The organism is Pseudomonas sp. RA_5y_Pfl1_P24 (assembly GCF_963970945.1).
Taxonomy (GTDB): domain Bacteria; phylum Pseudomonadota; class Gammaproteobacteria; order Pseudomonadales; family Pseudomonadaceae; genus Aquipseudomonas; species Aquipseudomonas tritici.
This window is the reverse complement of the sequence record NZ_CAXAOJ010000003.1, coordinates 227,001-281,961: the sequence shown is the minus strand read 5'-3', so window position 1 is coordinate 281,961 and position 54,961 is coordinate 227,001. Positions and strand designations below refer to the sequence as shown.

General features: G+C 59.6%; 60 protein-coding genes (2 of these 60 only partly in view). 38 read left to right on the top strand and 22 right to left on the bottom strand.

What is annotated here, in order from left to right:
• From AACY30_RS06020 to AACY30_RS06000, 5 genes are all read left to right on the top strand, one after another.
• Positions 1-395 carry the 3' end of a cytochrome b gene (locus AACY30_RS06020; protein ID WP_032877803.1) on the top strand. Its footprint begins 817 nt before the window's first position, so 395 of the gene's 1,212 nt are visible here — the last part of the coding sequence; the start codon falls outside the window, past its left edge; the stop codon is at positions 393-395.
• The gene (locus AACY30_RS06015) at positions 395-1,174 is read left to right on the top strand and encodes a cytochrome c1 (RefSeq protein ID WP_065879619.1); all 780 of its coding nucleotides are present in this window, start codon (positions 395-397) and stop codon (positions 1,172-1,174) included. Before AACY30_RS06020 ends, AACY30_RS06015 begins: the two co-directional genes overlap by 1 nt.
• A 149-nt stretch (positions 1,175-1,323) precedes the next feature.
• Positions 1,324-1,941: a glutathione S-transferase N-terminal domain-containing protein gene (locus tag AACY30_RS06010; protein WP_339417462.1), complete on the top strand. Its 618-nt coding sequence runs from the start codon at positions 1,324-1,326 to the stop codon at positions 1,939-1,941.
• Positions 1,942-1,958: 17 nt separating this feature from the next.
• A complete protein-coding gene (locus tag AACY30_RS06005; RefSeq protein WP_339417464.1) occupies positions 1,959-2,378 on the top strand; it encodes a ClpXP protease specificity-enhancing factor in 420 nt (139 codons plus the stop codon).
• 158 nt (positions 2,379-2,536) lie between these two features.
• The gene (locus tag AACY30_RS06000; RefSeq protein ID WP_339468455.1) at positions 2,537-3,286 is read left to right on the top strand and encodes a FadR/GntR family transcriptional regulator; all 750 of its coding nucleotides are present in this window, start codon (positions 2,537-2,539) and stop codon (positions 3,284-3,286) included.
• Between the two features lie 9 nt (positions 3,287-3,295).
• Here AACY30_RS06000 and AACY30_RS05995 read toward each other — a convergent pair whose 3' ends face one another.
• Positions 3,296-3,487 (bottom strand): hypothetical protein, encoded by a 192-nt coding sequence (locus AACY30_RS05995; RefSeq protein ID WP_339468456.1) that lies wholly within the window; start codon positions 3,485-3,487, stop codon positions 3,296-3,298.
• 150 nt (positions 3,488-3,637) lie between these two features.
• Positions 3,638-4,795 carry a phospholipase gene (locus AACY30_RS05990; protein ID WP_339468457.1) on the bottom strand — a complete coding sequence of 386 codons (1,158 nt, stop codon included), beginning with the start codon at positions 4,793-4,795 and terminating at the stop codon, positions 3,638-3,640.
• A 233-nt stretch (positions 4,796-5,028) separates the two neighbouring features.
• Here AACY30_RS05990 and kdgD point away from each other — a divergent pair, with 233 nt between their 5' ends.
• The 5 genes from kdgD (at position 5,029) to AACY30_RS05965 (ending at position 11,587) form a co-directional block, all read left to right on the top strand.
• The gene (gene kdgD, locus AACY30_RS05985) at positions 5,029-5,940 is read left to right on the top strand and encodes a 5-dehydro-4-deoxyglucarate dehydratase (protein WP_049710004.1); all 912 of its coding nucleotides are present in this window, start codon (positions 5,029-5,031) and stop codon (positions 5,938-5,940) included.
• Between the two features lie 54 nt (positions 5,941-5,994).
• The gene (locus AACY30_RS05980) at positions 5,995-7,440 is read left to right on the top strand and encodes an aldehyde dehydrogenase family protein (RefSeq protein ID WP_339468458.1); all 1,446 of its coding nucleotides are present in this window, start codon (positions 5,995-5,997) and stop codon (positions 7,438-7,440) included.
• A gap of 99 nt (positions 7,441-7,539) precedes the next feature.
• Complete coding sequence (locus AACY30_RS05975) at positions 7,540-8,904, top strand: MFS transporter (RefSeq protein WP_339417471.1); 1,365 nt, start codon at positions 7,540-7,542, stop codon at positions 8,902-8,904.
• A gap of 11 nt (positions 8,905-8,915) precedes the next feature.
• Positions 8,916-10,469 carry a galactarate dehydratase gene (garD, locus tag AACY30_RS05970; RefSeq protein ID WP_339468459.1) on the top strand — a complete coding sequence of 518 codons (1,554 nt, stop codon included), beginning with the start codon at positions 8,916-8,918 and terminating at the stop codon, positions 10,467-10,469.
• Between the two features lie 176 nt (positions 10,470-10,645).
• A complete protein-coding gene (locus AACY30_RS05965) occupies positions 10,646-11,587 on the top strand; it encodes an AEC family transporter (protein WP_339468460.1) in 942 nt (313 codons plus the stop codon).
• A 51-nt stretch (positions 11,588-11,638) separates the two neighbouring features.
• On the opposite strand, the gene AACY30_RS05960 is transcribed toward AACY30_RS05965, so the two are convergent.
• The 6 genes from AACY30_RS05960 to gatC form a co-directional block, all read right to left on the bottom strand.
• Positions 11,639-12,022, bottom strand: a complete 384-nt coding sequence (locus tag AACY30_RS05960; protein ID WP_339417475.1) for a carboxymuconolactone decarboxylase family protein — start codon at positions 12,020-12,022, stop codon at positions 11,639-11,641.
• Positions 12,019-13,065, bottom strand: a complete 1,047-nt coding sequence (locus AACY30_RS05955; protein WP_339468461.1) for a calcium/sodium antiporter — start codon at positions 13,063-13,065, stop codon at positions 12,019-12,021. The genes AACY30_RS05960 and AACY30_RS05955 overlap by 4 nt, the downstream gene beginning before the upstream one ends.
• Positions 13,066-13,123: 58 nt before the next feature.
• Positions 13,124-13,495: a septal ring lytic transglycosylase RlpA family protein gene (locus tag AACY30_RS05950; protein ID WP_339468462.1), complete on the bottom strand. Its 372-nt coding sequence runs from the start codon at positions 13,493-13,495 to the stop codon at positions 13,124-13,126.
• A 157-nt stretch (positions 13,496-13,652) separates the two neighbouring features.
• On the bottom strand, positions 13,653-15,098 hold the full coding sequence (gene gatB / locus AACY30_RS05945) for an Asp-tRNA(Asn)/Glu-tRNA(Gln) amidotransferase subunit GatB (RefSeq protein ID WP_339417480.1): 1,446 nt from the start codon (positions 15,096-15,098) through the stop codon (positions 13,653-13,655).
• A 10-nt stretch (positions 15,099-15,108) separates the two neighbouring features.
• On the bottom strand, positions 15,109-16,560 hold the full coding sequence (gene gatA, locus AACY30_RS05940) for an Asp-tRNA(Asn)/Glu-tRNA(Gln) amidotransferase subunit GatA (protein ID WP_339468463.1): 1,452 nt from the start codon (positions 16,558-16,560) through the stop codon (positions 15,109-15,111).
• Between the two features lie 16 nt (positions 16,561-16,576).
• Complete coding sequence (gatC, locus tag AACY30_RS05935; RefSeq protein ID WP_049709995.1) at positions 16,577-16,864, bottom strand: Asp-tRNA(Asn)/Glu-tRNA(Gln) amidotransferase subunit GatC; 288 nt, start codon at positions 16,862-16,864, stop codon at positions 16,577-16,579.
• A 210-nt stretch (positions 16,865-17,074) separates the two neighbouring features.
• On the opposite strand from gatC, the gene mreB reads away from it, so the two are divergent.
• The 8 genes from mreB (at position 17,075) to tldD (ending at position 28,290) form a co-directional block, all read left to right on the top strand.
• Entirely contained in the window at positions 17,075-18,112 is a 1,038-nt protein-coding gene (mreB, locus tag AACY30_RS05930; RefSeq protein WP_002555108.1) for a rod shape-determining protein MreB, read from the top strand.
• 140 nt (positions 18,113-18,252) lie between these two features.
• Entirely contained in the window at positions 18,253-19,377 is a 1,125-nt protein-coding gene (mreC, locus tag AACY30_RS05925) for a rod shape-determining protein MreC (RefSeq protein ID WP_339468671.1), read from the top strand.
• Positions 19,377-19,865 (top strand): rod shape-determining protein MreD, encoded by a 489-nt coding sequence (gene mreD, locus AACY30_RS05920; protein ID WP_339468464.1) that lies wholly within the window; start codon positions 19,377-19,379, stop codon positions 19,863-19,865. The genes mreC and mreD overlap by 1 nt, the downstream gene beginning before the upstream one ends.
• A 51-nt stretch (positions 19,866-19,916) precedes the next feature.
• Positions 19,917-20,513, top strand: a complete 597-nt coding sequence (locus tag AACY30_RS05915; RefSeq protein WP_339468465.1) for a Maf family protein — start codon at positions 19,917-19,919, stop codon at positions 20,511-20,513.
• 71 nt (positions 20,514-20,584) lie between these two features.
• Positions 20,585-22,042: a ribonuclease G gene (gene rng / locus AACY30_RS05910; RefSeq protein ID WP_339468466.1), complete on the top strand. Its 1,458-nt coding sequence runs from the start codon at positions 20,585-20,587 to the stop codon at positions 22,040-22,042.
• 76 nt (positions 22,043-22,118) lie between these two features.
• Complete coding sequence (locus AACY30_RS05905) at positions 22,119-25,934, top strand: YhdP family protein (protein ID WP_339468467.1); 3,816 nt, start codon at positions 22,119-22,121, stop codon at positions 25,932-25,934.
• A gap of 48 nt (positions 25,935-25,982) precedes the next feature.
• On the top strand, positions 25,983-26,831 hold the full coding sequence (locus tag AACY30_RS05900) for a carbon-nitrogen hydrolase family protein (RefSeq protein ID WP_339468469.1): 849 nt from the start codon (positions 25,983-25,985) through the stop codon (positions 26,829-26,831).
• Positions 26,832-26,847: 16 nt separating this feature from the next.
• A complete protein-coding gene (gene tldD, locus AACY30_RS05895) occupies positions 26,848-28,290 on the top strand; it encodes a metalloprotease TldD (protein WP_339468470.1) in 1,443 nt (480 codons plus the stop codon).
• 47 nt (positions 28,291-28,337) lie between these two features.
• Here the strand turns inward: tldD and yjgA are convergent, their stop codons facing one another.
• Complete coding sequence (yjgA, locus tag AACY30_RS05890; RefSeq protein WP_017738766.1) at positions 28,338-28,859, bottom strand: ribosome biogenesis factor YjgA; 522 nt, start codon at positions 28,857-28,859, stop codon at positions 28,338-28,340.
• 108 nt (positions 28,860-28,967) lie between these two features.
• Here yjgA and pmbA point away from each other — a divergent pair, with 108 nt between their 5' ends.
• The 6 genes from pmbA to AACY30_RS05860 all read left to right on the top strand — a co-directional run bounded on the left by pmbA (position 28,968) and on the right by AACY30_RS05860 (position 34,222).
• Positions 28,968-30,314, top strand: coding sequence for a metalloprotease PmbA (gene pmbA, locus AACY30_RS05885; protein ID WP_339468471.1), 1,347 nt, complete (start codon positions 28,968-28,970; stop codon positions 30,312-30,314).
• A gap of 147 nt (positions 30,315-30,461) precedes the next feature.
• Entirely contained in the window at positions 30,462-30,857 is a 396-nt protein-coding gene (locus AACY30_RS05880) for a FagA protein (protein WP_339539996.1), read from the top strand.
• Positions 30,850-32,226: a class II fumarate hydratase gene (locus tag AACY30_RS05875; protein WP_339539995.1), complete on the top strand. Its 1,377-nt coding sequence runs from the start codon at positions 30,850-30,852 to the stop codon at positions 32,224-32,226. Before AACY30_RS05880 ends, AACY30_RS05875 begins: the two co-directional genes overlap by 8 nt.
• Before the next feature lie 27 nt (positions 32,227-32,253).
• The gene (locus AACY30_RS05870) at positions 32,254-32,682 is read left to right on the top strand and encodes a hypothetical protein (RefSeq protein ID WP_339468473.1); all 429 of its coding nucleotides are present in this window, start codon (positions 32,254-32,256) and stop codon (positions 32,680-32,682) included.
• A gap of 1 nt (position 32,683) precedes the next feature.
• The gene (locus AACY30_RS05865; protein ID WP_339539994.1) at positions 32,684-33,295 is read left to right on the top strand and encodes a superoxide dismutase; all 612 of its coding nucleotides are present in this window, start codon (positions 32,684-32,686) and stop codon (positions 33,293-33,295) included.
• 33 nt (positions 33,296-33,328) lie between these two features.
• A complete protein-coding gene (locus tag AACY30_RS05860; RefSeq protein WP_339539993.1) occupies positions 33,329-34,222 on the top strand; it encodes a ZIP family metal transporter in 894 nt (297 codons plus the stop codon).
• Positions 34,223-34,270: 48 nt separating this feature from the next.
• Here AACY30_RS05860 and AACY30_RS05855 read toward each other — a convergent pair whose 3' ends face one another.
• The 10 genes from AACY30_RS05855 to AACY30_RS05810 form a co-directional block, all read right to left on the bottom strand.
• Positions 34,271-34,543: an HPr family phosphocarrier protein gene (locus tag AACY30_RS05855; protein WP_012722237.1), complete on the bottom strand. Its 273-nt coding sequence runs from the start codon at positions 34,541-34,543 to the stop codon at positions 34,271-34,273.
• A gap of 16 nt (positions 34,544-34,559) precedes the next feature.
• Positions 34,560-35,417 (bottom strand): RNase adapter RapZ, encoded by an 858-nt coding sequence (gene rapZ, locus AACY30_RS05850; protein ID WP_049709982.1) that lies wholly within the window; start codon positions 35,415-35,417, stop codon positions 34,560-34,562.
• Positions 35,418-35,419: 2 nt separating this feature from the next.
• Entirely contained in the window at positions 35,420-35,884 is a 465-nt protein-coding gene (gene ptsN / locus AACY30_RS05845) for a PTS IIA-like nitrogen regulatory protein PtsN (RefSeq protein WP_339468476.1), read from the bottom strand.
• Positions 35,885-35,894: 10 nt separating this feature from the next.
• Entirely contained in the window at positions 35,895-36,200 is a 306-nt protein-coding gene (hpf, locus tag AACY30_RS05840; protein WP_003171804.1) for a ribosome hibernation-promoting factor, HPF/YfiA family, read from the bottom strand.
• Between the two features lie 74 nt (positions 36,201-36,274).
• Complete coding sequence (locus tag AACY30_RS05835; RefSeq protein ID WP_339417510.1) at positions 36,275-37,768, bottom strand: RNA polymerase factor sigma-54; 1,494 nt, start codon at positions 37,766-37,768, stop codon at positions 36,275-36,277.
• Between the two features lie 185 nt (positions 37,769-37,953).
• Positions 37,954-38,679 (bottom strand): LPS export ABC transporter ATP-binding protein, encoded by a 726-nt coding sequence (gene lptB / locus AACY30_RS05830; RefSeq protein ID WP_004372092.1) that lies wholly within the window; start codon positions 38,677-38,679, stop codon positions 37,954-37,956.
• On the bottom strand, positions 38,679-39,212 hold the full coding sequence (gene lptA, locus AACY30_RS05825; RefSeq protein ID WP_339468478.1) for a lipopolysaccharide transport periplasmic protein LptA: 534 nt from the start codon (positions 39,210-39,212) through the stop codon (positions 38,679-38,681). Before lptA ends, lptB begins: the two co-directional genes overlap by 1 nt.
• The gene (gene lptC / locus AACY30_RS05820) at positions 39,199-39,771 is read right to left on the bottom strand and encodes an LPS export ABC transporter periplasmic protein LptC (RefSeq protein ID WP_339417514.1); all 573 of its coding nucleotides are present in this window, start codon (positions 39,769-39,771) and stop codon (positions 39,199-39,201) included. The genes lptA and lptC overlap by 14 nt, the downstream gene beginning before the upstream one ends.
• A gap of 8 nt (positions 39,772-39,779) precedes the next feature.
• Complete coding sequence (locus tag AACY30_RS05815; RefSeq protein WP_339417516.1) at positions 39,780-40,304, bottom strand: KdsC family phosphatase; 525 nt, start codon at positions 40,302-40,304, stop codon at positions 39,780-39,782.
• Positions 40,305-41,279 carry a KpsF/GutQ family sugar-phosphate isomerase gene (locus AACY30_RS05810; RefSeq protein WP_339417518.1) on the bottom strand — a complete coding sequence of 325 codons (975 nt, stop codon included), beginning with the start codon at positions 41,277-41,279 and terminating at the stop codon, positions 40,305-40,307. It abuts the gene before it with no gap.
• 298 nt (positions 41,280-41,577) lie between these two features.
• On the opposite strand from AACY30_RS05810, the gene AACY30_RS05805 reads away from it, so the two are divergent.
• The 10 genes from AACY30_RS05805 (at position 41,578) to hisC (ending at position 49,819) form a co-directional block, all read left to right on the top strand.
• On the top strand, positions 41,578-42,387 hold the full coding sequence (locus AACY30_RS05805; protein WP_339417520.1) for an ATP-binding cassette domain-containing protein: 810 nt from the start codon (positions 41,578-41,580) through the stop codon (positions 42,385-42,387).
• Positions 42,387-43,184, top strand: a complete 798-nt coding sequence (gene mlaE, locus AACY30_RS05800) for a lipid asymmetry maintenance ABC transporter permease subunit MlaE (protein WP_065875086.1) — start codon at positions 42,387-42,389, stop codon at positions 43,182-43,184. The genes AACY30_RS05805 and mlaE overlap by 1 nt, the downstream gene beginning before the upstream one ends.
• Complete coding sequence (gene mlaD / locus AACY30_RS05795; RefSeq protein ID WP_339468482.1) at positions 43,184-43,651, top strand: outer membrane lipid asymmetry maintenance protein MlaD; 468 nt, start codon at positions 43,184-43,186, stop codon at positions 43,649-43,651. Before mlaE ends, mlaD begins: the two co-directional genes overlap by 1 nt.
• Before the next feature lie 11 nt (positions 43,652-43,662).
• Positions 43,663-44,310, top strand: a complete 648-nt coding sequence (locus AACY30_RS05790; protein ID WP_339468483.1) for an MlaC/ttg2D family ABC transporter substrate-binding protein — start codon at positions 43,663-43,665, stop codon at positions 44,308-44,310.
• Entirely contained in the window at positions 44,307-44,612 is a 306-nt protein-coding gene (locus tag AACY30_RS05785) for an STAS domain-containing protein (RefSeq protein ID WP_339468484.1), read from the top strand. Before AACY30_RS05790 ends, AACY30_RS05785 begins: the two co-directional genes overlap by 4 nt.
• Positions 44,613-44,726: 114 nt before the next feature.
• Positions 44,727-44,966 carry a BolA family protein gene (locus AACY30_RS05780; RefSeq protein WP_049709972.1) on the top strand — a complete coding sequence of 80 codons (240 nt, stop codon included), beginning with the start codon at positions 44,727-44,729 and terminating at the stop codon, positions 44,964-44,966.
• A gap of 23 nt (positions 44,967-44,989) precedes the next feature.
• Positions 44,990-46,255, top strand: a complete 1,266-nt coding sequence (murA, locus tag AACY30_RS05775) for a UDP-N-acetylglucosamine 1-carboxyvinyltransferase (protein ID WP_339417528.1) — start codon at positions 44,990-44,992, stop codon at positions 46,253-46,255.
• A 176-nt stretch (positions 46,256-46,431) separates the two neighbouring features.
• Positions 46,432-47,067 carry an ATP phosphoribosyltransferase gene (gene hisG / locus AACY30_RS05770; protein ID WP_049709970.1) on the top strand — a complete coding sequence of 212 codons (636 nt, stop codon included), beginning with the start codon at positions 46,432-46,434 and terminating at the stop codon, positions 47,065-47,067.
• Between the two features lie 376 nt (positions 47,068-47,443).
• Positions 47,444-48,763, top strand: a complete 1,320-nt coding sequence (gene hisD / locus AACY30_RS05765; protein ID WP_339539992.1) for a histidinol dehydrogenase — start codon at positions 47,444-47,446, stop codon at positions 48,761-48,763.
• Between the two features lie 3 nt (positions 48,764-48,766).
• Positions 48,767-49,819, top strand: a complete 1,053-nt coding sequence (gene hisC / locus AACY30_RS05760; protein ID WP_339468487.1) for a histidinol-phosphate transaminase — start codon at positions 48,767-48,769, stop codon at positions 49,817-49,819.
• 65 nt (positions 49,820-49,884) lie between these two features.
• Here hisC and AACY30_RS05755 read toward each other — a convergent pair whose 3' ends face one another.
• Positions 49,885-51,159: a uracil-xanthine permease family protein gene (locus AACY30_RS05755; protein WP_339539991.1), complete on the bottom strand. Its 1,275-nt coding sequence runs from the start codon at positions 51,157-51,159 to the stop codon at positions 49,885-49,887.
• Between the two features lie 2 nt (positions 51,160-51,161).
• On the bottom strand, positions 51,162-51,800 hold the full coding sequence (gene upp / locus AACY30_RS05750) for a uracil phosphoribosyltransferase (protein ID WP_339468488.1): 639 nt from the start codon (positions 51,798-51,800) through the stop codon (positions 51,162-51,164).
• Between the two features lie 163 nt (positions 51,801-51,963).
• Here upp and AACY30_RS05745 point away from each other — a divergent pair, with 163 nt between their 5' ends.
• The 4 genes from AACY30_RS05745 (at position 51,964) to AACY30_RS05730 (ending at position 53,931) form a co-directional block, all read left to right on the top strand.
• Positions 51,964-52,521 (top strand): hypoxanthine-guanine phosphoribosyltransferase, encoded by a 558-nt coding sequence (locus AACY30_RS05745; RefSeq protein WP_339417533.1) that lies wholly within the window; start codon positions 51,964-51,966, stop codon positions 52,519-52,521.
• A gap of 3 nt (positions 52,522-52,524) precedes the next feature.
• The gene (locus tag AACY30_RS05740; protein ID WP_339539990.1) at positions 52,525-52,992 is read left to right on the top strand and encodes a WbuC family cupin fold metalloprotein; all 468 of its coding nucleotides are present in this window, start codon (positions 52,525-52,527) and stop codon (positions 52,990-52,992) included.
• A 35-nt stretch (positions 52,993-53,027) separates the two neighbouring features.
• Positions 53,028-53,513: a hypothetical protein gene (locus AACY30_RS05735; RefSeq protein ID WP_339417538.1), complete on the top strand. Its 486-nt coding sequence runs from the start codon at positions 53,028-53,030 to the stop codon at positions 53,511-53,513.
• A 130-nt stretch (positions 53,514-53,643) separates the two neighbouring features.
• Positions 53,644-53,931: a PA4642 family protein gene (locus AACY30_RS05730; RefSeq protein WP_339539989.1), complete on the top strand. Its 288-nt coding sequence runs from the start codon at positions 53,644-53,646 to the stop codon at positions 53,929-53,931.
• A 68-nt stretch (positions 53,932-53,999) separates the two neighbouring features.
• On the opposite strand, the gene mqo is transcribed toward AACY30_RS05730, so the two are convergent.
• Positions 54,000-54,961, bottom strand: the 3' portion of a protein-coding gene (gene mqo / locus AACY30_RS05725; protein ID WP_339468491.1) for a malate dehydrogenase (quinone). 547 nt of this gene lie beyond the right edge of the window; the window shows 962 of its 1,509 coding nt (coding positions 548-1,509); its start codon lies beyond the right edge, outside the window; its stop codon occupies positions 54,000-54,002.

The window sequence follows — 54,961 nt, the reverse complement described above, 5'->3', positions numbered from 1 at the left end:
CTAACTTCGAACAGGCTAACGCCTTCAAGACACCTGAGCACATTGCCCCGGTCTGGTACTTCACGCCGTTCTACGCAATCTTGCGCGCAATCCCCGACAAACTCATGGGCGTGATCGCCATGGGCGCGGCCATTGCGGTGCTGTTCGTGTTGCCTTGGCTCGACCGCAGCCCGGTCAAGTCCATGCGCTACAAGGGCTGGCTGAGCAAGATCTGGCTGTGGGTGTTCTGCATTTCGTTCGTGATCCTGGGTGTGCTGGGCGTATTGGCGCCGACGCCTGAGCGTACGTTGCTGTCGCAGGTCTGCACCTTCCTGTACTTCGCCTACTTCATTCTGATGCCGTTCTATACCCGGCTCGAGAAGACCAAACCGGTTCCGGAAAGGGTGACTGGCTGATGAAAAAGTTATTTGTTGCATTGATGCTTGCGGCCTTGCCGCTACTGTCCTTCGCTGCCGAACACGGCGGCCCGGAACTGGAAAAAGTCGATATCGACGTCTCGGATAAAGCCGCCCTGCAAGACGGCGCGCGGACGTTCGCCAACTACTGCATGGGCTGTCACAGCGCCAAGTTCCAGCGTTATGAGCGTGTCGCCGATGACCTCGGCATTCCTCATGAAACGATGCTGGAGAAGCTGGTGTTCACCGGTGCCAAGATCGGCGACCACATGAACATCGGCATGAAGCCTGCGGATGCCAAGGCCTGGTTCGGTGCTGCACCGCCTGACCTGACCCTGGTGGCGCGCGTGCGCGGTACCGATTGGCTGTATGGCTACCTGAAATCCTTTTATGAAGACCCGGCGCGTCCTTACCAGGTCAACAACCGCGTGTTCCCGAACGTCGGCATGCCTAACGTTCTGGTCGGCCTGCAAGGCAAGCAAGTGGTAGGATGCAAGCAGATTCAGGTCGTTGAAGACGGCAAGAAGCAATACGATCCGTTGACCGGCACGCCCTTGACTCATGAAGCGTGCGATCAACTGACGATAGAGACTCCAGGTTCCCAGACTGAGGAGCAGTTCGACGGGACGGTCAAGAACCTCGTGACCTTCCTGGCCTACTCTGCCAACCCGGTCAAATTGCAGCATCAGCGCATCGGTACGTATGTGTTGCTGTACCTGGCTTTCTTCTTCGTATTCGCCTATCTGCTCAAACGCGAATACTGGAAGGATGTGCATTGATCCAACCGTAAGCAATTGCTGTTAATCTTGCGCGCCCAGCGGCATCTCTGAACACGTAGCGATCTGGTTGTGCCAGGCGTTATAGAGATGCTCTCTGGGCGCGCTCGTTTTTGAGCTTTCGATAATTTCAACACGCGAGGAGGACCGCCATGGGCGTGACCAACCGGTTGGCCTGTTACTCCGACCCCGCCGACCACTATTCCCACCGAGTACGCATCGTGCTCGCAGAGAAGGGTGTCAGCGCCGAGATCATCACTGTGGAGGCAGGTCGCCACCCACCGAAACTGATCGAAGTGAACCCTTACGGCAGCTTGCCCACCCTGGTCGATCGTGACCTGGCGTTGTGGGAGTCAACCGTGGTGATGGAATACCTGGATGAGCGTTACCCGCATCCACCTTTGCTGCCGGTGTACCCGGTGGCGCGTGCCAACAGCCGCCTGCTGATCCATCGGATCCAGCGTGACTGGTGTGGGCTGGTGGATCTGATTCTGGACACACGCAGTAAAGAGCCGGCACGAGTGCAGGCGCGTAAGGAATTGCGCGAGAGCCTGACCGGTGTTTCGCCGTTGTTCGCCGACAAACCTTTTTTCCTCAGCGAGGAACAAAGCTTGGTGGATTGCTGCCTATTACCGATACTCTGGCGCTTGCCGATTCTCGGTATTGAACTGCCGCGGCCGGCCAAGCCGCTGCTTGATTACATGGAGCGCCAGTTTGCGCGTGAGGCTTTCCAGGCGAGTCTGTCTGGTGTCGAACGCGATATGCGCTAAGGCTTAAGGAGCCGCTGATGAACTCCAGTCGACCCTACTTGGTCCGCGCGCTCTATGAGTGGATTGTGGACAACGATTGCACCCCGCACATGCTGGTCAATTCCGAATTTCCTGCGGTTCAGGTACCGGAGGGTTTTGCCAGTGATGGACAAATTGTGCTGAACGTATCGCCGAGTGCCGTGCGCCACCTGCACATGGACAACGAAGCCGTGAGCTTTGAAGGGCGTTTCGGCGGCGTACCGCATACGCTTTACGTGCCGACTGGCGCCATCCTCGGCATTTATGCCCGGGAGAACGGCCAAGGCATGGTGTTCGATCTGGAGTCGCCTTTCGAGGATGACGAAACGATCGAAGCAGAAGATGGCGACGATCTGCCGCCACCGGATTCCGAGCCACCGCGCCCTAGCGGCCGGCCGAGCCTGAAAGTCGTGAAGTAACCGGTTTTCACCCTCGGGTGAGCCTCAAAAATGCCTCGATCTGTGTCGGGGCATTTTTTTGCGCGCAGGATATCAATGAAAGTCGTGCCCGGGCAGTGATCGTACAACCGCCATGGGCTATGATGCGTGTTCAAGTTCGCCGAGAAAAATGGATCATCATGGATAACGCTGCCACCGCCCCTCGTCTTCCCCGCAAGCGTCGCAGCCTTGCCCAGGAATTGGTCACGGTGTTGTCCGAGCAGATCCGCGACGGTCAGCTCAAGCGTGGCGATAAACTGCCCACCGAGTCGGCGATCATGGATGCCCATGGGGTCAGCCGCACCGTGGTGCGTGAGGCCATCTCACGCTTGCAGGCGGCGGGGCAGGTCGAGACCCGTCACGGTATCGGCACGTTTGTGCTGGATACGCCGAGCCCAAGCGGCTTCCGTATCGACCCGGCCACGGTGGTAACGCTGCGTGATGTGCTGGCGATTCTGGAATTGCGGATCAGCCTGGAAGTGGAGTCCGCAGGGTTGGCCGCATTGCGTCGCAGCGACGAGCAACTGGCCGCCATGCGTGCGGCGCTCGATGCCCTGAATGAAAGCGCGGCCCATGCCGGCGATGCTGTAGCCTCCGATTTTGCGTTTCACCTCGAAATTGCGCTGTCGACCGGTAACCGCTACTTCACCGATATCATGACCCACCTGGGTACCAGCATCATTCCGCGTACGCGTTTGAATTCTGCGCGCTTGGCGCATGATGACCAGCAGCATTACATGGGGCGTTTGAGCCGCGAGCACGAAGAAATTTATGAGGCGATTGCGCGCCGGGATTCAGATGCGGCGCGGGCGGCAATGCGGTTGCATTTGACGAATAGTCGGGAGCGGCTGCGCCATGCTCATGAGGAGGCGGAGGCGCAGCGCCTTTAGAAAAGCCTATCAGGCAGCAGCCAACTCGAACTCAACGCCAGTGATGACATCGTTCTCCGAGTAGAACGTTTTACTCACAACGACAAAAAGGTGACCGTCCTGGTTGATATGGTCTCCTTTGTTGGGCAGTTCGCTGATGTCGATATTCGAAGTGCTGTTTTTCTTGGGGCCTTTGAATGTAACCGAAATTTTAGTCGCCATGATCAAGCCTCATTGAGTAACAGAAGATTGGGTGAGCACCGCACGTCTCGTGCGGGCTCAATCACCTTAGGATGGCTGGAAATGCCGCGACACTGTCAGAATTCACAGTTCTGACGAGCGGTGTCAAACGCGCATGAGGCTTTGCTCAACTCAAGGCTGCGGGTTATTCGGCGTGTAGTCCCTCAACAACAGATACGTACTCCACCCCCACCAATCATTCGTCCAGTGCTTGTCGTTCAAGTCATTCACATCCTTGCGCCTCAGCACCTTTTCACCCTCTACCTTAAACAGCGGTGAGAAGTTATTCGCCGGGTTCTGCGCGGCATTCAGGTCCGGCACATGCAGCGGTGCCTTGAAGTTGGCCGGGGAGGGCGGAACACCACTGATGAAGGTGTCGAAGACCTCATCCGCCGAGGCCTGCACCGCACGTTTTACCTGCGTCCGGTTGTCCGCGTCGATGGCGTCGAAGTAGCGTTTATCCCCATAAGCGTGCCACTGATCTCCCAGGGCATTGCGCACCTTGAGCCCGAACGTGCTGTCTTCATCGTGCATGAAACGGCTGATCAGCGAGCCCAATTCACCGGGCGTTACCACTGCCGCCAACTGCTTGCGCGGGACCCGCAAGTGGCCTGCGGAAAACAGATCGGTCAAAAAGTGATCAGCAAAGCTGTTCATGGCATACGCCAGTTCCAGGGCCTGGTCGGTGCCGGTTTGGTGAGCCACCACGGCTTGTTGCAGCGCCGCCGTATGCCCCGCCAAATAGGCCGACAGCGCCCATTCGCCGAAGTGGTCGGCATTGTCCGCCGCCAGTTTCAGGTAGCGGCCCAACGGGACAAGCGCCGAAACAGCGCTGCCACCCCCAGTGATGCGGTTCCATTCCTCAGACAGCGTATCGCCCAGGGCGTCATAGGCTTGATGAGCCTGCTTGCCGTCCTTTATTGCCTGTTTGACCGCAGTGATCTCCTTTTGCATCACCGCCAGGATCTTGTGTGCTTCTTCTCGCGAAGCGGGCAGCACGGCCAGCGAGTTGAAAGCGCCAGTGAAGCGCTGCACGCGCTCTGCCGGGGATGCACCATCGCTGATGGGCTGGCCGGGGATGCCATAGAAGTCGCCGCCCAGGGCGATCACTTGGCCATAGGTGAGCGCCAAGCCGTTGGGCAGGTGCAGTTCGACTTGGCGCGCGGGGATCGCCGGTGCGTCCTTGACGAAGCGCAACAGGGTGTCATCGCCGATGGCAGTGTGTTCACCGCCTTCGAAACGTAGGGTAGGCGGGTTTTTTTCGGGTGCCGCGAGTTCAAGACCTGACATGTTAGCTCCTTGCTATGTCGTAAAAATCTTCCGTGATTGCTGTATGTTCGTACAGTATTGGCGAGCTTAGAGGAAAATTTTCCTACGTCAAGAAGGCGGCTCTAAACACCTTGCGGATGAAGTTTGATGAATTGCAGTTGACGAATATTTTTATAGTTGTACGATGACGTACGACATCACCAAAACCAACAATAACCTTTCGACAGAAAGTCTTTACCCAGGGTGTTCGAATAATGAATCCACAAGAACTGAAGTCCATCCTCTCCCACGGTCTGCTCTCTTTCCCGGTGACCGATTTCAATGCCCAGGGTGACTTTCACCAGGCGGGCTACATCAAGCGTTTAGAGTGGCTGGCACCGTATGGCGCGACCGCCTTGTTCGCGGCCGGCGGCACTGGTGAGTTTTTCTCCCTCGCTGCCAGCGAATATTCCCAGGTGGTGAAAACCGCCGTTGATACCTGCGCGACCAGCGTGCCGATCCTCGCCGGCGTGGGCGGTTCGACCCGACAAGCTATCGAGTACGCTCAAGAAGCCGAGCGTCTGGGGGCCAAAGGCCTGCTGTTGCTGCCGCACTACCTCACCGAAGCCAGCCAAGACGGCGTTGCCGCTCACGTTGAAGCGGTGTGCAAATCGGTCAAGATCGGCGTGGTGGTCTACAACCGCAATGTCTGCCGCCTGACCGCACCGCTGCTGGAACGTCTGGCCGAGCGCTGTCCGAACCTGATCGGCTACAAAGACGGCCTGGGTGACATTGAGTTGATGGTGTCGATCCGCCGTCGCCTGGGTGACCGTTTCAGCTACCTTGGCGGCCTGCCGACGGCAGAGGTTTACGCCGCTGCCTACAAGGCCTTGGGCGTACCGGTGTACTCCTCGGCGGTGTTCAACTTCATCCCGAAAACCGCGATGGATTTCTATCACGCGATTGCCCGCGAAGATCACGCTACCGTTGGCAAAATCATCGACGACTTCTTCCTGCCATACCTGGACATCCGTAACCGCAAATCCGGTTATGCCGTGAGTATCGTCAAGGCCGGTGCAAAAATCGCAGGCTATGACGCCGGCCCGGTGCGTACGCCGCTGACCGACCTGTTGCCGGAAGAGTACGAAGCCCTGGCCGCGCTGATCGACAAGCAAGGCCCGCAATAACCTATCTATAAGGCCGCTGAGCAATCAGCGGCCTTTTGCGTCAGGAGAAGATTCGTGTCCCAAGCCCAACGTTTTGACAACTACATCAACGGCCAATGGGTGGCCGGCGCTGACTATTGCGTCAACGTCAACCCGTCGGAGTTGTCCGATGTCATTGGTGAATACGCCAAGGCTGATGTCGCCCAAGTCAACGCCGCCATCGATGCTGCTCGCGCGGCGTTCCCGGCCTGGTCCACTTCCGGCATTCAAGCGCGCCACGATGCCTTGGATAAAGTCGGCAGCGAAATCCTCGCGCGCCGCGAAGAGCTCGGCACCTTGCTGGCTCGGGAAGAAGGCAAGACCCTGCCCGAGGCCATCGGCGAAGTGACCCGTGCCGGTAACATTTTCAAGTTCTTCGCCGGCGAATGCCTGCGCTTGTCCGGTGACTACGTGCCGTCGGTACGCCCAGGCGTCAACGTTGAGGTCACTCGCGAAGCCTTGGGAGTGGTCGGCCTGATCACTCCGTGGAACTTCCCGATTGCCATCCCCGCGTGGAAGATCGCCCCAGCCCTGGCCTACGGCAACTGCGTAGTGATCAAACCTGCTGAACTGGTACCGGGCTGCGCCTGGGCCCTGGCCGAAATCATCTCGCGCGCCGGTTTCCCTGCCGGTGTATTCAACCTGGTGATGGGCAGCGGTCGTGTGGTGGGCGATGTGCTGGTCAACAGCCCGAAAGTCGATGGCATCAGCTTCACTGGTTCTGTCGGTGTAGGTCGCCAGATCGCTGTCAGCTGTGTCTCGCGCCAGGCCAAAGTGCAATTGGAAATGGGCGGCAAGAACCCGCAGATCATCCTCGACGACGCCGACCTCAAGCAGGCCGTCGAGCTCTCGGTACAGAGCGCGTTCTACTCCACCGGCCAGCGTTGCACCGCCTCCAGCCGCTTGATCGTCACCGCCGGTATTCACGACCAGTTCGTCGCGGCCATGGCTGAGCGCATGAAGTCGATCAAAGTCGGCCACGCCTTGAAAAGCGGCACCGATATCGGCCCGGTCGTTTCCCAGGCCCAGTTGGACCAGGACCTCAAGTACATCGACATCGGCCAAAGTGAAGGTGCGCGGCTGGTCAGCGGTGGCGGCCTGGTGACCTGTGATACCGAAGGCTACTACCTGGCGCCGACGCTGTTTGCCGACAGCGAAGCCGCCATGCGCATCAGCCGTGAAGAAATCTTTGGCCCAGTCGCCAACGTTGTGCGCGTGGCGGACTACGAAGCGGCGCTGGCCATGGCCAACGACACCGAGTTCGGTTTGTCGGCGGGCATTGCCACTACTTCGCTGAAGTACGCCAACCACTTCAAACGCCACTCCCAGGCCGGGATGGTGATGGTCAACCTGCCAACCGCGGGTGTGGATTATCACGTTCCATTCGGTGGCCGTAAGGGCTCATCCTATGGTTCGCGTGAGCAAGGTCGCTATGCACAAGAGTTCTACACCGTGGTGAAGACCAGCTACATCGGTTCGTAACAGCGACACCAGGTGGGGGCCAGATGCCTGCTGGCTCCCCCAACAAAAAAACAGAAAACCATTACCCGCAAAAAAAATAATTAGTGGGAGTACTTCTACATGCAAGCGACCAAGCCGACCCACGTCCGCTATTTGATCCTGCTCATGCTGTTCCTGGTGACCACGATCAACTACGCCGACCGGGCCACCATCGCCATCGCAGGCTCCAGCCTGCAAAAAGACCTCGGTATCGACGCGGTCACCCTCGGTTACATCTTCTCCGCATTCGGTTGGGCCTACGTGGCCGGGCAAATCCCCGGCGGCTGGCTGCTGGACCGTTTCGGCTCGAAAAAAGTCTATGCCCTGAGCATCTTCACCTGGTCACTGTTCACCGTGCTGCAAGGCTATGTCGGTGAGTTCGGCGTCTCCACCGCCGTTGTTGCGCTGTTTATGCTGCGCTTCATGGTGGGCCTGGCCGAAGCGCCATCCTTCCCCGGTAACGCACGTATCGTGGCAGCGTGGTTCCCTACCGCAGAGCGCGGTACCGCCTCGGCGATCTTCAACTCAGCGCAGTACTTTGCCACTGTGTTGTTCGCGCCACTGATGGGCTGGATCGTCTACCGCTTTGGCTGGCAGCACGTGTTTATCGTGATGGGCGTGATCGGCATTACCTTCTCGCTGATCTGGCTGAAAGTTATCCACAGCCCGCGCCAGCACCCGCTGATCAACGAAGCAGAGCTCAATCACATCGCCGCCAACGGCGCGATGGTCGATATGGATCAGGACAAAGGCAAGGGCAAGAAAACTGACGGTCCGAAGTGGGATTACATCCGCCAGCTGCTGACCAACCGCATGATGCTCGGCGTCTATTTGGGCCAGTACTGCATCAACGGCATCACTTATTTCTTCCTGACGTGGTTCCCTGTGTACCTGGTGCAGGACCGTGGCATGACCATCCTCAAGGCGGGTTTCATCGCCTCGTTGCCAGCGATCTGCGGGTTTATCGGTGGCGTGCTCGGTGGGGTGATTTCCGACTACCTGCTGCGCAAGGGCCATTCCCTGACGTTCGCGCGCAAAGCGCCGATCATTGCCGGCCTGTTGGTCTCCAGCAGCATCATCGCGTGTAACTACGTTGACGTTGAGTGGATGGTCGTGGGCTTCATGGCGTTGGCCTTCTTCGGCAAAGGCGTTGGCGCACTGGGTTGGGCGGTAGTGTCCGACACTTCGCCGAAACAAATCGCCGGCCTCAGTGGCGGCTTGTTCAACACCTTCGGTAACCTGGCGTCGATCACCACCCCGATTGTCATCGGCTACATCATCGCCACCACCGGTTCGTTCAAGTGGGCCCTGGTGTTCGTCGGCGCCAACGCGCTGGTGGCGGTATTCAGCTACTTGGTCATCGTCGGTCCGATCAAGCGTGTGGTGCTCAAAGAGCCACCAGCCAAAGGCCCAGAGCTGACCAACCTTACCGAAGCGCATTCCTGAGGGGCGATGTAATGCAGTTGATTGAACATGCCGACTCGCCGCGCTCGATTCGTTTGCACGAGCGCGACAACGTGGTGATCGTGGTCAATGACCAGGGTGTACCGGCCGGGACGGAGTTTCCGGATGGCCTGGTGACCGTGGATTTCATCCCCCAGAGCCACAAGGTGACCTTGGAAGATATCCCTGAAGGCGGTCAGATAATTCGCTACGGCCAGACCATCGGTTACGCCTTGGCGCCGATTCCGCGCGGCAGTTGGGTGCAGGAAGATCAACTGCGCATGCCGACCGCGCCGCCGCTGGACAGCTTGCCGCTGTCCACCGAGGTGCCTGAGACCCAGGCGCCGCTGGAAGGGTTTACGTTCGAGGGATACCGCAATGCCGACGGCACCGTGGGCACGCGCAATATCCTCGGCATCACCACTACGGTGCAGTGCGTCACCGGGGTGCTGGACCATGCGGTCAAGCGCATCAAGGATGAGTTGCTGCCCAAGTACCAACATGTCGACGACGTAGTGGCGCTGACCCACAGCTACGGCTGCGGGGTGGCGATCACGGCGACGGATGCCTACATCCCGATCCGTACCGTGCGCAACCTGGCGCGCAACCCGAACCTGGGGGGCGAAGCACTCGTGATCAGTCTGGGCTGTGAGAAATTGCAGGCCGGGCAGGTCATGCACGATAACGACAGCTCCGTCGACCTCAGCGAGCCGTGGCTGTATCGGCTGCAGGACTCCAGCCACGGTTTCACCGAAATGATCGAGCAGATCATGGCGCTGGCCGAGACGCGCCTGAAGAAACTCGATCAGCGTCGCCGGGAAACCGTGCCGGCGTCCGAGCTGATCCTGGGCATGCAGTGTGGTGGCAGCGATGCATTTTCCGGCATCACCGCCAACCCGGCACTGGGCTACGCCTCGGATTTGCTGTTGCGGGCGGGGGCGACGGTGATGTTTTCCGAAGTCACTGAAGTCCGTGATGCCATCTACCTGCTGACTTCGCGTGCAGAGAGCAAGGAAGTTGCCCAGGAACTGGTCAGGGAAATGGACTGGTACGACCGTTACCTGGCCAAGGGCGAAGCGGATCGCAGTGCCAACACCACGCCGGGCAACAAGAAGGGCGGCTTGTCGAACATCGTCGAGAAGTCCTTGGGCTCTATCGTCAAATCCGGCAGCAGCGCAATTAATGGTGTACTGGGCCCGGGCGAGCGTTTCAAGGGCAAGGGCCTGATCTTTTGCGCCACGCCGGCCAGTGACTTTGTGTGCGGTACCTTGCAACTGGCGGCGGGGATGAACCTGCATGTGTTCACCACCGGGCGTGGCACGCCTTATGGGCTGGCGATGGCGCCGGTGGTGAAGGTGTCGACCCGTACGGAGCTGGCGCAGCGCTGGCCCGACCTCATCGATATCGACGCCGGGCGTATTGCCACTGGGCGCGCGAGCATCGAGGAGTTGGGTTGGGAGTTGTTTCACTTCTACCTGGATGTGGCCAGCGGCAAAAAGCAGACGTGGGCCGAGCATCACAAGCTGCATAACGACATCACCTTGTTTAACCCTGCGCCTATTACTTGAGACCGAGTCGCCAGCTTCGCGAGCAAGCCCGCTCCCACATTCGACCGCGTTCATGCTGGAGGAATGCGGTCAAAATGTGGGGGCGGGCTTGCTCGCGAAAGCGGTAGACCAGACGAAGCGGCCCACACTGGCTTATCATTAGCCACCTAACGACGCTCACCAAGGTTCTCCCCGGCATGCTGGCAATTTTCCTCACCACCCTCACCATCACCGCGCCGGTGTTTACCATGCTGTTTCTCGGTGTGCTGCTCAAGCGCATCCACTGGATCAACGACAACTTTATCCACACGGCTTCATCCCTGGTGTTCAACGTCACCATGCCGGCGTTGCTGTTCCTCGGCATCCTGCATGCCGACCTGCATTCGGCGCTCAAGCCGGGCTTGCTGATTTACTTTTCCGTCGCCACCTTGCTCAGCTTTGCCCTGGCTTGGGGCTGGGCGATCTTTAGATGCAAGCGTGAAGACCGAGGCATCTACACCCAAGGCGCGTTTCGCGGCAACAACGGGGTGATCGGCCTGGCGCTCGCGGCCAGTATGTACGGCGACTACGGCATCTCCCTCGGTGCGATCCTCGCGGCGCTGGTGATCCTGTTCTACAACACGCTGTCGACCATTGTGCTGGCGGTGTACAGCCCGGTGATCAAGTCCGACCCATGGAGCATCTTCAAAAGTGTGGCGGCCAACCCGCTGATCATCAGTGTGATCGTGGCTGCGCCGTTCGCCTATTTTCAGATCGGCCTGCCGGGCTGGCTGGAAAAATCTCTGCAGTACCTGGCAGACACTACGTTGCCACTGGCGTTGATCTGCATTGGCGGCACGTTGTCCTTGGCGGCGCTGCGCAAGAGCGGCAACATGGCGTTGAGCGCGAGCTTGATGAAAATGGTCTGGCTCCCGGTCGTCGCCACTCTGGGGGCATGGTGGCTTGGCTTCCGAGGGCCAGAGTTGGGGATTCTGTTCCTGTACTTCGGCGCACCGACTGCCGCTGCAAGCTTCGTGATGGCGAGGGCAGCTGACGGTAACCATGAATTGGCGGCGGCGATTATCGTAATCACCACGCTGATAGCGGCGGTGACTACGAATATCGGGATCTTTGTGTTGCAGGCCGGTGGTTGGATCTGAGATCGGTGGTGTGGTTCAGGGCCAATCGCAGGCAAGCCCGCTATCTGACAGTCACTGCTTATCGGCCTGATACGCCTCAATCACTTCCTGCGCCGCCCGAAACGCATCAATCGCCGCCGGCACACCGGCATACACCGCGCAATGCAGCAGCGCCTCGCGGATCTCTTCCACCGTACAACCATTATTCAGTGCGCCCCGCACGTGGCCCTTGAGTTCCTGCGGGCACTTCAGCGCGGTCAGGGCGGCGAGGGTGATCAGGCTGCGGGTTTTCAGCGATAAACCTTCGCGGTTCCACACACTGCCCCAGGCATGTTCGTTGACGAAGTCCTGCAGCGGCTGGGTGAACTCAGTGGCATTGCCCAGGGCGCGGTCGACGAACACATCGCCCATGACCTGGCGACGCATTTCAACCCCGGGCTTTTTCTGATCGGTCATTGCGATTCCCTCTTGTGTTGGCGGCGCCAGGCTCGCAGCGTGCTGAACAACAGAAAAGCCACCAGCACTGGCAGGACATAAAACACCATCAGTTGTTCAAGCTTGTTGGCCAGTGGCATACCGGTGGTGAACGCCATTACGTGCAGCCCGTAGGCCAGGTATAGGCCCAGCAGCACCAGGCCTTCGGCGCGAGTCAGGCGGTAGCCGGTATAGAACATCGGCAGGCACAGGACCACGACAGCCAGCATCACCGGCAGGTCGAAGTCCAGAGCGTTGGGCGATACTGACAGCGGCGAAGGGGCGAGCACGGCGGTCAAGCCCAAGACGCCAAGCAGGTTGAACAGGTTGCTGCCGATCACGTTGCCCACGGCAATTTCCCGCTGCCCGCGCAGGGCGGCAATCAGCGAAGTCGCCAGGCACGGCAGCGAGGTGCCGACGCCGATCAGCGTCAGGCCAATCACGCGCTCCGACAGGCCCAGATCGCCCGCCACATCCACCGCTGCGCCCAGCAGCAAATGCCCGGCCAGCACCAGGATCAACAACCCGCTGAGCATCTGCAGCACGCTGCTCAGCCAGGGCGCGCGGGCCACTGTATCCAGCGTGCGTGGGCGGCGAGAGTGACGGGTCTGGTAGTGCAAAACGCCGAGGTAAGCGGCCAGGGCCACGAGCAGCAACAGGCCGTCGGTTGGGGTAAGTTCTTCATTGCCCGCCAGGGTAAACACCAGCAGCCCGGCCAGGATCATCACCGGGATGTCCAGGCGCACCAGCTGCCGCGAGACTCGCAGCGGAATGATCAGCGCCGACAGGCCCAGGGTCACCAGGATGTTGAAGATGCTGCTGCCGATTACGCTGCCCACGGCGATGTCCGTATTGCCCGCCAGGGTGGCTTGCAGGCTGACGGTCATCTGTGGCGCGCTGCTGCCGAAGGCGACAATCGTCAGGCCGATGATCAGCGGCCGTACCTTGAGGCTTGCGGCCAGGCGCACGGCGGCGCGCACCAGGATTTCGGCGCCGATGATCAGCAGCAAGAGGCCGCTGACCAATTCCAGCAGGCTCCAGGGTGAGAGAGCGGTTAGTCCGAAAATGGCCAGGCCTCCATCGTCAGTTGCTCAAGGCTTGTACGCGCACCCGCGCTGTACCGCTGCTGATCATGCCCAACTGCTCGGCAGCCTTGCGTGAAAGATCGATCAAGCGCCCACGGGTGTGCGGGCCGCGATCATTGATGCGGACAACCACGGATTTGTCGTTGTCGAGATTGGTGACCTTGACCTGGGTGCCGAACGGTAATCGCCGGTGGGCGGCGGTCAGGCCGTATTGGTTGAAGGGTTCACCGCTGGCAGTCTTATTGCCGTGGTGTTTGGCGCCGTAATAGGAGGCGGTGCCGGTTTCGTCATAGCCGTTGGGGTTGATGACGCCGCTGGCGCAACCGGCCAGTAGAGAGAACAAGGCCAGTAGGCCAAGTAGACGCTTCATTTTCAAGATGCCCCATAACAAATGTGGGAGCTGGCTTGCCTGCGATGCAAACGACTCGGTGTCTCAAGAACACCGAGGTGATGCAATCGCAGGCAAGCCAGCTCCCACAGGGTATCCGGGCTGGAAGTGAAAGCTGCGCCCGGACCATTCATCGCTATCAGCCTTCAAGCTTGCTTTTCAGCAGCTCGTTCACCTGTTGCGGGTTGGCCTTGCCTTTGGAGGCTTTCATCGCCTGGCCCACAAAGAAGCCGAACATCTTGCCGCGCTTGGCTTCGTCTGCCGCACGGTATTGCTCGACCTGCTCGGCATTGGCCGCGAGCATTTCATCGAGTACGGCCGAGATCGCGCCGCTGTCGGTGACTTGCTTGAGGCCACGCTTCTCGATGATCTCGTCCGCGCTGCCTTCACCGCTGGCCATGGCTTCAAACACGGTCTTGGCGATTTTGCCGGAGATGGTGTTGTCCTTGATGCGCAGCAGCATGCCGCCCAGCTGCTCGGCGGAGACCGGCGCTTCGTCGATTTCCAGGCCCTGCTTGTTCAGCAGGCTGCCCAGCTCAACCATCACCCAGTTGGCCGCCAGCTTGGCGTCACCGGCAATGCTCACGACTTTTTCAAAGTAGTTGGCTTGTTCGCGGCTGGAGGCCAAAACGCTGGCATCGTAGACCGACAGGCCAAACTGCTCCTGGAAGCGCTCGCGTTTTTGCTGCGGCAACTCCGGCAGGGTGGCGCGCACGTCATTGAGGAACGAATCCTCGATGACCACCGGCAACAGGTCCGGGTCGGGGAAGTAACGGTAGTCGTTGGCTTCCTCTTTGCTGCGCATGGCGCGGGTTTCGTCTTTGTTCGGGTCGTACAGGCGGGTTTGTTGGATGACCTTGCCGCCGTCTTCGATCAGTTCGATCTGGCGACGCACTTCGCTGTTGATCGCCTTCTCGATGAAGCGGAACGAGTTGACGTTCTTGATCTCGCAGCGGGTGCCGTACTCGGATTGGCCCTTAGGACGGATCGACACGTTGCAGTCGCAGCGCAGCGAGCCTTCGGCCATGTTGCCGTCGCAGATGCCTAGGTAGCGCACCAGCGCGTGGATCGTCTTGACGTAGGCCACGGCTTCCTTGGCGCTGCGCATGTCCGGTTCGGAGACGATTTCCAGCAATGGCGTACCGGCACGGTTCAGGTCGATACCGGTCGCGCCCGGGAATTCTTCGTGCAGGCTCTTGCCGGCATCTTCTTCCAGGTGGGCGCGGGTGACGCCGACGCGCTTGATGGTGCCGTCTTCCAGAGGTATGTCCAGGTGGCCCTTGCCGACGATCGGCAATTCCATCTGGCTGATCTGGTAGCCCTTGGGCAGGTCCGGGTAAAAGTAGTTCTTGCGCGCGAACACGTTGTGCTGGCCGATCTCGGCGTCAATCGCCAGGCCGAACATCACCGCCATGCGCACCGCTTCCTGGTTCAGCACCGGCAGTACGCCGGGCATGCCCAGGTCTACCAGGCTGGCCTGTGTGTTGGGCTCGGAGCCGAACGTGGTGGCGCTACCGGAGAAAATCTTCGATTGGGTGGCGAGCTGGGTATGAATTTCCAGCCCGATCACAACTTCCCATTGCATAGTGTTCTCCTCAGAAGCCGGTAGGGGGGCGGGTGTGCCAGTCAGTGTTCAACTGGTACTGGTGCGCCACATTGAGCAGGCGGCCTTCCTGGAAATACGGGGCGAGCAATTGCACGCCCACCGGCAGGCCATCGACGAAACCGGCAGGCATGGACAAGCCCGGCAAGCCCGCGAGGTTGGCGGTGATGGTGTACAGGTCTTCCAGGTACTCGGCGATCGGGTCGCCGGTCTTGGCGCCGATCTTCCAGGCTGGGTTCGGCGTGGTTGGGCCGAGGATCACGTCGACGTTTTCAAAGGCTGCCATGAAGTCGTTCTTGACCAGGCGACGGATTTTCTGCGCCTTGAGGTAGTACGCGTCGTAGTAGCCAGCCGACAGGGCGTAGGCGCCGACCATGATGCGGCGTTGCACTTCGGCACCGAAGCCTTCGCCACGCGAGCGCTTATAAAGGTCGGTGAGGTCTTTCGGGTTTTCGCAGCGGTAGCCGAAGCGCACGCCATCGAAGCGCGACAGGTTGGATGACGCTTCTGCCGGGGCGATCACGTAGTACGCTGGAATCGCGTGCTGGTTGTTCGGTAGGCTGATTTCTTTGATCACGGCACCGAGGCCTTCCAGCGTCTTGACGCTGTTGTGCACCAGCTCCGCGATACGCGGGTCGAGGCCGGCGCTGAAGTATTCCTTTGGCACGCCGATGCGCAGGCCTTTGAGCGAGGTGTTCAGGCTGGCGCTGTAGTCCGGCACGGGCTCATCGATGCTGGTGGAGTCCTGCTTATCGAACCCTGCCATGCCTTGTAACAAAATCGCGCAGTCTTCAGCCGTGCGTGCCAGCGGGCCACCCTGATCGAGGCTGGACGCGTAGGCGATCATGCCCCAGCGGGAAACGCGACCGTACGTCGGCTTCAAACCGGTGAGGTTGGTGAACGCGGCCGGCTGGCGAATCGAGCCGCCGGTATCGGTGGCGGTGGCGGCGGGCAGGAAGCGCGCAGCCACTGCGGCAGCCGAACCACCGGAGGAACCGCCGGGCACGTGGTCCAGGTTCCAGGGGTTTTTCACTGCGCCGTAGTAGCTCGACTCGTTGGCCGACCCCATGGCGAATTCGTCCATGTTGGTCTTGCCCAGGGTCACGGCGCCGGCGGCGGCCAGCTTGGACACCACGGTGGCGTCGTAGGGCGCCTTGAAGTTGTCGAGCATCTTCGAGCCGCAGCTGGTGCGAATGCCCTGGGTGCAGAACAAGTCCTTGTGGGCAATAGGTGCGCCCAGCAGCGCGCCATTTTCACCGTTGGCGCGACGTGCGTCGGCAGCCTTGGCCTGGCTCAGGGCCAGCTCTTCGGTGAGGCTGATGAAGCTGTTAACCTTTGGATCGAGCTCGGCGATACGCGCAAGCAGGGTCTTGGTCAGCTCTTCGGAAGAAAACTTTTTGTCGGCGAGACCGCGGGCGATCTCGGCCAGAGTCATGTGATGCATTGCAGGCTCTTTCCCTTTAGTCGATGACTTTCGGAACCAGGTACAGGCCGTTTTCGACCGCTGGCGCGATGGACTGGTAAGCCTCGCGATTATTATGCTCGGTCACGACGTCTGCGCGCAGGCGCTGGCTGGCTTCCAGTGGATGAGCCAGGGGCTCGATGCCGTCGGTATTCACGGCCTGCATTTGGTCGACCAGCCCGAGAATACTGTTCAGGGCTGCGGTGGTCTGTGGAAGATCGGCATCATTAAGGCCAAGCGAGGCCAGATGCGCGATTTTTTCCACGTCGGAGCGTTCAAGTGTCATGGGAATCTCCAGTGGAAAACAGAACGGAGGCTGTCCGTGTGTTAGATTGTCGGAACACTACCGCATTTCTACGGTCTTACGGCCGCGATTGTGGGGGTTGGTGCACAGAAAGTCGGCCAATTTAGCACATTGGCGCCTTGCCCAAAATCCCTGTCGTTGTTAGAGTTTGCCGCACTTTTTTACCCACGCGTTGCCTAGGGTCCCTTTCCCATGTTCAAGAAACTGCGTGGCATGTTTTCCAGCGATCTTTCCATTGACCTGGGCACTGCCAACACCCTTATTTACGTGCGCGAGCGCGGTATCGTCCTGAATGAGCCATCAGTTGTGGCCATTCGGACCCATGGTAATCAGAAAAGTGTCGTTGCCGTCGGCACCGAGGCCAAGCGCATGCTCGGCCGCACACCAGGCAATATTGCCGCCATTCGTCCGATGAAAGATGGCGTGATCGCTGACTTCAGTGTCTGCGAGAAGATGCTGCAGTACTTCATCAACAAGGTTCATGAAAACAGTTTCCTGCAGCCCAGCCCTCGTGTGCTGATCTGCGTTCCGTGCAAGTCCACCCAGGTTGAGCGTCGTGCCATCCGTGAATCGGCCCTCGGCGCCGGTGCCCGCGAAGTGTTCCTGATCGAAGAGCCAATGGCTGCTGCGATCGGTGCCGGCCTGCCGGTTGAAGAAGCCCGCGGTTCGATGGTGGTGGATATCGGTGGTGGTACCACTGAAATCGCCCTGATTTCCCTGAACGGTGTGGTGTATGCCGAATCCGTACGTGTAGGCGGCGACCGTTTCGACGAAGCGATCATCACCTATGTGCGTCGTAACTACGGCAGCCTGATTGGTGAGTCCACTGCTGAGCGCATCAAGCAGGAAATCGGTACCGCTTACCCGGGCGGCGAAGTGCGCGAAGTTGATGTTCGCGGTCGCAACCTGGCCGAAGGCGTTCCACGTGCTTTCACTCTGAACTCCAATGAAGTGCTGGAAGCTCTGCAAGAGTCCCTGGCCACCATTGTTCAGGCTGTGAAGAGCGCCCTGGAGCAATCGCCGCCGGAATTGGCTTCCGACATCGCCGAGCGTGGCTTGGTGTTGACCGGTGGTGGCGCCTTGCTGCGCGACCTCGACAAACTGCTGGCCCAGGAAACCGGCCTGCCGGTGATCGTCGCCGAAGACCCGCTGACCTGCGTCGCCCGTGGCGGTGGCCGTGCACTGGAAATGATGGATAAACACACCATGGACCTGCTCTCCAGCGAATGAGTCATTGCTGGTAAGCCCATGTTTCGCCAACAGGCAGCACTTTGCAGTGCTGCCTGTTGGCGTTTATCTTCTTCAATCTGCATCCAGGCCGGTTAGATGCCGTATGAATAAAGAGAACATTTGTCTGGGAGGAGCGGCCTATTAAACCGCTTTTCGCCAAAGGCCCCTCATTGGGCGTGCGCCTGTTGGTGCTGGTCGTGCTTTCGGTCGCGCTGATGGTGGTCGATGCCCGCTTCGCATTGCTTAAGCCCGTGCGCAGCCGGATGTCGCTGGTGTTGATGCAGGCTTACTGGATCACCGACCTGCCGCAACGTCTGTACCAGGGCGTGGCCAGCCAATTTGGCAGCCGCACTGAGCTGGTTGCCGAGAACGAAAAACTCAAGACCGAAAACCTGCTGTTGCAGGGGCGCATGCAAAAGCTCGCGGCCCTCACCGAACAGAATGTTCGGCTGCGCGAGTTGCTTAATTCCTCCGCGTTGGTCAACGAAAAGGTCGAAGTGGCCGAGTTGATCGGCATGGACCCCAACCCCTTTACCCACCGCATCATCATCAACAAAGGTGAGCGCGACGGTGTGGTCCTCGGCCAGCCGGTGCTTGATGCACGTGGCCTGATGGGCCAGGTGGTTGAGCTGATGCCCTACACCTCGCGGGTATTGCTGCTGACGGACACCACTCACAGCATTCCAGTGCAGGTCAACCGCAACGGCCTGCGTGCGATTGCTAGCGGCACCGGCAACCCCGAGCGCCTGGAACTGCGCCATGTGGCCGATACCGCCGACATCAAGGAAGGCGACCTGTTGGTCAGCTCCGGCCTGGGTCAGCGTTTCCCGGCGGGTTATCCGGTGGCGACGGTGAAGGAAGTGATCCACGATTCCGGTCAGCCGTTCGCCATTGTGCGTGCCGTACCAACTGCCGCCTTGAACCGCAGTCGCTACCTGCTGCTGGTGTTCAGCGACAATCGCACCCCGGAAGAGCGTGCCAACGACGCCGCCCAGGCTCAGGAAGCGGAGGACCAGAAGAACGGCACGGCGCCGATCATTCCGGCCGCCGCGCCTAAGCCTGCCGCTGCCGCACCGGCTTTGCCGGCGGTGACTCCGGCTGTGGCCACGCCCGTCAAGCCAGTGGCGCACCCGGTTAAACCGGCCGCGACCAAACCACCTGCGTCGACGCCGGCTGCTGCAACCCCCGCGACTAAACCGCCTGCTGCTCCGGCTGCGCGCCCAGCCGCTACCGCCCCGGCAACCACGCGGCAGAGGGAGGAATAATGGCCGGTACTCATTCGCAAAATGGCTGGATTGTCTGGCTGACTTTCGCCATCGGTTTGCTGCTCAGCGTTTCGCCGCTGCCACAGTTCATGGAAATTTTGCGCCCGCTCTGGTTGGCGCTGTTGCTGGCTTTCTGGTCGCTGAACCTACCGCATAAAGTCGGTATGGTCACCGCCATGTTCCTGGGTCTGGCGGAAGATGTGCTCTATGGCACCTTGCTGGGCCAGAACGCGTTGATCCTGACCCTGATCACTTTCCTGGTGCTGTCGTTGCAGCAGCGTCTGCGCATGTTCCCGATGTGGCAGCAGTGCCTGGTGATCCTGGTTATCTTCGGCCTGGCGCAGCTTGTTCAGCTGTGGCTAAGCGCCTTGACCGGTAACCGGCAGCCGACCCTTGCGCTGGTGTTGCCGGCCCTGGTCAGCGCCTTGCTGTGGCCATGGATCAGTTTCGGCCTGCGTGGGTTGTGTCGTCGCTATAAGATCAATTGAATGGATTGCGAGGCTCTGCCTGGTTATCGAACCCTACAGGGAGAGTCTGCAATGAACTCGCTTTACCTGGCCTCGGGCTCACCGAGGCGGCGTGAACTGCTGACCCAGATCGGTGTGCCCTTCACCGTGGTCAGCGCCGCCATTGATGAAACCCCTCTTTCAAACGAATCTGCTGTTTCCTACGTCGAGCGTTTAGCGCGGGGCAAGGCAGCGGCGGGTTTTGCTGCGCTTGAACGCCCTGCTGGCGCCTGTGTGCTGGGGGCCGATACTGCGGTGATCGTCGAGGGCCTAATCCTCGGCAAACCCGCGGACCAAGCCGATGCCTTGGCGATGTTGATGGCCCTGTCGGGGCGTGAACACGAAGTGCTCACTGCCATATCCCTTACCGACGGCCAGCGTTGCGAAACCCGATGTGTCAGCAGTCGTGTCCTTTTTCGTGGGATTTCTGTCGAGGAGGCTACAACCTACTGGCACAGCGGTGAACCTCAGGACAAAGCAGGCAGCTATGCTATCCAAGGGTTGGGTTCGGTGTTTGTCGCCGGCCTCAATGGCAGTTATTCCGCCGTGGTAGGGCTGCCGGTGTGCGAAACCGCGCAACTGCTCGACCAATTCGGCATACCCTGTTGGCAAAACCTTACCGCGCGCTGAACGCCTTTACTTGCGCGCCCAGCCTTAAGCGACCGGTCACTATTGTGAAAACGCCTGAACGAGACCTAGCCATGAGTGAAGAGATTCTGATCAATATCACGCCGATGGAATCGCGCGTGGCGGTGGTAGAGAACGGTGTTCTGCAAGAAGTGCACGTGGAGCGCACCCAGAGGCGCGGTATCGTCGGCAATATCTTCAAAGGCAAGGTAGTGCGGGTATTGCCGGGGATGCAGGCGGCATTTGTCGATATCGGCCTGGACCGAGCTGCGTTTATCCATGCCTCCGAGATTTCCCTGCGCGAAGGCCCGGCGGTCGAAAGTATCAGCGCCCTGGTGCATGAAGGGCAGAGCCTGGTGGTGCAAGTCACCAAGGACCCCATCGGCTCGAAGGGCGCACGCCTGACCACTCAGCTGTCGATTCCGTCGCGTTACCTGGTGTACATGCCGCGTACCGCGCATGTCGGCATTTCCCTGAAGATCGAGGACGAAGCCGAGCGCGAGCGCCTGAAAAAGGTGGTCAGCGACTGCGTGGCGGCCGAGGGCATCAAGGAAGCCGGTGGGTTTATCCTGCGCACCGCCGCTGAAGGCGCTGGTGCCGATGAGATCCTCATGGACATCCGCTACCTGCGACGCCTGTGGGACCAGATCGATGCCCAGATCAAGACCATCAGTGCGCCCAGCGTTATTTATGAAGACTTGGGCCTGGCCCTGCGTACGTTGCGCGACTTGGTCAGCCCCAAGATTGAGAAAATTCGCATCGACTCGCGGGAAACTTTCCAGCGCACCACGCAATTCGTTGCCGAATTGATGCCGGAAATTGCCGACCGCCTGGAACACTACCCCGGCGAGCGGCCGATCTTCGACCTGTATGGCGTCGAAGACGAAATCCAGAAAGCCCTGGAACGCAAGGTGCCACTCAAATCCGGCGGCTACCTGGTGGTGGACCCGGCAGAAGCCATGACCACCATCGACGTCAACACCGGCGCATTTGTTGGTCATCGCAACCTTGAAGAAACCATTTTCAAGACCAACCTCGAAGCGGCCACCGCGATTGCCCGCCAGATGCGCCTGCGCAACCTGGGCGGGATCATCATCATCGATTTCATCGACATGGAAGATGAAGAGCACCAGCGCCAGGTGCTGCGTACCCTCGAGAAGCAGTTGGAGCGCGATCACGCCAAGACCAACATCATCGGCATTACCGAGTTGGGCCTGGTGCAAATGACCCGCAAGCGCACCCGCGAAAGCCTTGAGCAGGTGCTGTGCGAGCCGTGCAGCAGCTGCCAGGGACGCGGTAAATTGAAGACCCCGGAAACGGTTTGCTACGAGATTTTCCGCGAAATCCTACGAGAGGCACGTGCCTACCAGGCCGAAGGTTATAGAGTGCTAGCCAACCAAAAAGTGGTGGACCGGCTGCTGGACGAAGAGTCCGGCAACGTTGCCGAACTGGAAGGGTTTATCGGGCGCACGATACGCTTCCAGGTTGAAACCATGTATTCCCAGGAACAATACGACGTGGTGCTGCTCTGATCCCCAATCGTTTTCTTTTTATGCGACTGGCAGACCTTGATCTGCCGTCCGACTACCGCCTCGAGGGTCGCCTGACATGGAGCGTCTGATACGCTTTTTTGCCGCTTTGACCCGTTGGGGCCTTGGGCTTTGTGCCTTGCTGCTGGTATTGGCAGCGGTGTATGTGAGTCTGGGGCGTGAATTGACGCCGCTGGTGGCCGAGTACCGTGCGGATGTCGAGGTCAAGGCCCAGGCTGCGGTGGGCATGCCTGTGCACATCGGCAGCTTGGAAGGCCGCTGGAGCGGCTTCGCGCCGGTATTGCTGGCCCATGATGTGATGGTGGGCGAGGGCAACAGTGGCTTGCGCCTGGACCAGGTTGAAGTGGTACCGGACATCTGGGCCAGCGTTGTGGCCCGCGAAGTGCGCATTGCGCACTTGCAAGTCAGTGGCCTGCAACTCAGTGCCAAGGAAGACAAGGACGGGAAATGGGTCCTGCAAGGCCTGCCGTTGCAGGACGACCAGCCGCTGGACCCGGAGCAGTTGCTCAAGCGCATGCAGTTGGTCAAGCGTGTGTCGCTGCTCGACAGCCAGGTGACGTTGCAACCGTTTGACCATGCGCCAGTGACCCTGACGTATGTCGGCCTCAGCTTGCATACCGGCATCACCCGCCAACGCTTGGATGTGCGCTTGACCTTGCCGGACGGCCAGCCCCTTGCCATGAGTCTGCGCACGCGTATTCGTGCCAGCCAGTGGAAAGACGCTGAAGTCCAGGCCTATCTGAGCCTGCCGCAAAGCGAGTGGGCCAAATGGATTCCTGCCAAGCTGACCCAGCAGTGGAAACTCACCCAGTTCAAGGCCGGTGGCGAATTCTGGCTGAACTGGGCCAACGGTACCGTACAGAGTGCGGTGGCGCGTCTGAACTCTGCGCAGGTCAAGGGCAGCTACGCCGATCGCAAGCCCGTGCATATCGAAAACCTTGCGCTCACCGCCTACCTGCAACGCAGTGACACGGGTCTCAAGGTGCTGTTCGACTCACTGGCGATGAACCTGGGGGAAACGCGCTGGGAGTCGCGCGTGCAACTGCAGCAAACCCTGGCCACCGACAAGGCTCAGGAAGTCTGGAAGCTGCAGGCCGACCGCCTTGACCTGACGCCAATCACGCCACTGCTCAACGCCCTGGCACCGCTGCCGGAAGGGTTCGCCAAGACTGTAGAGCACCTCAAGGCCACTGGCATGCTGCGTAATGTGCTGGTGGATTTTCGCCCTCAAGACACTACCGATCAAAAACTCAGCTTCGCTGCCAACCTCGAGCGTATCGGTTTTGATGCCTACTCTGGCGCGCCGGCCGCGCGTAACGTCTCCGGCAGCATCAGCGGCGACTTGGGCCAGGGCGAGTTGCGCATGGACAGCAAGGACTTTTCCCTGCACCTCGATCCGATCTTTGCCAAGCCGTGGCACTACATCCAGGCCAATGCGCGCCTGACGTGGAAGCTGGACAAAGAAGGCTTCACCCTGATCGCCCCTTATATCAAGGTGCTGGGCGAAGAGGGCAAGGTGGCGGCTGACTTCCTGATTCGCCTACATTTTGACCACAGCCAGGAAGACTACATGGACCTGCGCGTCGGCATGGTCGAGGGTGATGGGCGCTTCACCCCCAAATACTTGCCGGCGGTATTGAGCCCCGCGCTGGATGAATGGTTGCGCACGGCGATTCTCAAGGGCGCGGTGGATCAAGGGTTCTTCCAGTACCAGGGTTCGCTGAACCACGACGCGCTGCCGGCTTCGCGCAATATCAGCCTGTTTTTCAAGGTGCATGACGCCGAACTGGCCTTTCAGCCTGGCTGGCCCCATGTGAGCAAGGTTAATGGTGAAGTGTTTGTCGAGGAAAGCGGTGTGCGCATCCTGGCCAGCAAAGGCCAGTTGCTCGACACGAAGGTCAAGGACATCTACGTCAATATCCCTCACGCACCTGCGGGCAAGGACAGTCACCTGTTGCTCACCGGTAATTTTGCCGGTGGCTTGGGCGATGGTCTGAAAATCCTCCAGGAAGCGCCGATTGGCACCGCATCGACGTTCGCCGGATGGAAGGGTGAGGGCGACTTGCAAGGCAGCCTTGACCTGGATATTCCGTTGACCAAGGGTGCCGATCCAAAAATCGTGGTGGACTTCAAAGCCGATAAGTCGCGCTTGCAACTGGCTGAGCCGACCCTGGACCTGACCCAACTCAAGGGTGATTTCCGTTTTGACAGCACTAAAGGCCTCAGTGGCCAGAACATCACGGCTCAAGCGTTCGACCGGCCGATCACCGCGCAGATTTTCGCCGATGGCAAGCCGGGCAGCATCAGCACCCGCGTGGCTGCAAAGGGCCAGGTGACGGTCAAGCGGCTGACGGACTGGTTGAAAGTCAGCCAACCGCTGCCGGTGTCCGGCGATATTCCCTACCAACTGCAATTGACCCTGGACGGCGCGGACAGCCAACTGATGGTCAGTTCCAACCTCAAAGGTGTGGTGGTGGATTTGCCCGCTCCGTTCGGGATGCCAGCCAACCAGGGGCGTGACAGTGTGTTTCGCATGACCTTGCAGGGCGCCGAGCGCCGTTATTGGTTCGATTACGGCGAACTGGCGAGCTTCACCTTTGCTGCGCCACCGGACAGATTCAATGATGGCCGCGGTGAACTGTTCCTCGGGGATGGGGGCGCCGTGCTGCCGGGTGCCAAGGGTTTGCGCATTCGTGGTGTGCTCTCGGAGCTGGACATCGATCCGTGGAAAAAGCTGGTGAACCAGTACGCCGGCAATGACCCGGGGGGGAGTGCCAAGCAACTGCTGAGCAGTGCCGACTTCAAAGTCGGCAAACTCACCGGTCTGGGCACCCAGTTCGATCAGGTCAACCTGCAACTCAACCGCAAACAGGCGGCCTGGGGCTTGCAGCTCGACAGCCAGCAGGCCAAGGGCACAGTCAACCTGCCTGACGCCAAGGGCGCGCCGATTGCGATCAACCTGCAATATGTGAAACTGCCGGGGGGGGATCCGACGGTGCAGGCGGACGAAAACGCGCCGGACCCTTTGGCAAGTATTGATCCCAAGGATATTCCGGCGCTGGATATTTCCATTGATCAGCTGTTCCAGGGCCCGGAACTGGTGGGCGCCTGGTCGCTGAACATCCGCCCGACCGCCCAAGGCCTGGTCTTCAATAACCTGGACCTGGGCCTCAAGGGTATGCAGCTCAAGGGGGCCGGTGGTTGGGAGGGGGCGGCGGGCGATAGCAGCAGTTGGTACAAGGGCCGTTTGGACGGTAAGAATATCGCCGATGTGCTCAAGGGTTGGGGCTATGCTCCCACCGTCACCAGCCATGATTTCCACTTGGATGTGGATGGTCGCTGGCCTGGTTCGCCGGCCTATGTCGGGCCTAAGCGCTTCTCCGGCAGCTTGGATGCGGCTTTCCGCAACGGTCAGTTCGTGGAAGTGGAGGGTGGCGCCCAGGCCCTGCGGGTGTTCGGCCTGCTGAACTTCAACTCCATCGGGCGCCGGTTGCGTCTGGACTTCTCGGACTTGCTCGGCAAGGGCTTGAGCTATGACCGAGTCAAAGGTTTGTTGGCGGCGAGTAACGGTGTGTTCGTAACCCGTGAACCGATCACCATGACTGGGCCTTCTACCAACCTGGAGCTCAACGGCACCCTGGACCTGGTAGCAGACCGTGTCGACGCCAAGCTGCTGGTCACCCTGCCGGTTACCAATAACCTGCCGATCGCGGCGCTGATCGTGGGGGCGCCCGCCATTGGTGGCGCGCTGTTCCTGATCGACAAGCTGATTGGTGATCGTGTTGCACGCTTCGCGAGCGTGCAATACAAGGTCGAAGGGCCCTGGAAGGACCCGAAAATCACCTTCGACAAGCCATTTGAAAAACCAAACTGAGAGCCTGTGGAGTAGCATGGCCGCATGCTTTTTCTGGAGTGTCGGCCCATGTCCTTTGCGGTAATTCAAATGGTCAGCCAGAGCGATGTGCTGGCCAACCTGGCCCAGGCCCGGCGCTTGCTGGAGCAGGCTGCGGCGGGTGGGGCGAAGCTGGCGGTGCTGCCGGAAAACTTCGCCGGCATGGGGCGTCGCGATATAGCTGATATCGGCCGCGCCGAGGCGCTGGGCGAAGGTCCGATCCTGCCGTGGTTGAAACAGACCGCCCGCGACCTCACCTTATGGATAGTGGCAGGCACTTTGCCGTTGCCGCCAGAGGGCCAACCGCACGCCAAGTCCAACGCCTGCTCGCTGCTGGTTGATGATCGCGGCGAAATCGTTGCCCGTTACGACAAGCTGCACCTTTTCGATGTGGATGTCGCTGATGCTCGCGGTCGTTACCGTGAATCCGACGACTATGCTTTCGGGGGTAATGTGGTGGTGGCAGATACGCCCGTCGGCCGTTTGGGCTTGACGGTGTGTTACGACTTGCGCTTCCCCGAGCTCTACAGCGAGTTGCGTGCGGCGGGGGCTGAATTGATTACGGCGCCTTCGGCGTTTACGGCAGTGACCGGTGCCGCCCATTGGGACGTGCTGGTTCGCGCACGGGCCATCGAGACCCAGTGCTACCTGCTGGCGGCGGCTCAGGGTGGCGTACACCCGGGCCCACGGGAAACCCATGGCCACGCGGCCATTGTCGACCCTTGGGGGCGTGTGCTGACGCAACAGGATAGAGGCGAAGCGGTGTTGCTTGCCGAGCGCGATAGCAGTGAACAGGCGTCGATAAGGGCGCGTATGCCGGTGGTCAGCCATCGGCGCTTTTTCTCGCAGGGCGCACAGCGGCCTGCTTCGGAACGATGAATTTAAGGCCATACCTATGAGCGAGTTGTTGTCCTCAGTCAGTGAACACCTCCTGGCACCCGGTGGCGTGACCATCGAAAGCTTGCAAACCGTGCTCGGCGATCTGGCCGGACCGGGCATTGATGCGGCTGACCTGTATTTCCAGGGCCAAATCTCCGAGTCCTGGTCCCTGGAAGACGGGATCGTCAAGGAAGGCAGCTTCAATCTCGACCAGGGTGTCGGCGTGCGTGCGCAATCCGGTGAAAAAACCGGCTTTGCCTACAGCAACGCGATCACCCTGGAAGCCTTGGGCCTGGCGGCGCGTGCTGCGCGCTCAATCTCCCGGGCTGGCCAAAATGGCACGGTTCAGGCGTTCAGCACTCAAGATGTGGCGCAGTTGTACGCGCCGGATAACCCGTTGGAGGTCATCAGTCGTGCGGAAAAGGTCGAGCTGCTCAAGCGTATCGACGTGGCCACCCGCGCCCTCGATCCGCGTATCCAACAGGTTACCGTGAGCATGGCCGGTGTGTGGGAACGCATTCTGGTGGCATCCACCGACGGCGGCCTGGCGGCGGATGTACGGCCGCTGGTGCGCTTCAATGTGAGTGTGATCGTAGAGCAGAACGGTCGCCGCGAGCGCGGTGGCCATGGCGGCGGCGGGCGTACCGACTACCGCTACTTCCTCAACGACGACCGTGCCATGGGCTATGCCCGTGAGGCCCTGCGCCAGGCGCTGGTCAACCTGGAAGCCATTCCGGCGCCGGCGGGTACCTTGCCGGTGGTGCTGGGGTCGGGCTGGTCCGGCGTACTGCTGCACGAAGCGGTCGGCCATGGGCTGGAAGGTGACTTCAACCGCAAGGGCAGTTCGGCCTACAGCGGTCGCATGGGCGAGAGGGTTGCCTCCAAGCTGTGCACCATCGTCGATGACGGCACCCTCGCCGGGCGTCGTGGCTCGCTGAGCGTCGATGACGAAGGTACGCCGACCGAGTGCACCACCCTGATCGAAAACGGCGTGCTCAAGGGCTACATGCAAGACAAGCTCAACGCCCGCTTGATGGGCGTGGCGCGCACCGGTAACGGCCGTCGCGAATCCTACGCGCACCTGCCGATGCCACGCATGACCAACACCTACATGCTCGGTGGCGAAAGCGACCCGGCGGAAATCATCGCTTCGGTGAAGCGCGGCATCTACTGCGCCAACCTCGGTGGCGGCCAGGTGGACATCACCAGCGGCAAGTTCGTGTTCTCCACCAGCGAGGCGTACCTGATCGAAGACGGCAAGATTACTGCGCCGGTCAAAGGGGCAACGTTGATTGGTAACGGTCCGGAAGCCATGAGCAAGGTGTCGATGGTCGGTAACGACCTGTCGCTCGACAGCGGCGTGGGCACGTGCGGGAAGGACGGGCAGTCGGTGCCGGTGGGGGTCGGGCAGCCAACGCTGAAAATTGATGCGATCACCGTGGGTGGCACGGGCTCGTAAGAAAGTTGGAGCTTCGGGTGGCGAAGACCACCACCCGGGGAAGAGGATCAGCGCAGGCCGCGTTGAGTCTCGTCCAGCTCTCGGATGTACTTGAAGATTTTACGGCTGGTGGCCGGCGCTTTGTTATGCGCCTGCTCGTGCTGGGCCTGACGGATCAGGGAGCGCAGTTGCTGGCGGTCCGCGTCCGGGTAGTCCAGTACAAATTTCTCCAGCACGGCGTCATCGCCCGCGATCAGGCGATCACGCCAACGCTCCAGGTTATGGAAGCGTTCGTTGTACTGGCGAGTGGAGGCATCGGTTTGATCAAGCAAAGCCAGAATGGCGTCAGTGTCCTGATCGCGCATGAGTTTGCCGATAAACATGATGTGCCGTTTACGCGCGATATTCGCGGTGTGCTTGGGCGCATCAGCCAAGGCCCGGCGCATTTCGTCGGTCAAAGGCAGTTTTGCAATCAAATCTTTCTTGAGCGTTGTAAGGCGCTCGCCAAGGTCAACCAGAGCATGCAGCTCGCGTTTGACCTGGGTTTTGCTTTTCTCCCCATCGAGGGAGTCGTCGTAAGAATCAACCATGGTGGCAGTCCGCAAAGAAACGCCGCCATGATAACCAGTCGGGGGCCGCTTGTCCGGCCCGGTCGCTCGATGGCCTTAACCGAAAGCAGAATTTGAGTGGAGAAAACCATGAGTGCAGCCCAAAGCGTCGGTCCGCAAGCGTTACCGGCACTGCAGGAACAAGTCGAGCAGATCCTTGCCGAGGCCAAGCGCCAGGGGGCCAGTGCCTGTGAGGTGGCGGTGTCGCTGGAGCAGGGGCTGTCGACGTCGGTCCGCCAGCGTGAAGTGGAAACCGTTGAGTTCAATCGCGATCAAGGGTTTGGCATCACCTTGTATGTCGGGCAGCGCAAAGGTTCGGCCAGTACGTCGGCCAGTGGCTCGGAAGCGATTCGCGAAACGGTGGCGGCTGCGTTGGCGATTGCCAAGCACACCTCGGAGGATGAAAGCTCGGGTTTGGCCGATAAGGCGCTGATGGCCAAGGACCTTAAGGATTTCGATCTGTTCCACGCCTGGGACATCACGCCCGAGCAAGCCATCGAACAGGCATTGATCTGTGAAGCGGCGGCGTTCGACGCCGATATCCGCATCAAGAATGCTGATGGCACCACGTTGAGTACGCATCAGGGCTGCCGCGTGTATGGCAACAGTCATGGTTTTATCGGCGGTTATGCGTCCACTCGTCATAGCCTGAGCTGCGTGATGATTGCCGAAGCCAACGGGCAGATGCAGCGCGATTACTGGTACGACGTGAATCGCCAGGGCGATTTGCTGGCGGACCCGGTGAGCATTGGCCAGCGTGCTGCGCAGCGTGCCGCGAGCCGCCTGGGCGCGCGCCCGGTGCCGACCTGCGAAGTGCCTGTGTTGTTTTCAGCAGAACTTGCCGGTGGGTTGTTCGGCAGCTTCCTGGGGGCGATTTCCGGTGGCAACTTGTACCGTAAATCCTCGTTCCTGGAAGGTGCAATTGGCCAGAAGCTGTTTCCCGAATGGCTGACCATCGATGAACGCCCGCACCTGATGCGTGCCATGGGCAGCACGTCGTTCGATGGTGATGGCCTGGCGACTTATGCCAAGCCGTTCGTCGAGAACGGCGAGTTGGTCTCCTACGTATTGGGTACATACTCCGGCCGCAAACTCGGCCTGCCAAGCACGGCGAACTCCGGTGGCGTGCACAACCTGTTTGTCACCCATGGCGATGAAGACCAGGCGGCGTTGCTGCGGCGCATGGGCCGTGGCTTGCTAGTCACGGAATTGATGGGCCATGGCCTGAACATGGTCACCGGTGATTACTCCCGTGGCGCGGCGGGGTTCTGGGTAGAAAACGGCGAGATTCAGTTTGCCGTTCAGGAAGTGACTATCGCTGGCAACATGCGCGATATGTTCAAGCAGATCGTTGCCGTGGGTAATGATTTGGAACTGCGCAGCAACATTCGCACAGGTTCTGTGCTGATCGAGCGGATGACCGTCGCCGGCAGCTAACCCCTCAACGCTCCCTGAAAAAGGCGCGCCATCCCACGGATGGCGCGCCTTTTTTGTAACTCTATCGTGAGACGAATCCTTTGGCATGCTTGTTTTGATTCTTAATATCATTTAATAATGAATATCATTATCGAGCGAGTGTGGATCATGAGTTCTGTCCTGCATGAGGATCCTTATCTGGAAAGCTGGCGCTGGATGAGTCGTCAAATCCGCTGCGCACTCGATCCAAATGAGCCTCGCCTGATCGAGCATTACCTCAACGAAGGTCGATACCTGGCGTGCTGCACCGCGACCCATCCCTGGACGATCGCTGAGACCTCATTGTGCTTATTGCTCGACACCGCCAGCGATATAGCGCTGCCGTGGCACTGGCGTTCCGTTTGCCTGGACCAGGCCTGGCGTCCACTGCGCGACCTGGAACAGCTTTCTCAATGTGCCTGCCGTCTCAAGCGCTGGCAAACCTTTGCCTGGCAATTGGCGACCTGCGAATTGCTGCCGTCTATTTCTCACTCCGACCTCGTGCAAGGATCTAACGATGAGTAACACCCGTATCGAACGCGACAGCATGGGCGAGTTGCAAGTGCCTGCCGAAGCCTTGTATGGCGCTCAAACCCAGCGTGCGGTGAACAACTTCCCGATCAGCCATCAACGCATGCCGGCGCAGTTCATTCGCGCCCTGATCTTGGCCAAGGTTGCGGCAGCCAAGGTTAACGTCGACCTCGAACAAATCAGCGCAGGGCAGGGCAAGGCTATTGTCGATGCCGCCCAAGGCCTGCTGGAAGGCGATTTCATGCCGCATTTCCCGGTGGATATTTTCCAGACCGGTTCCGGCACCAGTTCCAACATGAATGCCAACGAGGTGATTGCCACCCTCGCCAGTCGTTTGCTCGGCGAGTCGGTCAACCCCAATGACCACGTGAACTGCGGTCAAAGCAGCAATGACATCATTCCAACCACCCTCCACGTCAGCGCCGCATTGGTGCTGCATGAGCAAACACTGCCGGCCCTGTTGCACCTCGTTCAAGTCATCGAGCAGAAGGCCGAAGAGGTTTACCCGTTCATCAAGACTGGCCGCACTCACTTAATGGATGCCATGCCGGTACGCATGAGCCAGGTGCTCAATGGCTGGGCGCAGCAACTCAAGGCTAATATCGCGCATTTGCAGGACCTTCTACCAAGTCTGCAAGCGCTGGCCCAAGGCGGCACAGCGGTTGGCACCGGGATCAACGCACACCCGCAATTCGCTGCGCGATTCAGCCAGCAGTTGAGCAGCCTGACTGGTGTGAAATTCACCCCAGGCAAAAACCTGTTCGCGTTGATCGGCTCCCAGGACACCGCCGTCGCCGTTTCCGGCCAGTTGAAAACCACCGCCGTGTCGTTGATGAAAATCGCCAACGACCTGCGCTGGATGAACTCCGGCCCGCTAGCAGGCCTTGGTGAAATCGAACTGCAAGGCCTGCAGCCTGGCTCTTCGATCATGCCTGGCAAGGTCAACCCAGTGATCCCGGAAGCGACGGCCATGGTCGCCGCGCAGGTCATCGGCAATGACACAGTGATCACCATCGCTGGTCAATCGGGCAACTTCGAGCTGAATGTGATGCTGCCGATCATCGCCCAGAACCTGCTCAGCAGCCTCGAATTACTGGCCAATTCCAGCCGTCTACTGGCGGACAAGGCCATCGCCAGCTTCAAGGTCAATGAAGCCAAGCTCAAGGAAGCGCTGTCGCGCAACCCGATTTTGGTCACCGCACTCAACCCGATCATCGGTTACCAAAAGGCCGCTGAAATTGCCAAGAAGGCGTATCAGCAAGGCCGTCCGGTGATTGATGTCGCCCTCGAGCACACCGACCTGCCGCGCAGCCAACTGGAAGTCCTGCTGGATCCGGAAAAGCTGACGGCCGGCGGCGTGTAATCACCGACCCTGCTTTGGAGGCTCACCATGGAGCACTGGAAACGCACGATCGAACGGGCCAATCGCTGCTTTATGGCGGGCGAGTTGGTTGACGCTCGCGAGGCCTATTTGCAAGCCCTGGCCTTGGCTCAAGTGCTGCTCGAGCGCTGGGCGGATGCCGACGAAGCAGTGGCGGCGAGCGTCATTTCTCATCACAACCTGGCGGACTTGCACCTGCGCCTGAACCAGCCGGAAGAAAGCGCGGAATACCTTTGCGCTATTCACCAGCGTCTTTTGCAGACCATGCAGGACTCGCGTCTGAGCCCGCAATTGCGGGAAGCGGCCCTGCGCCAGAGCAGCAAGACCTACGTCGAGCTACTGAATTTCATCAGCGATCACGGCGAGTACCCGCGTACCCATCGCTTGCTGGGCGGTACTGCGGCGCAGCCGACAACTCCTCATTACGGAGCACATTGATATGACCTACACCTTGCCTGCCTTGCCTTACGCCTACGACGCCTTGGAACCGCATATCGATGCGCAAACCATGGAGATCCATTACTCCAAGCACCACCAGACCTATATCAACAACCTTAATGCCGCAGTTGAGGGCACTGAGTTTGCGGGCTGGCCGGTGGAAAAACTGGTGTCCAGCGTGCAGCAGTTGCCGGAAAAACTTCGTGCAGCCGTGATTAACCAAGGCGGCGGCCACGCCAACCACTCGCTGTTCTGGGCCGTGATGTCGCCCAAAGGTGGTGGTAAGCCCGAGGGCGCACTGGGCAAAGCGATCGAGGAACAACTGGGCGGTTTCGACAGCTTCAAGGATGCTTTCACCAAAGCCGCGTTGACGCGCTTCGGTAGCGGCTGGGCCTGGCTGAGCGTCACCCCGCAAAAAACCCTGGTGGTGGAAAGCAGCGGCAATCAGGACAGCCCCCTGATGAGCGGTAATACGCCGATCCTCGGCCTCGACGTCTGGGAGCACGCCTACTACCTGCTTTATCAGAACCGTCGCCCGGAATACATCAATGCGTTCTACAGTGTCATTAACTGGCCTGAAGTCGCCGCACGCTATCAGGCCGCTGTGGCCTGACATCCACCCCTGTAACAAGATCTAAGGCCGACTATGGGCACTGACACACTGGCGATCAGCAGCGGGCGGATGTTTCGTTATGCACTTGGCTCGCTGCTGCTATTGGCAGGTACTGCATTGCTGGTGGCCCACGGGCTGGCCTGGCTTGACTTGGAACCGCGCATTCTGCGGGCCCTGCAGGGCGGGTCCATCTGCGCACTCGGCACGGCGCTCGGCGCGGTGCCTGTGCTGGTCATTCGGCGGATGCCGGTGGCGTTGAGCGATACACTGCTGGGCTTTGGGGCAGGGGTGATGCTCGCTGCGACGGCGTTTTCGCTGATCGTGCCAGGCATTGCCGCGGCTGAAAGCTTGGGATTGTCGCCCTGGGAGGCCAGTGGCTTGATCAGCTTCGGCATTATGCTTGGGGCGTTCGGGCTATACCTGGTTGACCGCAAGGTTTCCGGCGCGAGCCCGGAAATGCTCGTCGGCACGCCGGACAAGCCGGCGATCCCGCCGCGCATCTGGCTGTTTGTGTTTGCTATCATCGCCCACAACGTCCCTGAAGGCATGGCGGTCGGCGTCTCCGCCGGTGGCGGCATGCCGGAGGCCAATAGCCTGGCCATGGGCATCGCCTTGCAGGATGTGCCTGAAGGCCTCGTGATCGCGCTGGTGTTGGCGGGGGCAGGGATGTCGCGGGTCAAGGCTTTTATGATCGGTGCTGCGTCAGGCTTGGTGGAGCCGGTGTTTGCTGTGCTCTGCGCCTGGTTGGTGAGCCTGGCCGAGGTACTGTTGCCTTTGGGCCTGGCCTTGGCTGCTGGCGCGATGCTATTGGTGGTGACTCACGAAGTCATCCCTGAATCGCGACGCAATGGTCACGAAAAACTCGCCAGTCTGGGGTTGTGCACCGGTTTTTGCCTGATGATGGTGATGGATACGGCTTTAGGCTAATGCCCGCTCCCTTTGTCGGAGCCCAGCAAACTGGGCGCTTACAAAGGGTTATTCGCCTTCATCAAAGTAGTTATTGATCAGCGCAACCAGCGCGTCCATCGCTTCCTGCTCTTGCTCGCCTTCTGTCTTCAAGTGAATCTTGGTGCCCTTGCCGGCCGCCAACATCATCATTGCCATGATGCTTTTGCCATCTACCATGGATTCCGGCGTGCGCCCGGCCCGTATCTGGCAGGGAAACTGCCCAGCCACACCCACGAATTTGGCCGAAGCTCGGGCGTGAAGGCCCAGCTTGTTGATGATTTCAATTTCCAGAGCGGGCATCGCGCAGGTGTTCCTTTCAGCTAAGGTCGCGGTGGCGGACCTGAACGTTCTTGAGGGTTTGTTGCAGCACCTGGCCCAAGCGTTCGGTCAGGTAGACGGAGCGGTGGTGGCCGCCGGTGCAGCCAATGGCAATGGTGACATAGGCACGATTGCTTGCTGCAAAGCGTGGCAACCATTTGAGCAGGTAGCTGGAAATGTCCTGGAACATCTCCTCAACATCCGGTTGCGCAGCCAGGTAGTCGGCAACAGGTTGATCCAGCCCGGATTGTTCGCGCAGTTCCGGCTTCCAGTAGGGGTTCGGCAGGCAGCGCACATCAAACACCAAGTCTGCATCTACCGGCATTCCGCGCTTGAAACCAAACGACTCCACGAGAAACGCTGTGCCTGGCTCCGGCTGGTTCAACAGACGCAGCTTGATGGCATCGCGCAACTGGTACAGGTTAAGGCTGGTGGTATTGATCTTGAGGTCGGCGAGGTCAATGATCGGTCCCAGCAGCTTGGTTTCGTCCTCGATGGCCTCGGCCAAGGAGCGGTGCGGGCTGCTGAGGGGGTGGCGTCGGCGTGTTTCGGAGAAACGCTTGAGCAGTGTCTCTTCGTCGGCATCCAGGTACAGCACATCGCAATGAATGTGCTTGGCGCGCACTTCCTCGAGCAATTGCGGAAATCGCTCAAGATGGCTGGGCAGGTTGCGGGCATCTATCGAAACGGCGACCAGAGGTTGCGCCAGTTCGGTATGGATCAACGCGCGTTCCGCCAATTCCGGCAGCAAGCCGGCAGGCAAATTGTCGATGCAGTAGAAACCGCTGTCCTCAAGGACGTTGAGGGCGGTGCTTTTACCTGAGCCGGAACGGCCGCTGACGATGATCAAGCGCATGATTACTGCCCGTTCTGTTCGTCCAGTACAACCTGATACAGCGCCTCATTACTGCTGGCACTGCGCAGTTTGTCGCGCACTTCCTTGCGGTCGAGCATGCTGGCGATCTGCCGAAGCAGTTCCAAGTGTGCATCGGTGGCAGCTTCCGGGACCAGCAAAACAAACAGCAGGTCGACCGGGGCGCCATCGATTGCGTCGAAATCGATGGGATGGTCCAAGTGCAGCAGGGCGCTGACAGGCGTCTCGCAGCCTTTGAGGCGGCAGTGGGGAATAGCGATGCCATTACCAAAACCGGTCGAGCCAAGTTTTTCACGAGCAATCAGTGCCTCGTACACAGCTTGCGTTTCCAGTTCAGGCACTTCACGGCCGATCAGGTTGGCAATTTGTTCGAGGGCGCGTTTTTTACTGCCGCCCGGCACGTTCACAAGGGAACGGCCGGGGGTCAGGATGGTTTCAAGTCGGATCATGGGGGGAGAGTTAACGACCTGTACCTTGCATCAGGTGCAGATTCTTTTCCTTATGCTTTATGAGTTGGCGGTCCAGCTTGTCGTAGAGCGAGTCGATCGCCGCGTACATGTCCTCATGTTCAGCATTGGCGACGAGCTTGGCATTCGGTACGTGCAGGGTGGCCTCGATTTTCTGCTTGAGCTTATCGACCTCCATGATGACCTGCACGTTGGTGATCTTGTCAAAATGCCCCGCAAGCTTGTTCAGCTTGCTTTCGGTGTATTCACGCAGGGGTTTGGTGACTTCCAGCTGGTGTCCACTGATGTTGACTTGCATACAGCTTCTCCTTCGTTGCCAGTGCATAAAGCGACAGGCGAAAGCGCCTGCCACTGGAACGCTGTGCCCGCCCGTCACATCAAACGCTTACGCTCGCTGGAAGGCGCGATCCCGAGGGACTCGCGGTACTTGGCGACGGTTCGACGGGCGACCTGAATGCCTTGTGCCTCCAGTAAACCAGCGATCTTACTGTCACTCAATGGCTTTTTCTGATTTTCCGCGGCAACCAGTTTTTTGATGATCGCGCGAATCGCCGTGGACGAGCATTCACCGCCTTCGGAGGTGCTGACGTGGCTGGAGAAAAAGTATTTCAGTTCATAAATACCCCGTGGGGTATGCATGAATTTTTGCGTGGTTACCCGAGAAATCGTCGATTCATGCATGCCAACCGCCTCGGCGATGTCATGCAGTACCAACGGTTTCATCGCCTCATCGCCGTATTCCAGGAAGCCGCGCTGGTGCTCGACGATCTGGGTGGCCACCTTCATCAGGGTTTCGTTGCGGCTTTGCAGGCTCTTGATAAACCAGCGAGCTTCCTGCAACTGGTTGCGCATGAAGGTGTTATCGGCGCTGGTGTCAGCGCGACGTACAAAACCGGCGTATTGCGGGTTGACCCGCAGGCGTGGCACCGACTCCTGGTTCAGTTCAACCAGCCAGCGCTCGTTATCCTTGCGCACGATCACGTCAGGAATCACGTATTCGGCTTCGCTGGACTCGATTTGCGAGCCAGGACGCGGGTTGAGGCTTTGTACCAGCTCGATGATTTGGCGCAGGTCGTCTTCCTTGAGCTTCATGCGGCGCATCAGTTGGCTGTAGTCGCGACTGCCCAGCATGTCGATGTAATCGGTTACCAGGCGCTGGGCCTCGGCGAGCCAGGGGGTCTTGGTGGGCAGTTGGCGCAATTGCAGCAGCAGGCATTCACTGAGGGAGCGCGCGCCGATGCCAGCGGGTTCGAACTGCTGGATGCGGTGCAGGACGGCTTCGATCTCGTCCAGCTCGATATCCAGTTCAGGGTCGAATGCTTCGAGAATTTCCTCAAGCGTCTCGTCCAGGTAGCCCTGGTTATTGATGCAGTCGATCAGGGTCACGGCGATCAGGCGATCGGTGTCCGACATCGGCGCCAGGTTCAGTTGCCACAGCAGGTGGCTCTGCAGGCTTTCGCCGGCGGAGGTGCGGGTGGTGAAATCCCACTCGTCATCGTCATTGCTGGGCAGGCTGCTGGCGCTGGTCTGGTAGACGTCCTCCCAGGCGGTGTCGACGGGAAGCTCGTTGGGAATGCGTTCGTTCCAGTCGCCTTCCTCGAGGTTATCCACCGTTGGGGCGGTTTCCTGGTAGGAGGGTTCCTGCACATCGGGGTTGGGTTTTTGCTCGATGTTATCGGCCAGCGGGTCTGCATTATCGAAGTCGTCGCCTTCTTCCTGGCGTTCGAGCATCGGATTGGACTCCAGGGCCTCCTGGATTTCCTGTTGCAGGTCCAGGGTCGACAATTGGAGCAGGCGGATGGCCTGTTGCAGCTGCGGTGTCATCGTCAGCTGCTGGCCCATTCTCAGGACTAGCGATGGTTTCATGGCAGGGGCTTAACACCTTATTCGCCGGCGCAATGCGCCATCCACGACAGGGCGCGTGAGCGCCAAACATAAGCAAATTATATGCCTGATAGCGGGGGCTTTGCCTAGAGCGCGGTAACAATAAAAATCCAGAGGTTTTCATTGACTCCCGCGCACGTTGGCAATGGGCCGTGGCACCACGGTGTTTACAGGCGGAACTCGTGACCCAGGTACACTTCCTTGACCAGTTCATTGGCCAGGATGGTGGCGGAGTCGCCCTCAGCGATCAGTTGGCCATCGTTGACGATATACGCGGTTTCGCAGATATCGAGCGTCTCACGGACGTTGTGGTCAGTGATCAGCACGCCAATGCCCTTAGCCTTGAGGTGGTGGATGATCTGCTTGATGTCGCCGACCGATATCGGGTCGACGCCGGCAAACGGTTCGTCCAAGAGGATGAATTTCGGTGCAGTGGCCAGGGCGCGAGCGATTTCTACGCGGCGGCGCTCACCACCGGACAGGCTCATGCCGAGGTTATCGCGGATATGGTTGATGTGGAATTCCTGCAGCAGGCTTTCCAGCTCCTGGCGACGACCGTCACGGTCGAGTTCCTTGCGGGTCTCGAGGATGGCCATGATGTTATCGGCGACCGACAATTTGCGGAAGATCGACGCTTCTTGCGGAAGATAGCCGATACCGGCGCGTGCGCGGCCGTGCATTGGTTGGTGGCTCACGTCCAGGTCGTCGATCAGTACGCGACCCTGGTCCGCCTGGACCAGGCCTACGATCATATAGAAGCACGTGGTCTTGCCGGCGCCGTTGGGGCCGAGCAAGCCGACGATCTGGCCGCTGTCGATCGACAGGCTGACGTCGCGCACGACCTGACGGCTTTTATAGGCCTTGGCCAGATGCTGGGCTTTGAGGGTTGCCATTACTCGGCCTTCTTCTTCGGCTGGATAACCATGTCGATGCGTGGACGAGGCGCGGTGACCTTGTTGCCATTGGCACGACCGGCGTTAGCGATCTGTTTCACGGTGTCATAGGTGATTTTCTCACCTTCCGTGGAGTTGCCATCGGGGCTGAGCACCTTGGCCTGGTCGATCAGTACAATGCGGTTCTGCTGGGCATGGTACTGGATGGTCTTGCCGTAGCCCTTCATCGGGGCGGTGTCGGTGGCCGACTGCTTCTGTTCGAAGTAAGCCAGGTTGCCCACCGAAGTGACCACGTCGATATCGCCCGCTTGGGTACGAGTCAGCGTCACCGTGTTGCCGGTGATCTTCATCGAGCCTTGGGTGATGATCACGCCGCCGGTATAGGTTGCAACGCCTTGCTTGTCATCCAGCTGCGCATCGTCAGCCGAAATGTGGATCGGTTGCTGGCTATCGTTCGGCAGAGCCCAGGCGCTCACGCTTCCCAGTGCTGCGCCCAAACCGAGCAAAATAGGGAGAGTTTTAACGAGCCTCATACTGTCCTCTTACGTTCGATAGCAGGTGTATCCTGCTTTCTTTCAAATACGCTTTCATTCCCTTGCCAGTCGTTACACCGCCAGCGCCGTCGATTCTAACGTCTTGCTCGGTCTGCGCATATTGCTTCTGCGGGAATACGGTCATGCGACTGGTGGTAATCACGGTCTCACGTTTTTTATCGTCAGTGCGCGCAACGCGCACCGAGTCGATCAGTTCCACCTCGGTACCGTCCGGGTTGACCTCGCCACGCTTGCTGGTGACGTGCCATGGGAACTCGGTACCGCGGTAAATGTTCATGTCCGGGTTGGTCAGCAAGGTAACTTCGCTGGCTTTCACGTGCTCGACCTTGTCCGAGGTCATCTCGTACTGCACCTTGCCGTCGGGCAGGAACTGCACGCTTTTGGCATTGGTGGCGTAATAGTCGATAACCCCCTCGTCAACCTGCGCAGCAGGCTGGTCGAGAAAGCGCTCCGGGCTGATATTCCAGTAGCCCACCGCCAGGAACAGTGCGGCGATGACTGCGAATAGCAGGAAGTTGCGAATCTTTTTACTCAGCATAAAACGCTCTATAAGTAGGCGGCATGGGCCGCTTCAAGGCTGCCTTGGGCACGCAGGATCAGCTCGCAGAACTCGCGGGCGGCACCTTCACCGCCACGTGCAGTGGTGATGCCATGGGCGTTCTCTCGAACAAAGCCTGCCGCATTGGCAACGGCCATGCCCAGGCCCACTCGGCGAATCACCGGCAGGTCTGGCAGGTCATCGCCCAAGTAGGCCACCTGCTCATAGCTTAGGTTGAGTTGGCCAAGAAGCTCGTCCAGAACCACCAGTTTATCCTCGCGGCCCTGATACAGGTGAGGAATCCCGAGGTTTTGTGCACGGCGTTCCACAACTGGGGTTTTCCTGCCGCTGATAATCGCCGTTTGCACACCCGACGCCATCAGCATCTTGATGCCCTGGCCGTCTAGGGTGTTGAACGTCTTGAATTCGCTGCCGTCTTCAAGGAAGTACAGGCGGCCATCGGTCAGCACGCCGTCAACGTCGAAAATCGCCAGTTTGATGTGTTTGCCGCGTTGCAACAGGTCGTCGGTCATTTACATCACTCCCGCACGCAGCAAGTCGTGCATGTTCAGGGCGCCAATCGGGCGGTCGTCGCTATTGACCACCACCAGCGCGCCGATCTTATGGTCTTCCATGATCTTCAAGGCTTCGGCTGCCAGCATTTCAGGGCGGGCGGTCTTGCCGTGGGGTGTCATCACCGCATCGATGGTGGCGGTGTGGATGTCGATGGTGCGGTCCAGGGTGCGGCGCAAGTCGCCGTCGGTAAAGACCCCGGCCAGGCGCCCGTCGGCTTCGAGGATAACGGTCATACCCAGGCCCTTGCGGGTCATTTCCATCAGCGCGTCCTTCAGCAAAGTGCCGCGCTGGACGTGGGGCAGTTCGTCGCCCGAGTGCATGACGTTTTCCACTTTCAATAGCAGGCGGCGGCCCAAGGCACCACCTGGGTGAGAAAATGCGAAGTCTTCGGCGGTAAACCCGCGGGCTTCCAGCAGTGCCACGGCCAGGGCATCGCCCATGACCAGCGCGGCGGTGGTGGAAGAGGTTGGTGCCAGGTTCAGCGGGCAGGCCTCGTGGGCCACGTGAACGTTTAGGTTCACTTCGGCGGCCTTGGCCAGCGTTGATTCCGGGTTGCCGGTAACACTGATCATCTGGATGCCCAGGCGCTTGATCAGGGGCAAAAGAGTCACGATTTCATTGGTGGTGCCGGAGTTGGACAGCGCCAGGATGATGTCATCCTTGGTGATCATGCCCATGTCGCCATGACTGGCTTCGGCCGGGTGTACGAAAAACGCAGTGGTCCCGGTGCTGGCCAGGGTGGCGGCGATCTTGTTGCCGACGTGGCCTGACTTGCCCATGCCGACCACGACGACGCGGCCCTTGCTGGCCAGAATCATCTCGCAAGCGCGTACGAAATCTGCGTCGATATGGGCCAGTAAGCCTTCTACGGCTTCAAGCTCGAGGCGGATGGTGCGTTGTGCGGATTGGATAAGGTCGCTGGATTGGCTCATGTCTGGAATCGTATAGCCTGACGAAAAGTCGGCGATTATAACGGTAATGATCAATTCCCTCACGCAAGTTCGTCAGGGTTTGTTCGCGACGCGCTTTAGATTCATCTGAAGCAACGTTTTTTCCCTGTCCTTAATCTGAACAAGCGCTGTTCCGGCCTTGGGCGCCTCGTACCAGCAGTGATATAGTTCGCCGCCAGTTCGGTCCGCCCAGCCCATATGGTCAACTATTGCACAATCATTGCAAACGTTTGTCGCAAGCATGGTGTCTGAGTGAGAGGCTGCATCCCAAGGAGTTTAGATGAGTGCCGATAACGCCTACGCGGTCGAGCTGAAGGGACTGACCTTCAAGCGCGGGACGCGCAGCATCTTCAATAACATCGATATCCGCATTCCGCGCGGCAAGGTCACGGGCATCATGGGGCCTTCCGGTTGTGGCAAGACCACCCTGTTGCGCCTGATGGGCATGCAATTGCGGCCCAGTGCCGGTGAAGTGTGGGTCAACGGCCAGAACCTGCCGACATTGTCGCGCAGCGATCTGTTCGACGCACGCAAGCACATGGGCGTGTTGTTCCAGAGCGGTGCATTGTTCACCGACCTCGATGTTTTCGAGAATGTGGCCTTTCCTCTGCGGGTGCATACCCAGCTGTCCGACGAAATGATTCGTGACATCGTGTTGCTGAAACTGCAGGCCGTAGGCCTTCGCGGTGCCACCGACCTGATGCCCGACGAACTGTCCGGTGGCATGAAGCGTCGGGTCGCCCTGGCGCGCGCCATTGCCCTCGACCCGCAGATACTCATGTACGACGAACCTTTCGTCGGCCAGGACCCTATCGCAATGGGCGTGCTGGTGCGTCTGATCCGCCTGCTCAACGATGCGCTGGGTATCACCAGTATCGTGGTTTCCCACGATCTTGCAGAAACCGCGAGCATTGCCGATTACCTCTATGTAGTAGGCGATGGCCAGGTGCTGGGGCAGGGCACGCCTGAAGAACTGATGAATGCAGACAATCCGCGTATTCGCCAATTCATGACCGGCGACCCTGATGGCCCTGTGCCTTTTCACTTTCCGGCAACGGATTACCGCTCAGATCTTCTGGGGAAGCGTTGATGCGCAAGACATCTTTACTCGAGAAGGTGCGCCTTTTCGGTCGCTCCGGCATCGATATGATCGAAGTGCTGGGGCGTTCGACAATCTTTCTGTTCCACGCCTTGCTCGGCCGTGGTGGCATTGGCGGCGGTTTTGGCCTGTTGATCAAGCAACTGCATTCAGTCGGCGTGATGTCGCTGGTGATCATCGTGGTTTCCGGGATTTTCATCGGCATGGTGTTGGCGTTGCAGGGGTTCAATATCCTTTCCGGCTACGGTTCGGAGCAGGCCGTTGGGCAGATGGTCGCGCTGACGCTCTTGCGCGAGCTGGGGCCGGTGGTCACTGCCTTGCTGTTTGCGGGCCGCGCGGGTTCTGCGTTGACCGCCGAAATCGGCAACATGAAGTCCACCGAGCAATTGTCCAGCCTCGAAATGATCGGCGTGGACCCGCTCAAGTACATCGTTGCGCCGCGCCTTTGGGCCGGCTTCATTTCACTGCCTCTGCTGGCGATGATTTTCAGCGTGGTGGGTATCTGGGGCGGTTCGTGGGTCGCGGTTGACTGGTTGGGCGTCTATGACGGCTCCTACTGGGGCAACATGCAAAACAGCGTCACCTTCAGCGGTGACGTGCTCAACGGCATCATAAAGAGCATCGTCTTCGCTTTTGTAGTGACCTGGATCGCCGTATTCCAAGGCTACGACTGTGAGCCCACTTCAGAAGGGATCAGTCGCGCCACCACCAAGACCGTTGTGTACGCCTCACTGGCTGTACTGGGCCTTGACTTCATTTTGACCGCCTTGATGTTTGGAGACTTCTGATGCAAAACCGCACTGTGGAAATCGGTGTCGGCCTTTTCTTGCTGGCTGGCATCCTGGCTTTATTGTTGTTGGCCCTGCGAGTCAGCGGCCTTTCGGCCAGCCCCACCGCCGATACTTATAAACTTTACGCGTACTTCGACAATATCGCCGGTTTGACTGTCAGAGCTAAAGTGACCATGGCCGGTGTGACCATCGGCAAGGTCACGGCAATCGATCTGGACCGCGACAGCTTCACCGGGCGAGTGACCATGCAACTGGATAAGAAGGTAGATAACCTGCCAACTGACTCCACTGCATCTATCCTCACTGCGGGTTTGCTGGGCGAGAAATACATCGGTGTCAGCGTGGGCGGGGACTCAGCTCTGCTCAAGGATGGTTCGACAATCCACGACACACAGTCGTCGCTGGTGCTTGAAGACCTGATCGGTAAATTCCTGCTTAATACGGTCAATAAAGACGCTAAATGAGGAATCTGTACATGATCTCTACCTTGCGACGTGGCCTCCTGGTACTGCTTGCAGCGCTGCCGTTGATGGCCAACGCAGCAGGTTCTGCGCACGAATTGGTGCAGGACACAACCAACAAGATGTTGGCTGACCTGTCGGCCAACAAAGAAAAGTACAAACAAGATCCAAGTCAGTTCTACAGCGCGCTCAATACTATTGTCGGTCCTGTTGTGGATGCCGAAGGCATTTCCCGCAGCATCATGACGGTCAAGTACTCGCGCAAGGCTACCCCGGCGCAGATGCAGACCTTTCAGGAAAACTTCAAGAAAGGCCTGTTCCAGTTCTACGGTAACGCGCTGCTTGAGTACAACAACCAGGGTATTACCGTCGCTCCAGCCGGGGATGAATCAGGTGATCGCACCAGCGTGAACATGAGCGTCAAGGGCAACAATGGCGCTGTCTACCCTGTGCAGTACACGCTGGAGAAGGTCAACGGCGAGTGGAAGCTGCGTAACGTGATCATCAATGGCATCAACATCGGCAAGCTATTCCGTGATCAGTTCTCTGATGCCATGCAGCGCAATGGCAATGACCTGGACAAAACCATCAATGGTTGGGCCGGTGAAGTGGCCAAGGCCAAGGAAGAAACCGATAAAGCTGCCGGGAAGCCCGCACAATGACCGAGTCGGCTGTTCGTCTCGGCGACGCCGGCGAGCTCTTCATCAGCGGCGTGCTGGATTACCGCACCGGGCCTGACCTGCGCAAGCAGGGCCTGGCACTGATCAACACCAGTGCTGCGCCTGCACTGGTGCTGGATTGTTCGGGTGTGACCAAGTCCAGCAGCGTTGGTTTGTCGCTGCTGCTGTGCTTTATGCGTGACGCCGAGGCGGTGAATAAGCCGGTCAGCATCCGTGCGATGCCCGAAGACATGCGTGAAATTGCCGAAGTTTCCGAGCTGACCGAGCTGTTGGCGCATCCTTAATACACATCATTAGAGAAGCCCCCCGTCAGAGTCCTGCTATGCGGGGTTCGCAGGCGCGGGGCTTTTTTGTATGATGTGCGACCCGCGCGCACTGGGCGCCGATAGAGGTTGATCATGCAGGCCCTAGAAGTTAAAAGCTTCCTTGAAGGAAAGCTGCCCGAAACGAGTGTTGAAGTCGAAGGCGAAGGCTGCAACTTCCAGCTGAATGTGATTAGCGATGAACTGGCGGCACTTAGCCCGGTCAAGCGTCAGCAGCAGATCTATGCCCATTTGAACCCGTGGATCACCGATGGCAGCATCCATGCGGTCACTATGAAATTTTTCAGCCGCGCGGCCTGGGCCGAGCGCACCTGAGCCCCCAAGGCGTCGAGATTCTTATGGATAAATTGATTATTACCGGCGGTGCCCGTCTTGATGGCGAGATCCGCATCTCCGGTGCAAAAAACTCCGCCTTGCCGATCCTGGCAGCGACCCTGCTGTGCGATGGCCCGGTCACCGTGGCCAACCTGCCACACCTGCACGACATCACCACCATGATCGAACTGTTCGGTCGCATGGGCATCGAGCCGGTGATCGACGAGAAGCTGTCCGTCGAAATCGACCCACGCACCATCAAGACCCTGATCGCCCCGTACGAGTTGGTGAAAACCATGCGTGCGTCGATCCTGGTGCTCGGCCCGATGGTTGCCCGTTTCGGCGAAGCTGAAGTGGCATTGCCTGGTGGTTGCGCCATTGGTTCGCGTCCGGTCGACCTGCACATCCGTGGCCTCGAAGCCATGGGCGCGACCATCGACGTCGAAGGCGGCTACATCAAGGCCAAGGCGCCTGAAGGCGGCCTGCGAGGCGCCAGCTTCTTCTTTGATACCGTCAGTGTGACCGGTACCGAGAACATCATGATGGCCGCAGCCCTGGCCAAAGGCCGTAGCGTGCTGCAAAACGCCGCCCGTGAGCCTGAAGTCGTCGACCTGGCGAACTTCCTGAACGCTATGGGTGCCAAGGTCTCCGGCGCCGGCACTGATACCATCACCATTGACGGTGTTGAGCGCCTGCACACGACCACCTACAAGGTCATGCCAGACCGCATCGAAACCGGTACCTACCTGGTTGCCGCTGCCGTTACCGGTGGCCGCGTCAAGGTCAAGGACACCGATCCGACCATCCTGGAAGCGGTCCTGGAAAAACTGCGCGAAGCTGGCGCAGAAATCACCACCGGTGAAGACTGGATCGAGTTGAACATGCACGGCAAGCGTCCTAAGGCCGTCAACGTACGTACCGCTCCGTACCCGGCGTTCCCGACCGACATGCAAGCGCAGTTCATCTCCTTGAACGCCATTGCTGAAGGCACCGGTGCCGTGATCGAGACCATCTTCGAAAACCGCTTCATGCACGTGTATGAACTGCACCGCATGGGCGCGAAGATCCAGGTTGAAGGCAACACCGCCATCGTTACCGGTACCGAGAAACTCAAGGGCGCGCCAGTCATGGCGACTGACCTACGGGCTTCGGCGAGCCTGGTGATCTCGGCGCTGATCGCTGAAGGCGACACTCTGATCGACCGTATCTACCATATAGATCGTGGCTACGAGTGCATCGAAGAAAAACTGCAGATGCTCGGCGCTAAAATCCGCCGCGTACCGGGCTAGTTCCGGGCTAGTTCCGGGCTTGTAGTGAGCGGGCTTGCCCCGCTCACTACAAGATGGTTGCCGTTGAATAGGCGGTATGCTGAATTTGTTTCAAATCGAGGCTGTAATGGCCTCGATCTGTGTCTGGCGCCGTTTGTGCCCGGACAGCAATAGCCAGATGAAGGACTGACGCTTCCATGTTGACCATCGCACTGTCCAAGGGCCGTATCCTTGACGACACGTTGCCGCTTCTGGCTGAAGCGGGCATCGTGCCGACCGAAAATCCGGATAAGAGCCGCAAGCTGATCATTCCCACGACCCAGGACGATGTTCGCCTGTTGATCGTGCGGGCTACCGATGTGCCGACCTATGTTGAACATGGCGCGGCCGACCTGGGTGTCGCCGGTAAAGACGTGCTGATGGAATACGGTGGCCAGGGCCTGTACGAGCCGTTGGACCTGCGTATCGCCCTATGCAAGCTGATGACCGCCGGGCGCGTCGGTGACGTCGAGCCAAAGGGCCGCCTGCGCGTGGCCACTAAGTTCGTCAACGTTGCCAAGCGCTACTACGCCGAACAAGGCCGTCAGGTCGACATCATCAAGCTCTACGGCTCGATGGAGCTGGCGCCGCTGATCGGCCTGGCCGACAAAATCATCGACGTGGTCGACACCGGCAACACCCTGCGTGCCAACGGCCTTGAGCCCCAGGAATTCATTGCCGATATCAGCTCCCGCCTGGTCGTCAACAAAGCGTCGATGAAGATGCAGCACGCCCGTATCCAGGCGTTGATTGATACCCTGCGCAAAGCAGTGGAGTCGCGACACCGCGGTTGACTCACCCGCGTAGCTGAAAGGCTGCGCCCGTCTATCCGCCTCATAGCCAGAATTCTCAGGTGCCCAAGCGGATCGACTGCTGGGAAGGTGCGCTGACGTTCAATAACGAATCGCGCCTTACCCCAAAAGGCAACTTATGTTAGTAGAAGATTCTTTTTCAATAATTAGCGACGCGTAGCAGTCTGCCTTTTAGGTAAGGCCCTGCGGGTTGGCACTGTGGTTGCGCCATGCTGCGTTGCGGGACTTGGTAAGGAAACAACCCTTACCAGCGTCCCGCGCCTTGCCTGGCACAACCACAGTACCAACGCGCTTCGTTAGTGAACGTCAGCGCACCTTCGGGCGCGTGAGTTTTTGCCAATCCAATGAGGCCCTCGCTATGACCACGTCCACTGCAATTGCCCGACTCAACGCTGCCGATCCGGATTTCGCCCATCATCTGGATCATCTGCTGAGCTGGGAAAGCGTGTCCGACGACTCGGTCAACGTGCGGGTGCTCGACATCATCAAGGCTGTTCGCGAGCGCGGCGATGCGGCGTTGGTGGACTTCACCCGCCAGTTTGACGGGCTGGACGTCAAGTCCATGTCCGACCTGATCCTGCCCCGCGAACGCCTGGAGTTGGCGCTGACGCGTATCACCGCGCCACAGCGAGAAGCCCTGGAAGTGGCGGCAACGCGGGTGCGCAGCTATCACGAAAAGCAGAAGCAAGACTCCTGGAGCTACACCGAGGCAGACGGCACTGTACTGGGCCAGAAGGTCACGCCACTGGACCGCGCCGGCCTTTACGTGCCGGGCGGTAAGGCGTCGTACCCATCGTCAGTATTGATGAACGCGATCCCGGCCAAAGTGGCGGGCGTGACCGAAGTGGTCATGGTCGTGCCAACACCGCGCGGTGAAATCAACGAGCTGGTATTGGCCGCCGCCTGCATTGCCGGCGTCGACCGCGTTTTCACCATCGGTGGCGCGCAAGCCGTTGCCGCCCTGGCCTATGGCACCGAAAGCGTGCCGAAGGTTGATAAGGTGGTTGGTCCCGGCAACATCTACGTCGCCACCGCCAAGCGTCACGTGTTTGGCCAGGTCGGTATCGACATGATCGCCGGCCCATCGGAAATCCTCGTGGTATGCGACGGCCAGACCGATCCGGACTGGATCGCCATGGACCTGTTCTCCCAGGCCGAGCACGACGAAGACGCTCAAGCGATCCTGGTCAGCCCGGACGCCGAGTTCCTCGACACCGTTGCCGCGAGTATCAATAAGCTGCTGCCGACCATGGAGCGTGCCGAGATCATCGAGAAATCGATCAATGGCCGTGGCGCGCTGATCCTGGTGCGCGACATGGAGCAAGCCATCGAAGTGGCCAACCGTATCGCGCCGGAGCACTTGGAGTTGTCCGTGGCCGACCCACAAGCCTGGTTGCCATCGATTCGCCACGCCGGCGCGATCTTCATGGGTCGCCACACCAGCGAAGCGCTGGGTGACTATTGCGCAGGCCCGAACCACGTGCTGCCGACCTCCGGCACCGCGCGTTTCTCATCGCCACTGGGCGTGTACGACTTCCAGAAGCGTTCGTCGATCATCTTCTGCTCACCGCAGGGTGCGTCCGAGCTGGGTAAGACCGCCTCGGTGCTGGCTCGTGGTGAATCCCTGAGTGCCCACGCCCGCAGTGCTGAATACCGCATCCTTGAAGAGGGGAACTGAGACATGAGCAAATTCTGGAGTCCCTTCGTCAAGGACCTCGTGCCCTACGTGCCTGGCGAACAACCGAAGCTGACCAAGCTGGTCAAGCTCAACACCAATGAAAACCCCTACGGCCCGTCGCCCAAGGCGTTGGCCGCGATGCAGGCCGAGCTGAACGACAACCTACGCCTGTACCCGGACCCCAACAGCGACCTGCTCAAGCAGGCCGTGGCCAAGTATTACGCGATCGACGCCAGTAAGGTCTTCCTCGGCAACGGTTCCGATGAAGTCCTCGCACACATTTTCAACGGCCTGTTCCAGCACGAACTACCGCTGTTGTTTCCGGATATCAGCTACAGCTTCTACCCGGTTTACTGCGGCCTCTACGGCATCAAGTCCGACCCGATGCCGCTGGACGAACAGTTCCAGATTCGCGTGGCGGATTACGCCAGGCCCAACGGCGGGATCATCTTCCCCAACCCGAACGCGCCGACTGGCTGCGTGCTGGCGCTGGACGCGGTGGAGCAGATCCTCAAGGCCAACCCGGACTCGGTGGTCGTAGTGGATGAAGCCTATATCGACTTCGGCGGCGAAACCGCGATCAGCCTGGTGGATCGCTACCCGAACCTGCTGGTTACCCAGACGCTGTCCAAATCGCGCTCACTGGCCGGTTTGCGCGTGGGCCTGGCCGTGGGCCACCCGGACCTGATCGAGGCGCTGGAGCGGGTCAAGAACAGCTTCAACTCTTATCCGCTGGATCGCCTGGCGATTGTCGGCGCGGCGGCAGCGTTCGAGGACCGTGAGTACTTCGAGAAGACGTGCCAGTTGGTCATCGATAGCCGCGACAAGGTGGTTGCGCAGTTGGAGGCAAAAGGTTTTGAAGTGTTGCCGTCGGCGGCCAACTTTATCTTTGCTCGCCACCCTCAACATGACGCCGCTGGCCTAGCGGCCAAGTTGCGTGAGCAGGGTGTGATCGTGCGGCACTTCAAGCAGGCGCGGATTGCCCAGTTTCTGCGCATCAGCATCGGTACGCCGGAGCAGAACCAGGCGCTGATTGATGGGCTTGGTGAGCTGTAAGCCACACTGAGGGTCAAAAAAATGTGGGAGCGGGCTTGCTCCCACATTTGGTTTTGCGGTGTTAGCTAGAGCAACGGCTCATCCTGCTTCTTGTTCTTCCAGCCATCATTGCCCGGCAGCAGCAGGTTCAAACCAATCGCTACCACCGCACACAGGGCGATACCCTTCAGGCCGAAATCATCCGGGCCGGTGCCCGTGCCGACCAGCACACCGCCAATCCCGAACACCAACGTCACCGACACAATCACCAGGTTGCGCGCTTCGCCCAGGTCGATCTTGTGGCGGATCAGCGTGTTCATCCCCACTGCGGCAATCGAACCGAACAGCAGGCACAGAATCCCGCCCATCACTGGCACCGGAATGCTCTGCAGCAGTGCGCCGAACTTACCGATAAACGCCAGGCTGATGGCAAACACCGCCGCCCAGGTCATGATCTTCGGGTTGTAGTTCTTGGTCAGCATCACCGCGCCTGTCACTTCGGCGTACGTGGTGTTCGGCGGGCCGCCAAACAGGCCCGCGGCCGTGGTGGCAATGCCGTCACCCAGCAGGGTACGGTGCAGGCCCGGCTTTTTCAGGTAGTCACGACCGGTCACGCTGCCGACTGCAATCACACCGCCGATATGCTCGATCGCCGGGGCCAGGGCCACCGGGATGATAAACAGGATCGCCTGCCAGTTGAACTCAGGCGCGGTGAAGTGGGGCAGGGCGAACCAGGGGGCGGCGGCGATCTTTGCTGTGTCGACCACACCAAAATAGAACGCCATGGCAAAACCGACCAACACGCCGGAGATGATCGGCACCAAGCGGAAGATGCCCTTGCCGAACACCGCCACGATCAACGTGGTCAGCAGCGCCGGCATCGAGATCATCATTGCCGTCTGGTAATGAATCAGCTCGGCACCGTCGCCGGATTTCCCCATCGCCATGTTGGCAGCAATCGGCGCCATGGCCAGGCCGATGGAGATAATCACCGGCCCGATCACCACCGGCGGCAGCAGCCGGTCGATGAAACCGGTGCCCTTGATCTTCACCGCGAGCCCGAGGAAGGTATAGACGAAACCGGCCGCCATTACCCCGCCCATGGTCGCCGCGAGGCCGAACTGGCTTTTGGCGAGAATGATCGGAGTAATGAAGGCAAAGCTCGACGCCAGAAAGACCGGCACCTGCCGCCCTGTCACCACCTGGAACAACAACGTGCCCAGGCCTGCGGTGAACAGTGCAACGTTTGGATCAAGACCTGTGATCAGCGGCATCAACACCAGCGCGCCAAATGCCACGAAGAGCATTTGTGCGCCAGACAGGATCTGGCGCCAAAGCGGGTCGTTGAATTCATCCTGCATGCTCAACCGTCCTTCTGCTTGGTACCGAAGATCTTGTCACCGGCATCGCCCAGGCCTGGGATGATGTAGCCGTGTTCATTCAGGCGCTCATCGATGGACGCGGTGTAGATCTCCACGTCCGGGTGGGCCTTCTCAACGGCGGCGATGCCTTCGGGCGCGGCCACCAGCACCATGGCGCGGATGTCCTTGCAACCGGCTTTTTTCAGCAAGTCGATGGTGGCGACCATGGAACTGCCGGTGGCGAGCATCGGGTCGATGATCATCGCCAGGCGCTCGTTGATTTCCGGCACCAGTTTTTCCAGGTAGGTGTGGGCCTGCAAGGTTTCTTCATTGCGGGCCACGCCCACGGCGCTGACCTTGGCGCCCGGGATCAGGCTGAGTACGCCTTCGAGCATGCCGATACCGGCGCGCAGGATCGGCACGACGGTGATTTTCTTGCCGGCGATTTTCTCGACCTGCACGGTACCGGCCCAACCTTCGATGTCGTAGGTTTCCAGGGGTAGATCTTTAGTGGCTTCGTAAGTCAGCAACGCTCCGACTTCCTGAGCAAGCTCACGGAAGTTCTTCGTGCTAATGTCGGCGCGGCGCATAAGGCCGAGCTTGTGTCGGATCAGCGGATGGCGGATCTCGCGAGTGGGCATGGGAATGGCTCCGGCGGCGGGCAAAAAAACCGGCCTAGATTAATCTATCCGAGGGTGTTGTCCTATAGACATCTAGCACGTTAGTCCATTAAGGCTTGCCCGGAGCGCACGAGAAGCGTACCTTCGCCCGCTTTTCTTGCCACAGCACCCCTTGGAGAGCGCCATGTCCGCTGATCTCGAGCATATCCGTCAAATCATGCGCGAGGCTGACTGCCTGTACACTGAAGCGCAAGTCGAAGAGGCGATCGCCAAGGTCGGCGCGCACATCACCCGCGAAATGGCTGACACCAACCCGGTGGTTTTCTGCGTGATGAACGGTGGTCTGATCTTCGCTGGCAAATTGCTCACCCACCTGCAATTCCCGCTTGAAGCGTCCTATCTGCACGCCACCCGCTATCGCAACGAAACCACCGGCGGCGACCTGTTCTGGAAAGCCAAGCCGGAAGTCTCGTTCATCGACCGCGACGTGCTGATCATCGACGACATCCTCGACGAAGGTCACACCCTCGGCGCGATCATTGACTTCTGCAAGCACGCTGGCGCGCGAAAAGTGCACACTGCCGTGCTGATCGACAAAGACCACGATCGTAAGGCCCGCCCAGAGCTGAAAGCCGATTTCGTTGGCCTGCCGTGCATCGACCGCTACATCTTCGGTTATGGCATGGACTACAAAGGCTACTGGCGCAACGCCAATGGGATCTACGCCGTCAAAGGGATGTAAGCCATGACCCGCTTTCTTGATCAAACGCTGTTTGCCGAATTGGCTGAGAAAGCGGGCGCCAGCCCCCGTGGCCGGCACCATCACAACTTCCACCAGATGGAAGAGCCGTGCCATCGTCTGGCCGTGGGCCTGCAGCCCAGCACTTATGTGCCGCCGCATCGGCACCTGAGTGCGGACAAGGCGGAAACCTTGCTCGTGCTTCAGGGCCGCCTGGGTCTGCTGGTGTTCAGCGAAACCGGCGAGGTGCTGGCCAAGCGCGTCATGCAGGCGGGGGGCGAATGCGCGGGTGTCGATCTGCCACCCGGTGTGTTTCACGGTTTGGTGGTGCTGGAGCCCGACACGGTGATGTTCGAGTGCAAAGCCGGACCTTATCGCCCGGTAGGCGAGGGTGAGCTGGCCAATTGGGCGCCGCGTGAAGGCGAGTCTGGCGTGGCCGCGTATCAACGTTGGATGCTTGCCCAGTTCGATTGAGCTACAGTGCTGGGCTATCTCGCACGGAGCGGCCCATGAACCTGTTGATACGTACTTGCGCCGCCCTGGCGTTGACCCTCAGTTTGCCGCTGGCCGCCGCGCCTGCGCCGTTGCACAGCCAATTCCTGCCCTCCGACGACCTGACCCTGCGCGCCGAAGCCCCTGACCAGCAGCAATTGCTGCAAGTCACCGAGTACGCGGTCGTGGTGGGCAATCAGCGCCAATCCAGCCAGCAACCGATCCCGGTGACCTCGCCGCTGATGATCCGCCTCAAGGGCAAGTCCCTGAACAAAGGTGCGACCATCAGCCAGGTGGTGCTCAACTTCGATGCCGAAAGCAAAAGCCTGAAAAAGCCGGTCTACGACGACAAGAGCAAGACCCTGACGTTGTCCTACCCGGTGGCCCAGTACCGAGTGATCGTCGACCTGCTGCGCAATGACACGGTCTACGTGCAGTTCCTGAGTTATGCCAATGGGCATATCTGGGCGGATTTGCATACCGGCGCCGTCCGCGCTCGATAGCGAGAACACTGATGTCCAAATGTGGGAGCGAGCAAGCCCGCTCGCACATGGAGTCTGCGCTGCTTCCGAAGCCTGCGTCTCACAGGTAGACTTCAAACCCCGTGTAAATGTCTGCAGGCTGGAGTCGGTAATGCGTAAAGATAAGAGACAGGTGATTGGTGACGAGATTGGCGACGATCAGATCAAGTTGTTCCTCGACTTCGAGCCGGTTGACGCGACTTCCCCGTCCCTGCATAAACTCATCAAGGCCTACCGTGGCCTGCGTATCGACGACTTTGAGCGCTTCCTGGGTTTCTTCAAGGAAGCCGGTCTGGACCTGGACGGCAAGGATGAGCATGGCCTGACCTTCGTCGACCTGATCAAGGACCAGCGTCACGCAGACGAGTACGTCGAGTTGATCAACAACGCTCGCGGTTGATTCTCCAGGCAATAAAAAACGCCCCGTTCTCATACCGAGAGCGGGGCGTTTTTTATTGCCTTAAAGCCTCAAGCGTAGCTCTCGGTCTCGGCAGCAGGCTCAACCAGTTCCAGGCTGATGTTGTTCTGCTCATTGATCTTGCGATACAGCTCGGCATCTGTTTCCAGGACCTTTTCCCGCGCCGGGAAGATCTCGTGCAGCTTGGCCGCCCACTCTCCGGCAGCCTTGGCCGGGAAGCAGCGCTCGATCAGGTCGAGCATGATCGAAACGGTCACCGAAGCACCCGGGGACGCGCCCAGCAGTGCCGCGAGCGAGCCGTCTTTGGCCGCGACCAGTTCGGTGCCGAATTGCAGCACGCCGCCTTTTTTCGGGTCTTTCTTGATGATCTGAACCCGTTGGCCGGCCACTTCCAGGCGCCAGTCTTCGGCTTTGGCTTGCGGGTAGAAGCGGCGCAGGGATTCCAGGCGCTGTTCCATCGACTGCATCACTTCGCTGACCAGGTACTTGGTCAGGTCCATGTTGTCGCGGGCCACGGCGAGCATCGGGCCAATGTTTCCGGCGCGAACCGACAGTGGCAGGTCAAGGAACGAACCGTGCTTGAGGAACTTGGTGGTGAAGCCGGCATAGGGCCCAAATAGCAGGGACTTTTTGCCTTCCACTACGCGAGTGTCCAAGTGCGGCACGGACATTGGCGGCGAACCCACGGCGGCCTGGCTGTAGACCTTGGCCTGGTGGTGCTTGACCACTTCCGGGTTGTCGCAACGCAGCCATTGGCCGCTGACCGGGAAACCGCCAAAGCCTTTGCTTTCTTCGATACCCGAGGCTTGCAGCAGCGGCAGCGCCGCGCCACCGGCGCCGAGGAACACGAACTTGGCGTCCACTTCACGGCTGTTGCCGCTGTTGACGTCCTTGATGCTTACGGTCCAGCCCGCGCCGTTGCGCTTGAGACCGGTCACGCGCTTGCTGTACTTGACCTGGGCGTCTGCCGAGCTGGTCAGGTGGCTGAGCAGTTGGTTGGTCAGCGCGCCGA

Coding starts and splice junctions, on each gene's coding strand:
- AACY30_RS06015 (WP_065879619.1), top strand. CDS start 395: ATGAAAAAGTTATTTGTTGCATTGATGCTTGCGGCCTTGCCGCTACTG.
- AACY30_RS06010 (WP_339417462.1), top strand. CDS start 1,324: ATGGGCGTGACCAACCGGTTGGCCTGTTACTCCGACCCCGCCGACCAC.
- AACY30_RS06005 (WP_339417464.1), top strand. CDS start 1,959: ATGAACTCCAGTCGACCCTACTTGGTCCGCGCGCTCTATGAGTGGATT.
- AACY30_RS06000 (WP_339468455.1), top strand. CDS start 2,537: ATGGATAACGCTGCCACCGCCCCTCGTCTTCCCCGCAAGCGTCGCAGC.
- AACY30_RS05995 (WP_339468456.1), bottom strand. CDS start 3,487: ATGGCGACTAAAATTTCGGTTACATTCAAAGGCCCCAAGAAAAACAGC.
- AACY30_RS05990 (WP_339468457.1), bottom strand. CDS start 4,795: ATGTCAGGTCTTGAACTCGCGGCACCCGAAAAAAACCCGCCTACCCTA.
- kdgD (WP_049710004.1), top strand. CDS start 5,029: ATGAATCCACAAGAACTGAAGTCCATCCTCTCCCACGGTCTGCTCTCT.
- AACY30_RS05975 (WP_339417471.1), top strand. CDS start 7,540: ATGCAAGCGACCAAGCCGACCCACGTCCGCTATTTGATCCTGCTCATG.
- garD (WP_339468459.1), top strand. CDS start 8,916: ATGCAGTTGATTGAACATGCCGACTCGCCGCGCTCGATTCGTTTGCAC.
- AACY30_RS05965 (WP_339468460.1), top strand. CDS start 10,646: ATGCTGGCAATTTTCCTCACCACCCTCACCATCACCGCGCCGGTGTTT.
- AACY30_RS05960 (WP_339417475.1), bottom strand. CDS start 12,022: ATGACCGATCAGAAAAAGCCCGGGGTTGAAATGCGTCGCCAGGTCATG.
- AACY30_RS05950 (WP_339468462.1), bottom strand. CDS start 13,495: ATGAAGCGTCTACTTGGCCTACTGGCCTTGTTCTCTCTACTGGCCGGT.
- gatB (WP_339417480.1), bottom strand. CDS start 15,098: ATGCAATGGGAAGTTGTGATCGGGCTGGAAATTCATACCCAGCTCGCC.
- gatA (WP_339468463.1), bottom strand. CDS start 16,560: ATGCATCACATGACTCTGGCCGAGATCGCCCGCGGTCTCGCCGACAAA.
- gatC (WP_049709995.1), bottom strand. CDS start 16,864: ATGACACTTGAACGCTCCGACGTGGAAAAAATCGCGCATCTGGCCTCG.
- mreB (WP_002555108.1), top strand. CDS start 17,075: ATGTTCAAGAAACTGCGTGGCATGTTTTCCAGCGATCTTTCCATTGAC.
- mreD (WP_339468464.1), top strand. CDS start 19,377: ATGGCCGGTACTCATTCGCAAAATGGCTGGATTGTCTGGCTGACTTTC.
- AACY30_RS05915 (WP_339468465.1), top strand. CDS start 19,917: ATGAACTCGCTTTACCTGGCCTCGGGCTCACCGAGGCGGCGTGAACTG.
- rng (WP_339468466.1), top strand. CDS start 20,585: ATGAGTGAAGAGATTCTGATCAATATCACGCCGATGGAATCGCGCGTG.
- AACY30_RS05905 (WP_339468467.1), top strand. CDS start 22,119: ATGGAGCGTCTGATACGCTTTTTTGCCGCTTTGACCCGTTGGGGCCTT.
- AACY30_RS05900 (WP_339468469.1), top strand. CDS start 25,983: ATGTCCTTTGCGGTAATTCAAATGGTCAGCCAGAGCGATGTGCTGGCC.
- tldD (WP_339468470.1), top strand. CDS start 26,848: ATGAGCGAGTTGTTGTCCTCAGTCAGTGAACACCTCCTGGCACCCGGT.
- yjgA (WP_017738766.1), bottom strand. CDS start 28,859: ATGGTTGATTCTTACGACGACTCCCTCGATGGGGAGAAAAGCAAAACC.
- pmbA (WP_339468471.1), top strand. CDS start 28,968: ATGAGTGCAGCCCAAAGCGTCGGTCCGCAAGCGTTACCGGCACTGCAG.
- AACY30_RS05880 (WP_339539996.1), top strand. CDS start 30,462: ATGAGTTCTGTCCTGCATGAGGATCCTTATCTGGAAAGCTGGCGCTGG.
- AACY30_RS05875 (WP_339539995.1), top strand. CDS start 30,850: ATGAGTAACACCCGTATCGAACGCGACAGCATGGGCGAGTTGCAAGTG.
- AACY30_RS05870 (WP_339468473.1), top strand. CDS start 32,254: ATGGAGCACTGGAAACGCACGATCGAACGGGCCAATCGCTGCTTTATG.
- AACY30_RS05865 (WP_339539994.1), top strand. CDS start 32,684: ATGACCTACACCTTGCCTGCCTTGCCTTACGCCTACGACGCCTTGGAA.
- AACY30_RS05860 (WP_339539993.1), top strand. CDS start 33,329: ATGGGCACTGACACACTGGCGATCAGCAGCGGGCGGATGTTTCGTTAT.
- AACY30_RS05855 (WP_012722237.1), bottom strand. CDS start 34,543: ATGCCCGCTCTGGAAATTGAAATCATCAACAAGCTGGGCCTTCACGCC.
- rapZ (WP_049709982.1), bottom strand. CDS start 35,417: ATGCGCTTGATCATCGTCAGCGGCCGTTCCGGCTCAGGTAAAAGCACC.
- ptsN (WP_339468476.1), bottom strand. CDS start 35,884: ATGATCCGACTTGAAACCATCCTGACCCCCGGCCGTTCCCTTGTGAAC.
- hpf (WP_003171804.1), bottom strand. CDS start 36,200: ATGCAAGTCAACATCAGTGGACACCAGCTGGAAGTCACCAAACCCCTG.
- AACY30_RS05835 (WP_339417510.1), bottom strand. CDS start 37,768: ATGAAACCATCGCTAGTCCTGAGAATGGGCCAGCAGCTGACGATGACA.
- lptB (WP_004372092.1), bottom strand. CDS start 38,679: ATGGCAACCCTCAAAGCCCAGCATCTGGCCAAGGCCTATAAAAGCCGT.
- lptA (WP_339468478.1), bottom strand. CDS start 39,212: ATGAGGCTCGTTAAAACTCTCCCTATTTTGCTCGGTTTGGGCGCAGCA.
- lptC (WP_339417514.1), bottom strand. CDS start 39,771: ATGCTGAGTAAAAAGATTCGCAACTTCCTGCTATTCGCAGTCATCGCC.
- AACY30_RS05815 (WP_339417516.1), bottom strand. CDS start 40,304: ATGACCGACGACCTGTTGCAACGCGGCAAACACATCAAACTGGCGATT.
- AACY30_RS05810 (WP_339417518.1), bottom strand. CDS start 41,279: ATGAGCCAATCCAGCGACCTTATCCAATCCGCACAACGCACCATCCGC.
- AACY30_RS05805 (WP_339417520.1), top strand. CDS start 41,578: ATGAGTGCCGATAACGCCTACGCGGTCGAGCTGAAGGGACTGACCTTC.
- mlaE (WP_065875086.1), top strand. CDS start 42,387: ATGCGCAAGACATCTTTACTCGAGAAGGTGCGCCTTTTCGGTCGCTCC.
- mlaD (WP_339468482.1), top strand. CDS start 43,184: ATGCAAAACCGCACTGTGGAAATCGGTGTCGGCCTTTTCTTGCTGGCT.
- AACY30_RS05790 (WP_339468483.1), top strand. CDS start 43,663: ATGATCTCTACCTTGCGACGTGGCCTCCTGGTACTGCTTGCAGCGCTG.
- AACY30_RS05785 (WP_339468484.1), top strand. CDS start 44,307: ATGACCGAGTCGGCTGTTCGTCTCGGCGACGCCGGCGAGCTCTTCATC.
- AACY30_RS05780 (WP_049709972.1), top strand. CDS start 44,727: ATGCAGGCCCTAGAAGTTAAAAGCTTCCTTGAAGGAAAGCTGCCCGAA.
- murA (WP_339417528.1), top strand. CDS start 44,990: ATGGATAAATTGATTATTACCGGCGGTGCCCGTCTTGATGGCGAGATC.
- hisG (WP_049709970.1), top strand. CDS start 46,432: ATGTTGACCATCGCACTGTCCAAGGGCCGTATCCTTGACGACACGTTG.
- hisD (WP_339539992.1), top strand. CDS start 47,444: ATGACCACGTCCACTGCAATTGCCCGACTCAACGCTGCCGATCCGGAT.
- hisC (WP_339468487.1), top strand. CDS start 48,767: ATGAGCAAATTCTGGAGTCCCTTCGTCAAGGACCTCGTGCCCTACGTG.
- AACY30_RS05755 (WP_339539991.1), bottom strand. CDS start 51,159: ATGCAGGATGAATTCAACGACCCGCTTTGGCGCCAGATCCTGTCTGGC.
- upp (WP_339468488.1), bottom strand. CDS start 51,800: ATGCCCACTCGCGAGATCCGCCATCCGCTGATCCGACACAAGCTCGGC.
- AACY30_RS05745 (WP_339417533.1), top strand. CDS start 51,964: ATGTCCGCTGATCTCGAGCATATCCGTCAAATCATGCGCGAGGCTGAC.
- AACY30_RS05740 (WP_339539990.1), top strand. CDS start 52,525: ATGACCCGCTTTCTTGATCAAACGCTGTTTGCCGAATTGGCTGAGAAA.
- AACY30_RS05735 (WP_339417538.1), top strand. CDS start 53,028: ATGAACCTGTTGATACGTACTTGCGCCGCCCTGGCGTTGACCCTCAGT.
- AACY30_RS05730 (WP_339539989.1), top strand. CDS start 53,644: ATGCGTAAAGATAAGAGACAGGTGATTGGTGACGAGATTGGCGACGAT.